This is a genomic window from Acidimicrobiales bacterium, from assembly GCA_041394265.1.
Classification (GTDB): domain Bacteria; phylum Actinomycetota; class Acidimicrobiia; order Acidimicrobiales; family SZUA-35; genus JBBQUN01.
Genome location: JAWKIO010000005.1, coordinates 2,868,914 through 2,923,741, shown reverse-complemented (window position 1 = coordinate 2,923,741; position 54,828 = coordinate 2,868,914). Strand labels below are relative to the sequence as shown.

Here is a 54,828-nt window from a genome sequence, read left to right as displayed (position 1 = left end):
GGCAGCCACGGCAGACGGCTGCGACGCACGTGTCGCCAGGTGAAGTAGCCGATCGCAACGGTGAGGCCGACGTGGGCGAACCAAATGGCCAGCATCACACCGGAACCGCCACCGGCGTGGGGTCCGACGATCGAGCGGACGACGAACGCCGAACCGGCGCCGGTTGCGGTGGCGATCCGGTTGAACGCTTCCGTGAGCGCCTGGGCCCGAGCGTCCCAGATCAACCAGTAGCCGGTGACACCGGCCAACCACACGAGGATCAACGCGGCCAGGCCGGTGAGCCAGCGTGCGCTCCGTGGGCCCGAGAAGCGAGAGGCCACGAAGATGCGCCACGCATGCACGACCGTCGTGAGCACCATGCCGGCCGAAGCGAACCGGTGGATCGAGCGAGCCACCCGCTGGATGGGGTGGTCCTCCATCCGGGAAACAGCCCGGTATGACGCCTCGAACCCGAATTGGTAGAAGAGCGTGAGGTACAGCCCGGTGACGATCACGACCGCGAGCAGCACGACCGAGATCGTGCCGGCGTGCGGCAGCGGGTTGAACCGCTGAGACCGAACGGCCGAGCGGACGGGCCGCTCGGCCTTCAGTGAAACTCGCTCGAGAGATTCGGTGATACGCACCGGTACCGGCTTAGTAGGCGCCGGGGAAGCCCGGGGCGTTGAGGTTCATGTTGAGGATCTGGTCGACAAGCTGAGGTCCGTAGGCGATGACCAACAGCAGGCCGGCGCCGATGAGCCACGGCTTGAAGCTGTCGAGCCACACCGGGGTGAGCTGGGCGCTTCGCAGGCTGTCGGCGATCGGCATGGTGGGCAGTTCAGACGGGTCGACCTTCGGGCCGAGCATCGTCTTGGCCATACCGAAGACATAGATCGTGGCCGAGACCAGCAGGATGAACCCACCGATCGAGACCCGCATCAGGTGACCGTTCCACGCCTCGGGAACGTACAGCGCATCACCCAGCGGCGTACGACGAGGGGCGCCGAGGAGACCGACGACGTGCATGGCGTTCGAGAAGATCACCATGCCGACGAACCAGGTCCAGGTCTGGATGAGCGCCCACTTCTGGCTCCAGAGCTTGCGCCCGGAGAGATACGGGACCATCCAGAAGCTGATGCCCATGAAGGACATCGTGACGGCCGAGGCCACGGTGAGGTGGAAGTGACCGGGAACCCAGGCGGTGTTGTGGATGACCAGGTTGATGTTGTAGCTGGCGTTGGTGAGACCACCGATGCCGCCGAACATGAACAGCAGGCCGGCCAGCAGCTGGGTGGCGACCGATGGGTCGTTCCACGGCAGGGCTCGGATCCAGCCGATCAGCCCGGTGCCGCCCCGCTTGCGGGCGCCGTACTCGAGCGAGGCGACGACCGTGAACAGGGTGATGGTGGACGGGAAGAACACCGAGTAGGTGAGGAGGGCGTGGATCCACTTCCAGGTCTGGGGCACACCCGGATCGGTGAACTGGTGGTGGAAGCCAACCGGCACCGACACGATGAGGAACATCCAGAAGGCGAAGCGGGCGAGTGAGTCGCTGAACAGCTTGCCGCCGACCTGCTTGGGCAGCATGCCGTACCACGAGGTGTAGGCGGGCAGCAGCCAGAAGTACACGAGCGGGTGGCCCGTGAACCAGAAGTAGGTTCGAGCCAGCTCGGGATCGGTGGCATCGATCCAGCCGAGCGACCACGGCAACAGCATGGTCAACACCTCGACGGCGATGCCCAGCGTGGCGATCTGCCACATGGCCGAGTTGATGATGTTGGCGAGGGCGATGAAGGGCGAGCGGACCCCGGGGTTCTCCTTCCGCCAGGCGGCGAGCGTGAGGTAGAAGCCGAGGCCTTCGATCCAGCTGCCGATGATGACCAGGGCCAGGCCGAGGTAGAAGAAGGCGTTGGCCTTCAGCGGCGGGTAGAAGGTGTAGAGCACCGTCGCCTTGTTGAGCAGCAGCGGGACCGCCGCCATCAGCAGACCGACCACCATGGTGGCGAAGCCGGCCTGGTTGATCTTGGGGTGCGAGAGTGATCGGCCGAGGCCCTTCATCGTGGTGAGGTTGGTGAACCCCATGATGAAGAAGGTGGTCCACACGAGGGCGTTGAGCACACCGTGGAGGGTCAGGCCCTGGTAGTAGGACTTGATGACCGGCTCGAGGTAGGGATAGAAGTCGACGCCGCTGAACTGGAAGGCCTGGAGGGGCCCGAAGAGCGAGCCGACGGCGAGTGCTGCGACGGCAACACCGATGTGCCAGCCGATGAACTTCTTCTCACCGGGTGAGAGTTGGAACGCCTCGGACTTCTCCAGAGTGCTCAGGAACTGCGGGCTGTCGCCGGCAGCCCCACCGTCGCCGGCGGGGTTGTTGTCGATCACGGTCATTGGCCGTCTTCTCCCTCAGTTGTTGCAGCTGCCTCGTCAGGTAGTTCGGCGACGACCTTGACCGTGCCGTACATCTGGGCGTGCCCGGTACCGCAGTATTCGGTGCAGATGTAGTTGAACTCGCCGAGCTCATCGAACGTGTGCTTCAGCGTCGAGACCTGGCCGGGCACGATCTGCATGTTGATGTTCGTGTCGGTGATCTTGAAGCCGTGCTGGAGGTCCGGGCTGCTCACGTAGATCGTGACGGTGGCACCGAGCGGCACCACCAGCTCCCGAGGAGCAAAGCTCCACGCCTGGGCGATGACGTACGCCTCGTATTCGTTGTCGCCGATCTCGCGCAGCCCCGGTTCGTTCCAGGGCGCTGAATTGACGAACTCGGTCGGGTCGACCTCTTCGTCGGCGCCCGGCACGGTGAAGCCCATGGTGAAACCGGCGATGGTCACGATGCCGGCAAAGGCGACGAGCAGTGCGATCGACACCCGCATCCAATTGCGCTCGATGGGGTCGATCCCCATCGTGAGGTGGGTCTCCGCCGGGCTCGCTCCGCCGGTGTCCTCTGTGGTCGAGGTCATGCGGTTGCCCCCCGGCTCAGCAGAATCACGTAGACCGAGGCCCAGAGGAGAATGAGGGCGGCGACGAACAGTGCGACGAAGAAGATGGTGCCGGTGGGCTTGAAGTGTTCTTCGGCGGCATGCGCGTCTGTCGATACGACGGTGTCATCCATGCCCGCCAGATTCGCAAATCACCACCGTAGGAGATAGGGACTTTGTTCCCTATGTGGGACGGCATCATCGGAGGCAGGAGATAGGGACTTTGTTCCCTTACTCCTCCAGGTCGCACTGGCAACAATCTGGGGCGTGAGTGACCTGACTCGTCCCGACACCGTCGTGCCCCAGCCGACCCGATCCTCATCGAGCAAACGGGCGGTGGGCAGGGTGGCCACCATCGCCGGCCTGCTCTTCGTGGTGCTGGGCAGCACTGCCGCCTGGGCCACCGAGGCGCCTGCCGACGACACGACCGACACCACCCTCTCGGCCGAGGACGAGGCCTACAACCAACTGCTCCTCGACGGCGCCGACGTCTACACCGCCGTCTGCTCGGCCTGCCACCAACCCGGCGGTGCCGGACTCTCCGGTCAGTTCCCGCCACTCAACGGCAACCCCAACGTCGCTGATGCCGACTACGTTGCCGAAGTCATCGCCAACGGCAAGCAGGGCGAGCTCACCGTGCTCGGCGAGACGTACAACGGCGTGATGCCGGCGTTCGCCACACTGCCAGACGCCGACGTCGACGCCGTCATCGCCTACATCCAGTCCGGCTTCGTCACCCCGGTCACCGAGAACACCCCGGCACCCGAGGACTCCGGCCCGGTCGCCGGCACCGAGTTGCCGGGCCTCACCAACATGACCATGTATGCGGCGTTCGCCATCGCCATCGCCGGTGCGGCGCTGGCGCTCGGCCCGAGGGTTGTCGACGCCAACGATCGTCTCGACTTCCCCTGGCTCGATGCGTGGCTCCGTACGGCGCTGATCGTGATCTCGGTCATCTTCTTCGTCGTCTACCTCCCGTCCTGGGCGCTGCAGACCGAGACCGTCGGGAAACTCGGCGACTTCGGCCAGCAGTTCATCGGCGTTGCTCTCTGGATGGGTGGCCTCTGCACCGTCCTTGGGGCGCTGTGGTACGCCCACAAGGAAGATCGCATCTGATGTTCGAACCGCTGGCCGACAACCTGTCGTACTACGACACCAACATCCCCTGTCTCGCCGCCTGCCCGGTCCACACCAATGCCGGGCTCTACGTGGCTGCGATCGCCGACGGCGACGACGAGCGGGCGTACCTCACCGCCCGGCTCCCCAACCCGTTCTCCTCGGTGTGCGGCCGGGTGTGCGCCGCCCCGTGTGAAGATGCCTGCCGCCGGGGCGAGGTCGACCGGCCGATCGCCATCCGCGCCCTCAAGCGCTACCTCACCGAGCAGTTCGGCCCCGAGACCGGCAACTATGAGGTCGAGCCGCCCGAGGTCGAACGCCCACAGTCGATCGGCATCGTCGGTGGCGGCCCGGCTGGCATGGCCTGCGCCCACGACCTACGTCGCCTCGGCTACAAGGTCACGGTGTACGAGGCCACCGACAAGCTCGGTGGCGCCATGTGGCTCGGCATCCCCGAATACCGCCTCGACCGCAAGGTCCTCAACGCCGACCTCGACGCCATCGTGAACCTCGGGGTCGAGGTTCAGTACAACACCCGCCTGGGCACCGACGTCTCTCTCGACGAACTCCGGGCCCGCCACGATGCCGTCTTCCTCGGCATCGGCGCCACGCTCGGTCGAGGCCTCGACATCGAGGGCGGTGACGCCGACGGTGTGCTCAAGGCCATCGAGTTCCTCATCAACATGAACCGGGGCTTCGAGGTCAGTGTCGGCGAGAAGGTGCTCGTCATCGGCGGCGGCGACGTCGCCATGGACGCCGCTCGTACCGCCCTCCGCTCGTCGGACTACCAACAGAAGCGCACCGAACCCACGGCAGCGGCTGCCCTCGGCGGCAATCCGCCCGCCGGTGAGCGTGCGGCCATGACCGAGGCGATGGACGTCGCTCGATCGGCGGCGCGGGCCGGTGCCGCCCAGATCACGGTCATGTCGCTCGAGTCCCGCGAGGAGATGCCGGCCCACGACTTCGAGGTCGAAGAGGCCGAGCACGAGGGAATCCAGTTCCTGAATCGACGCGGCCCGCGAAGCATCAAGGTGGTCGACGGCAAAGCCGTCGGCGTCGAGACCATCGGCGTCACGTCGGTGTTCGACGCCGAAGGCCGCTTCAGCCCGGTGTTCGACGACGCCGACATCCAGCTGATCGAAGCCGACACGGTCATTCTCGCCATCGGTCAGGCCATCGACCTCGACTCACTCGGCGAGAACGGCCCCGAGATCAGTCCTCGCCGCACGATCAACATCGACTGGGAAACCGGCGCCACCTCGCTCCCCGGTGTCTGGTCCGGTGGCGACGCCGCCAAGGGTCCCCGCACCCTCATCGATGCCGTCGCCGACGGGCGCCGCACCGCCACCGACATCCACCGTTCCTTCGGGGGCGACGTACCCCAGCGTGGTGGCGGTCAGATGGTCGAGCTCCAGCAGTTCCATCGCCTCGACGACACCTACGACCGCACCGCCCGTCTCGAGGTCCCCACGCTCGCCACCGATCGTCGGACCGGTCTCGCCGAGGTCGAGCTGGGCTTCACACCCGAACAAGCCCAGTGCGAGGCCAACCGCTGCCTGCGCTGCTTCGCCAACATCCTGCTCGACGTCGAGAAGTGCGTGCTGTGCGCCCTGTGCGCCGATGTGTGCCCCGTCGACGTCATCTCACTCGTTCCGTCCGAAGAGATCGCACCAGATCAACCGGGTGGCACGGCGCTCCTGCTCGACGAGACCAGCTGCATCCGCTGCGGTCTGTGCATCGAGCGATGTCCGCCGGATGCCCTGTCGATGGGTGTGTGGACCGGCGTCGGCGTTCCCCTGCAAGGAGACCAATCGTGGACATGAAATCGGACATCAACGAGCGGAATCTCATCGAGACCGTTCGCCGGAGCCCGGTCGGCCGTTCGATCTGGCGCTCCCCCACCAAGCACACACCGCGCGACCGAGCCGCCAGCCACTGGTCGAGCTTCCTGCTGCACATCTACCCGGTGAAGGTTCGCCGGGGCGACATCGGGTTCAAGTACTCGTGGTACCTGGGTGTGATCTCGACCGTGCTGTTCGGCAGTCTCACGTTGTCCGGCATCTATCTGATGTTCTTCTACGTGCCGTCGCCGGCCCAGGCGTACACGAACATCCAGACGCTGCAGACCGAGGTCGCCTTCGGCCAGTACATCCGCAACGTGCACCGGTGGTCGGCGCACCTCATGGTGCTGTCGGTCTCGGCCCACATGGCGAAGATGTTCTACCGAGGCGCCTACAAGGCGCCGAGGGAGTTCAACTGGGTCATCGGCGTGATCCTGCTCGCCCTCACCTTGTTCATGTCCTTCACCGGCTACCTCCTGCCCTGGGACCAGCTGGCCTACTGGGCGGTCACGGTCGGCAGCGAGATGGCGGGCTACACCCCGTTCGTCGGCGAGCAGGTCAAGGAGACTCTGATCGGGGGCAAGGTCGTCGGCTCGGCCACGCTGCTCCGCTTCTACGTGCTGCATGTCGCCGTGATGCCGGTGACCATGGTCATCGCCCTCATGTTCCACCTGTGGCGCTGGCGCAAGGACTCAATGCTCGAACTCGAGCGCAACGAGCCCGTCGGCCATCCCGCCCCCGCATCGAGTGAGGAGCTCGCCGGTGTCTGAGACGACGAGTACGCAAACGACCAGCTCGAAGACGACCGGACCGGCGTCCGGCATCGGTACCCCGGTCAGCATCGGACGCCTCGACCCAACACCCGGCGCCGACGGCCCCAAGCGTGTCCTCGGCGTCGTGCCCGGCAAGCCGGTGGCCGGTGAGCGCAAGGAACCGGCCGACGACGACATGGTCATGGTCTGGCCGCACCTGCTGGTCCGACACGCAGTGGCTGCGTTGTCGACCGTCGTGGTCGTGCTGATCATCGCCGTGCTGTTCGACGCTCCCCTGCGCGATCACGCCAACCCGACCGTCACGCCCAACCCCGAGAAGGCGCCCTGGTACTTCGCTGCGCTGCAAGAACTGCTTGCGTTGTTCCACCCGCTCGTCGCCGGCGTGCTGGTGCCGGGGGCCATCCTGGCCGGCCTGATCGCCCTGCCCTACATCGACCGCAGCCTCTACGTACGAACCGAACACCGCCGAGTCGCCGTCGCCACGTTCACCACCTTCTTGGTGTTGTGGATCATCCTCACCATCATCGGCTTCGCCTTCCGCGGACCGAACTGGGGTTGGGTGTGGCCTTGGCAGGAATGGCACGGAGAGCTCTGATGACCGACAAGAACAGCCAGACAAGCCCCGACCCGATGCAGCGGCGCCAGTTCCTCACCAAGCTGTGGGGGGTGGGCGGAGTCCTCGTCGCCGGCGCCGCGGGCCTGACCACGTGGGACCTGCTGCGTCCGCTGTCCTCGGGCGGGTTCGGCGGCCTGATCCGCACGATCGCTCCCGAGGCCGTTCCCGCCACCGGTGTAGTCGAGGTCGCCGCCGCCAAGGCGTACCTCGCCGACATCGAGGGCACGATCGTCGCCATCTCCGAGAAGTGCACGCACCTCGGCTGCCGTGTCCCCTTCTGCGACTCCTCGGGACAGTTCGAGTGCCCGTGCCACGGATCGGTGTTCAACCGAGCTGGTGAGTATCGGTCGGGTCCCGCTCCTCGTGGACTCGACCGATACCCCATCGAGGTCGACGTCGATTCCGGGTTGCTCTACGTCGACACCGGCGACCTGATCACCGGGCCGCCCGCCGGTGTCGAGACGATCGACGAGCCGCCCACCGGCCCGTCGTGCGCCAGCGAAGGGGGCCACTGATGAGCGACAACTACACCTACCAGGGTGACGCCGAACTCGATGAGTCCACCAACCGCGTCATGATGGTCGGCGCCGCCCTGCTGTTCGTGCTGGCCCTGGTCTTTCCGCTCTACCGCTGGTTCGAGCCGGCGAACCGCGACGACGCACGGGCCGCCAATCTGGCCTCTCTGGCCCAACAGGGCGAGGAGACCTTCGGCTTCAACTGCGCCTCATGCCATGGCCTCAACGGCGAGGGTGGGGTCGGCCCCGCCCTCAACTCCAAGCAGTTTCTCGCCAGCGCGACCGACCTGCAGATCCGCCAGCTGATCTCGGTGGGTGTGCCGGGCAGCCAGATGGGCGCCTACGCCCAGGACTTCGGTGGCCCGCTCACATCGGAGCAGATCAAGTCGATCGCCGTGTTCATGCGCTCCTGGGAAGAGAAGGCGCCCGACAATCCCGACTGGCGGGCAATGATCGACGGCTGATCGCGAGCCCCACGACCCGGCCACAACTTGAACGGTCGGTGATCGAGCAGGCACGCTGTTGCACCGATGAGCCCCCACACCCCCACCGAAGCGTCACCGTTCAACGCCGACTACGACGCCGAGACCGCACGGAGCCGAGCGGGAGCTGCCGAACAACTCCGTCGGTTGCACCACGCATTGGTGGGCCATCTTCATGACCCGGCACTGGTCGATGCCGTCACCGAGCAGCTGAGCGCGGTCGCCGACCAGCTCGAAACCGGCACCCCTCGCCAGCGTCTGCCCTGGACTGCTCGTAGCGAGCGCATGATCCCGGCGGACGGCGAGCTCTTCACACTCGACTTCGACCGTCCCGTCTCCGGTCCCGGCAACCCGTGGAGCATCCCGACCCCGGTGCGACGGATCGGCCACAAGGCGGTCACCACCGTCGAGCTCGGTCAGGGCTACGAAGGGGCACCACAGCGGAGCCACGGCGGCATCGTCGCCGCGATCTACGACGACCTGTGCGGCTTCAACCTCGTGCTCGAGGCCGAGCTCGCCTTTACCGGGTGGATCCGCATCAACTACAAGGCACCGACACCGCTCCACGAGCCCATCACGTTCGCCACGTGGATCGAGCAGCGCGAGGGCCGCAAGCTCGGCATTGTCGGTGAGTGCCACTCGGCCGACGGCACCTTGCTCAGCACCTGCGAGGCGCTGTTCATCAAGGTCGATCCCGAGCAGATGTCCGGAGGTGCCACGAGCACCGACTCGGCCTGAAGACTCGGGCCGTCGGGCCTCGAGATCAGGCGCCCCCTACCAGCCGGGAAAGTGTGGCGAGCAGCAGCTCGACGTTGCGCATGCGGGCAGTGTGGCCCATGCAACCGATCCGCCACATCTTCCCAGCGTAGGCGCCGAGGCCCCCGCCGATCTCGATGCCGTAGTCGCTCAGCAGGCGGGAACGGATGGCGGCCTCATCGATGCCGTCGGGGATGTGCACGGTGGTGAGCTCGGGCAAGCGATGCCCGTCGGCGGCGAACAGCTCGAAACCGAGCTCAACCAGGCCCTCCTGCAACCGGGCGCCACAGGCGGCGTGGCGTGCCCACGCGTGTTCGAGGCCTTCATCGAGGACGGCGCCGAGACCGGCGTGCAACCCGAAGATCATCGAGATCGGCGCGGTGTGGTGGTAGGAGCGCCCGCCCTCGCCGTCGACGTAGGCCGAGATCAACGCCAGGTCGAGGTACCAGCTCTGCGACTTCTCGACGAACCGTTCACGAGCCCGATCCGAGACCGTGACCGGCGACAGTCCCGGGGGCACCCCGAGACACTTCTGGGTGCCCGAGTAGGCGAGGTCGACACCCCAGGCATCGACCTCGACCGGGATGCCCCCGACACTCGTGACACAGTCCATCAGCAGGAGGGCGTCGCCCTTGTTCTGGCCGAGCCACTCGAGGTCGCTACGGACACCGGTCGAGGTCTCGGCGTGGACGACACCGATGAGCTTGGGGTTGGGGTGGGCCGCGAGGAGCTGCTCCGGATCGGCGGGGTGTCCCCATTCGGTGTCGACCCGCACGACCTCGGCACCGGTTCGCGACGCAACCTCGCACATTCGTCCGCCGAACACCCCATTGACGCCGATCACGGCGACATCACCCGGACCGAGCGTGTTGACCAGACAGATCTCCATGCCCGCCGATCCGGTACCGCTCACCGGAAAGGTGAGCCGGTTCTCGGTGCCGAACACGATCCGCAACCGATCATTGGTCTCGTCGAGCAACTCGAGAAACTCGGGATCGAGGTGACCAAGCATCGGCCGCCCCAATGCCTGCAACACCTCGGGATACGGATTGCACGGGCCCGGCCCCATCAGCACCCGATCGCTGAATGGTTGGCGGGCAGACGTCGATGCGATGGGTGTCGTCACGAGATTCCTCTGGTCGATGGTTTGGCGAAGCTCAGCCGGAGCTCCAGTGAAGGACGCTGCTGGACGGTTCGCAAGTCTCACACCGGCTTGTCGGCGCCAACGACCCGCAGCGGTGACGGACGAGTGGCGACGAGCAGCATGGCCAGCCCCGGAACCACGCTCAGCAACAACAGCGCCGGCGGATACGAACGGAACCCCGCTTGGGTGAGCGACAGCGCCACCGGTCCGAGCGCTGAAGCACCAACGGTGAAGAGCGTGAGCAGACCCTGGATCGAACCGAGATGTTCCGTGCCGAACCAGTTGGGCAGGAGCGTGGCCGTGGTGGTCCGTACCGCTCCTCCCATTGCACCGAGCGAGACGGCGTACACGAACACCACGACGCCCGGCTCGGCAACGGCTGCAAGCCAGTGGGCGGCGACGAGCAGCGCCATTCCTGCCGCCGGCAGCCAACGAGTCCCCACCCGGTCGGCCACGTAGCCGACCGCCAGACCGGCAAGGGTCGACCCGATGACCTGAGGGATGAACAGCGCGGCCGCAGCGGTCTCGGACAGACCCGCCTCACCGAGCAGATCGATCTGATGGAAGTTCAGTCCGGTTCCGAACATCCCGGCCGAGCCACTGATCACCGCCAGCACCCAGAACGATCGAGTGCGAATCGCCTCACGCCGGTCGTAGGACCCATCCGAAACCTCGGGCTCGGCCGCTGACCCCACCTCGGCCGCGGTGTCCGTTGGGGCGTCGACGCTGACGCGACGCCGCCGGCTGGCCGTCCCGGTCGGGAGGGAACGCAAACCGAACCACGCCATCGGCACCAGCAGCGTCGCCACGGTCAGTGCGGCAACCCACCAGGCTCGACGCCAGCCGACTTGGTCGATCGCCACGGCGAGCAAGACGGGCACGATCGCCATCAGTGCGCTCGATCCCGTGGAGAACAGGCCGATGGCGATCCCACGGTTGCGGACGAAGCCCAGCGACACGGTGACGGTCGCAACGAGCGAGAGCGAGCCCTGGCCAAGAAACCGGATGCCGGTGAAACCGACGGCGAGCCAGAGCATGCCGTTGACGAACGACATCTGGAACAACGCCAGCGCAAAGAGCGGCGCAATTGCGAGTTGCGCTCGACGCACACCGAATCGATCGACCCACCGGCCGACGGTCGGCAGCGCGGTTGCGCCGACGAGCGTGCCGATGAGATACGCAGTGCTGACGTGCGACCGGCTGAGTGCAAGGTCTTCGACGAAGTGGTCGATGAACACCGAGACACCGATGGTCTGGCCGGGACCGGTCAGCATGGCGGTGACGGTGGCCACGACCAGCACCAGCGGGGCGCCGCGATCGGCGCGCTTCGTCGGCTCCGTCACCTGGCGAAGGCGAGGCGGATTCGAGATCTCACGAGAAGCTGTCGCCCTCATCCGGCACGGGCGGGAGTTCCGACGACGCGCCGACCAGCAGGGTCTCCCCTCGCCGATCGGTGGTGGTCCAGCCCGGGTCGAGGCCGGGACACGACAGCGTGACGACGCCAGGGTCGTCGTTGTCGAGGTCCCACAGGAGTGCCGGCCTCGCCCCGTGCCATCTGATGGCGAACGAGAGCGGCCCGGCCACCGTGGCGGCACGGTGCACCTCGAGGTTCCCACCTCGCCACGCGGTCGGAAACCGAGGCAGGATCGCAACGGCATCGATCGCGTCGTCGATCATCTGGCGTCGAGCGCCCAGCCAGAACCGGACGGCGGGTTCGAGCTCGTCGTTGCCCCAGCTGCCGGTGGAAGACGCGGCCTCGGACAGCGCCGTCAACGCTCCGAGATCGTCAGGCAGATCGCCAACCGGCAGCCCGGACGGGATCGAGCGAGCGACATCGTCCGCGGCGTCGTGTTGGCCGATCAGTCGCAAGAGGAGCGAGAGTCCGCCCAGCGCATCGGCGGCGGCCGGGCGATCGCCCGACCGCTCGACCAGATGTGTGATCTGCATGAGTGGTTCGAGCAGCGAGGTGGCGGCCTCGGCATCGCCGATGACGGCAGCCGCCTTTGCTCCCCCGGCGACCACGGCAGCAGCGGCTGCCGGTGCGTGAGGGAGGCGGACAGGGAAGGCGGACGACAGGGCGCCGAGCGCGTAGGAACAGTCCCGCGCCGAGCCGCTGACGGCGAGCGCTTCGAGGAGTCGGCCCGCACCGGGCTCCAGATTGGCAACGTGGTCGGGGAGGTCGATCGCCGCTCCGAGGATGCGAACCCGGGCTGCGTCGGCTCGGTCACCCAAGCCGGCATCGGGAAACACGAAGCGGCCACCCGGTTCGAGGAGCGTTGCCCAGCCCCGCTGTACCTGCTCCAGCTCCGGGAGATGCGGTGGAACCGCCCCCTCGGGTCCGGGGACAACGAAGCGCAAGGTCGTGGTGTGAGGAAGCGGGTAGAGCACCACCAGATTGGCGTCGTCGCCTGCGGCCGAGGTCGGTCCGGTCAGCGCATGTCCTTCCACGACTCGACGGAACAGGTCGGTGTCGGCGGCCTCGGCTTCGTTCGGGCGACGAGGGAGCTCGACCACCACGGTGTCGTCGACCAGGATCGACTGACCCTCGAGACGCACCGAGTGCGACCCGGTCGGCGTACCGTCGATCCCGTACGAGCGGATCGCGATGGCGAGCGCCACCGGCACCGGCGAGGCGTTGTTCACCTCGATCACCGTGGCCGCCCCCTTCGGGCTCGACACGGCGTAGCACCGATGGACGGCGTCGCCGGAGGGGATGCGCATCGCGGTCTCGATGACCGGCCCGGGCCCAAGGCGCCGTTGCCGGATGGTCGCCTCCTTGGAGGGGAAGTACCAGCGGTCGTCGGCGCCGATCCACCAGTCGACCATCACGTCGACGCCTGCCGGGGCGAGGCCGCCGGCGTGATCGAGCAGTGCCGGGGTCGGGTCGTCGAGGATCCTGATCTGGGTGTGGCCGGCGTCGGCCGGACGTTCGACCGCACGGGGACCGACCGAGGTCACGGGCCGAGGTGTCAGCGCGACCGGTGTCGGCACCGTTCGCGGGGGAACGAGCGGCGCAGCGGTGTCGCCACCACTGGAGGAGGCGGGGGTCTCAGTCACGGCGACCACCCTACGAGGGCGAAGCGCACCAGCACCGCCTCGGCGCAGGAGCGTTGGACCTATCGGTCAGTGCTTGTGTCGAACGTGACGGCCCGACTCGTGGCCGACCCGGCCTTTGAGCAGATGGTCGGCCGCCCAATCGGACTTCGCGCCCTTCCAGCAGACCTGGTAGACGCTGTGCGCAACCGGCAACAGCACCTTGTATTCGATGGCCAACTCGTGCACGACCTTGGACGCCTTCACCCCTTCGGCCACCTGGTTCATCTCGGACAGGATCTCGTCGAGCGGGCGTCCACGCCCGAGCTCTCGTCCGACGAAGGAGTTGCGGCTCTGCTCGCTCATGCACGTGGCGATGAGATCGCCCATGCCGGCGAGACCGGCGAGGGTGAGCGGCTCGCCCCCCATCGCCGTCCCCAGCTCGATCAGTTCGGCCAGGCCCCGCGTCATCAGCGCCGCTCGGGTGTTGTTGCCGAGCCCACGTCCCTCGGCCGATCCGACGGCGACGGCGTAGACGTTCTTGAGCGCTCCACCGAGTTCGGCGCCGACCACGTCGTGGTTGAGGAAGACCCGGAACGTGTCGGTGGTGAACAGGTTCTGGAGACGCTCGGCGATGTGGAACTCGGTCATGGCGATCACGGCGGCCGCCGGCTGACCGCCGAGGATCTCCTTCGCCAGGTTCGGACCGGTGAGCACGCCGACCGGGCGGCTCGGTAGCTCCTCCTGGAGGATCTGGGTCATCCGCAGATGGGTCTTCTCCTCGAACCCCTTGGCCAGACTGACGATCGGCACCCACGGACGCACGACCCCGGCCACTCGTCGGGCCGTCTCTCGGAAGGCCGAGGTGGGGACTCCCATGATGATCAGGTCGGAGTCGGTGACTGCGGCGTCGAAGTCGTCGGTGGCGACGAGCGACGGGTGCAGCTCGAAGCCGGCAAGGTAGCGCTCATTGATGTGGACACGATTGATGCTCTCGACCGTTGCCGCATCGCGAGCCCACAGTGTGGTGGGTGCGTTGTGGGCACAGAGATGGGCGACGGTGGTGCCCCAACTCCCACCGCCGAGAACGGTGACCCGAATGTCTTCACGTTCTGCGGTCTTGCCACGCTTCACCGTCTGCTCCCCCTGGTCGTCATGCCCGCCGATCGCTGCACGCCCCGAACCTAGCGCTGCCCGCCCCGCAACGCCGGGCCAACCGCTTAGCCGGCATCGCCGGCCCAACAGCGCAGCCGGCATCGCCGGCCCAAACGGGAGTTGGCGCCCGAATGACGAAGTGTGTGTTGGTGGCATAGCCTGAGCGCCATGCGCGCCGCAGTCTTGCTGCCGATCAAGTCGTTCGAGGTGGCCAAGGGACGACTCGCTGGCGCCCTTGATCTCGACCAGCGTGCCGAGCTCGCTCGCCGGATGGCCAGCGGTGTCATCGCGGCGTGCCACGACCTCCCCACCTGGGTGATCTGCGACGACCCCGAGGTTGCCTCGCTGGCGATCTCGTGCCGAGCCAATGTGCTGTGGCGCCCGGCCCGGGGGCTGAACGTGGCGGTACACGAAGGTGTCGAGTTCCTGGCGGGCGAGGGCTACGAACGAGTGGTGGTGTCGCACGCCGACCTCCCGCTCGCTCGCGATCTCACGTGGGTGGCCGACGCCGGGCCCGGCGTCACGATCGTGCCCGACCGACGCGACGACGGCACCAACGTGATGGCCGTGCCGACCGACGCCGGGTTCCGCTTTGCCTACGGGGTTGGCTCGTCGGCGCTACATCGTGCCGAGGCCGAGCGGCTCGGCCTCGAGTGGCGGCTCATCCCCGACGCCGAACTCGGCTGGGACGTCGACGTTCCCGAAGACCTCACGGCACTCGACGGCGGCTGACGCACCGGTCGCTGAGCGCAGCTCCTACGCTGCGCCCATGACTGCCGCGCAGAATCCGCTCACTCCCGCCCCGGTCGCGCTCCGATTGACCAGTTCGAATCTTCCGACACCTGAGCGAGCGCTTGCGATCGGCGCCCACCCCGACGACGTCGACTTCGGCTGCGGCGCCACCTTGGCCAAGTGGGCTGCGGATGGATGCGAGGTCAGCGTGCTGGTGTGCACTGACGGTTCCAAGGGAACGTGGGATCCGACGACCGATCAGGCCCAGCTGGTCGCCACCCGTCAGGTCGAGCAGCGCGAAGCGGCGAAGGCACTCGGCGCCACCGGCGAAGTGGTCTTCCTCGGCTGGCCCGACGGCGAGCTGGAGTCGACGCTGCGCCAGCGCTGGGAGATTGCCTTCTGGATCCGCAAGCTCCGCCCGACCGTCGTCCTCGGCCACGATCCGTGGAAGCGCTACCGACTCCATCCCGATCACCGCAACGCCGGATGGCTGGCGACCGATGGCATCGTCGCTGCTCGTGATCCGCTCTTCTTCCCCGAGCAGAACCTGCCGCACCACCGGCCCGATCGGCTGCTGCTGTGGGAGGCCGACGAGCCCGATCACGCCGAAGACGTGCTGGGTTGGCTCGACACCAAGTACGCCGCGCTGCTGGCACACGAGAGCCAGTTCGAGTCGACCATGAAGGCGACCAACGACGATCAGATGGCGGTGTTCCGCCAGCGGGTCGAGGCGAAGCTCACCTCGGCGGGTGCGGCGGCCGGCATGGAGCAAGCCGAGGTCTTCAAGCTCATCGACGATCTGTGACCGCGACGAGCACGGTGAATCAGCTGCCGAGCGGCTGACGCCCACCGCCCGGAGGCCCGGCGAACGACTGCGCGATCGAGGCCCACTCCTTCGCGGCGTCGCCAACGATCTCGAGTGAGGTGTCGTCGATGTGCCGGCGTTGGGTGACCAGCAGGCACCAATCGAGGGCGTTGCCCTTGATCGAGTCGTTCCATTCGGGGTCACCCCAGGTCCAGGTGTCTCCCGACGGCGAGGTCAGCTCGACATACACCCCGGGTTCGGGCATCTCGAGCGAGTTGACGGTGTAGGCAAAGCGTCGAGCACCGACGCCGATATGGGCGACGTGACGCAGGCGGTCGGTCGCCTCACGTTCGACGCCGAGCGCATCGATGACATCCTGACCGTGGGCCCAGGTCTCCATCAGTCGGGCGGTGGCGAACGAACGGGCGCCCATGTCGGGCCCGTACCAGGGCAGCCGGTCCTTGGGATCAAGCGCACGGAAGGCACCGAGCATCGCCGCTCGGGCGGCCCGCCACCACTCGAGTACCTCGGCGCCGGTCTTGGCCCGACCGATGTCGGTGGCGGTATCGACGCCTCGGGAGCTCTTCATCAGTTCGGTTGCGCCTGCCCGGAAGGCGTCGTGGTCGACCGCGGCCGCAGTCCCGGTTTCGTCGAAGAAGGCGAGATGGCTGATCTGATCCTTGATGGTCCAGCCCTCGGCCGGCGTGTCGGCGTTCCACTGATCTTCGCTGAGGCCGTCGAGCACGGCGTCGAGGGCAGCGTGTTCGGCTTCGAGGTCGTCACAGATCGCTTCCATCGGCCAAGCATGCCCCAGGGGCTCGTCACGTGCGAACTACTCGACGGCGATACTGACCCGGTGACGCGTTCGAGACCCGAGGGGAAGGCGACCGACTGGCTGGAGGCCGACGAGCTGCTGGTCGAATCGCAGCCTGCCGATCTCGAGGTGGCCGGGATCGACGGCTGCCCCGGCGGATGGGCGATCGCCCGGCTGCGGGGCGACCAGCTCCGTGTCGAGCGGGCCGACTCACTGGTATCGATCTTCGCCGAGACTCGTTCGGGCAACCTCGCCGTCGCTGCGATCGACATGCCGATCGGCCTCCTGGCCGACCGCAGCCGCTCGAGCGATGCCGCAGCCCGCAAGCTGCTCGGTCCTCGCCGGTCGTCGGTGTTCGCCACCCCGGTCCGCTCGACGCTCCAGGCCGAGGACTACGCCGACGCCTGCGCGCGTTCGAGGGAAGCGAGTGGGAAGGCGTTGTCGAAGCAGGCGTTCCACCTCCTGCCGAAGATCGCCCACATCGACCGCCTCATCGAGCCTGACGACCAGTCCCGAATCGTCGAGGCGCATCCCGAGTGCGCGTTTGCACGGCTCGCCGGACAGCCGATGGCGTTCCCGAAAGCCACGGCCGAAGGCCGCGCCCTTCGTGTCAAACTGTTGCGCAACGCGTTCGCCGCCTTGACCACGATCACCGTCGATGACCTCCTGGCGGCGCGGGTGGTCCCCGCGGTCGACCTGCTCGACTCGCTCGTACTCGTTCTCACCGCTCGACACGTCGTCGCCGGGACCGAGCGCCGACTCGGCGGCGATCTCGACCCCACCGGGCTCTACGCCGAGATCGTCTACTGAGCTCCCCGGAGCGGGAAGCCGGCCGCGAGGTAGGCCGCGTCGATCAGTTCCATGTTCGCGATGGCGTCCTGGCCGCCCGTCGGGATCGGTGAACCATGGCGGATCGCGTCACGGTAGGCGTGCAGCTGATGGTGGTAGGTGGTGAGCCCGTCGACGACCTCGGTGTGTTGGTCTCCCTCGACATCGACCGTCAGCAGATGACCGTTGTGGGGAGCGATCGGATTGTTGATGTGCAACCGCCCCTTCGACCCGATCACCTCGAGTTCGGCGCCCGCCGTGGCCGTGTCGTCCATCGCCGTGTGGATGGCGCCCGTGATCGACCCACGATCGTCGGTGGCATCCCACAACAGCTCGATGTCGGTGATGATGTCGGTGTTCGGCCGCCCCTCGACCATCGTGGCCGACACCACGCGAGGCTCGGCACCGACGACGAACCTCAGCCACTGCGCCGGGTAGCAACCGAGGTCCATCAAGGCCCCGCCCGAGAGCTCATAGGCATGACGAACGTCGTCGCTCGGGTCGATCCGCACGGTGAACGAGCCGCTGACCGAGGAGATCTCACCGACCACCCCGGCGTCGAGGAGCTCGCGCAGTCGCGCTGCCAGCGGGTGGTAGCGCCAGTGGAAGGCCTCCATCATCACCAGGCCCGCCCGCTCGCCTGCGGCCACCAGGGTGCGGGCGTCGGCGGCGTTGCTCGTGAGCGGCTTCTCCTGCAACAGGTGTTTGCCGGCCTCGAGTGCCTTCACTCCCCACGGGAGGTGCGCATTCACGGGCAGCGGGTTGTAGATGGCGTCGACCTCGGGATCGGCGAGCACCTCTTCATAGGTGTCGTAGACCCGCTCGATACCAAACTCGTCGGCCTGGGCCTGGGCCCGGCTGCGGTCGCGAGCGGCGATCGCCACCACGACGACGTCGTCGGTGTCTCGGGCCGGGATGAACAGCGCCGGAGGCGAGATCCTCGCTGCGCCGAGCACGCCGATTCGCAATGGTGACGTCATGGGTGTCCTCCTTGGATCGACACGACCGTAGCGCCGCCATCATGCGAATTTCTCGAGCCCGATCGTTGCCCCGGCCGCGATCGCCTGGCACACTCGTCCACGCAGAGCGGGCGCCCGACCACGGGCATCCCTCACCAGCGCGGCCCGAGGCCGTACGGTTGGGAAACGCCCAGAAGGATTGCCAACGTGCCTGCTCTCCCGCTCATCTACGGCCTCGACCTCGTCACCAACACCGAGGGTCCGACGATCGACCTCACGTCGGATCGCATCGTTGCCATCGGGCTCAGCACCGAGGCCGGCGAAGAGCTCTACGAGGGCGACGAGGCCGAGCTCCTCACGATGGTCGACCGGCGCCTGGAGATGCTGCGCCACGGCGTTCTCACCACGTGGGGCGGGTCGGTGCTCGCCCTCCCGCTCCTCCACGGTCGGGTGGCCGCCCTGGGGCTGGACCTGTCGCTGCGCATCTTCCCCGACGAGCGCCGCAACCCGCGCAACGGTGCGTCGGCTCCGATCTCGGGCGTAGAGCAGCCGATGTGGGGCGCCTGGCACAGCCATCCGCATCTCGATCTGGCTCGGGTTTACGACGACGATCACCGGCGCTGGAACCCGCTCCGTACTCGCCGCACCACCCCGGAGAGCCACTTCCCCGCCACCGACGAGCTGACGGCCCGCGATCCGCGCGACGACGCTCGCCTCGCTCGCACGCTGGCCGAACGCCGGTGGGCCCAGGCGCGGCGCCTCATCGACCGCATGCCGTCGAACTATCAGCCCCGCACCCCCGGTGGTGTGACCACCAACCACTGAGCGCAGCCATTCAGGTCGCGTTCATGTGGACGGCACCTAGGTCGTTCGGGCTACGCTCCCCGAATGCTGTTGGAGCTCGGTCCCCTCGCCGCTGACGACGTCCAGCACTGGATCCGATTCGCACGCCGGATGATGTGCGAGTTCCGTGTTGATCCATGCGATCTCGAAGGTGTCGCCACCCGCGACTTCCTCGAGCAATGGCAATCGCTGATCGATGCCTGGGAACGCCACGCAACCACCACGGGGCCGACGTTCCGTTGGTCGTCCCACCTCGACATCGAGCTGGCCGAGTATCTCCTCCACGGCCTTGAACGTTGTGTCCGGTCCGACGCCATTCAGGCCCTCACCACCACCAAGGAACAGGTGACGCACGCTGCGTTCACCTTCCACGTGATGCAGGCGTTCGTCGACGGCCTCAGCGGGCAGGGTGGCTGCCATGAGCACCTCATCGACCAGATCCGAGCGTCGGTCGGCGCCCGGCTCGACCACTGACTCGTACCGGGCGACGGGCGATCAGTCACTCGGCGGCTTGTAGAGGCGGCAGGTAGAGACGGCACAGTTCGAGACACGCCTCGGCTGCGTCGGTCACCGACCAGCCGTGTGAACGACGCATGTGCAGGTAGGTCCAGGTGACCGCGTTGACGAGGAACTCGGCATCGCGGTCCGGCGCTTGCGATCGAGTTGTGCCGTCGTGGCCTCCGTCGAGCAGCACTCGCTCAAACGGTTCGGCAAAGTCGAACGTGAGCGTTCGCCCTTCGACCGAGGGATGGGGTTGCACCGGCGAGTGATAGACCGCCGAGAGCACCGCACCATGGCGCTCCACCACGTCGCACAGCACTCGGACACCCTCGGCGAGCCGTTCGGCCGCTGTGCCCGGTGAGGTGAGCGTCGGCCACAGGTGTTGGCGGAGGTCGTCGCTCGCCGCCTGTACCAGCGCAACGACCACCTGGGTCACATCGATGCCGTGGCGGTGCAGGGTGACTCGGGACACCCCGGCCTCGGCCGCGATGGCCGACAGTGAGAGGTCATCTCGTCCGCCGTGGTCGAGCAAGCGCCGGGTGGCCGCCATCACCTCCGGGCTGATCGGACTGGACATCGCCCTGAACTCTACTGCCACGACGGTGTTACACTGCTGTTGCATGACTGATACATCGCCGTTCGACAGGTTCGAGCACCTGGCTCGCGAGCAATTCACCGCCGACGCCGGCGCCTTCGATCGAGCCACCATCATCAACGACGGCGAGGCACTCGATGAGCTCGTTCGGTTGGCAGACATCGCTGCCGACACCAAGGTGCTCGATGTCGCATCTGGGCCCGGCATCGTCGCCGTTCGACTGGCGCAGTCCGGCGCCAGGGTCACGGGTGTCGATCTCACACCGGCGATGCTCGACATCGCCCGCCGTCGCGCCGACGCCGCCGGCGTCGACCTCCGTCTGCTCGAAGGCTCGATGTATCGGCTCCCGTTCGACGACGACGAATTCGATGTCGTCGTCTCCCGGTATGCACTCCATCACGCCCACGACCTCGAGGCGGCGGTGCGCGAGATCGACCGAGTGGCTCGCCCCGGCGCTCGGCTCGTCATCGTCGACTTCGCCGCCGACCCCGACCCTGCCATCGCCGCTGCCTACGACGAGGCCGAGCGCCATCGAGATCCGAGCCACGCCCGGAACCTCACCGTGTCGGAACAACGTGAGGCATTCGGAGCGCTCGGGTGGGACGTGCTCGAACGATCGACCTACCGCCTCCCGGCCTCGGTGGGCGGCGTCCTGACCGGCTCGAACGGCCCTGACCACGAATCGTTCCGGCGGGCCTTCGAGGAATCGCTCACGAGCCACGGGTTGGGCGTCGGTGCCCGCCGAGCGGGAGACGACATCGCCTTCGACTACCCGATCGTCGCTCAGGCGTTCGGCCGTTCGATCAGCTGAGGGTTCGATCAGCTGAGGGCCATTCGGTCAGCTGATCGTGACGCTCAGCATCGGGCGACCAGGGCGAAGCGTCTCGTCGAGCTGGCCGGAGCGGAGGATGTGGGTACCCTCCACGAACACGTGGTCGATCCCGATCGAGCGCAGCTCGGGCTGGGCGACCGTCGCCTGGTCACGAATGGTCAGCGGATCGAAGACCACGATGTCGGCGTCGGCACCACGCTGGAGCCGACCCTTGCGGGTGAGATCGGGCAGCATCGACTCGAACCGTCTGGCCGGCTGGATGGTGATCTTGGACAGGGCCGAGGTGAGGTCGAGGACCTGACGTTCGCGTACGTACTGACCGAGCAGCCGTGAGAAGCAGCCCGATGAACGGGGATGGTTGTTGAGCGAGCGAGTGAGGATGGCGTCGCTGCCGACCATCATCCATGGGGTCTGCAGCGCCAGCTCGATGGTGGCTTCGGGGATGGTGCCGTGCGCAGCAACCAGCAGATTTTCCGCCTGCGCCTGCTCGAAGGTGTCGGCGCTGAGGCGACGACCTTGCCCCGCCACCTCGAGGTCGGAGAACGTGATGCCGTAGCGGTCGCCCCAACCCTGCGCGAACCGGAAGCTTCCGAGCGTGGTGGCCCAGAAGTCGTAGGGGTAGATGCACGCGGTGATGTCGAGCCCACTGGCCCGCGCCGCTTCGATCAGGGTGATGGCCTCGGCCATGGCTTCGGGCTCGGTGCCGCCGGTGCTCGCCAGGTGTTCCATGTGGACGGCGGAGCCGGTGTCGGTGGCGATCTGGATCGCTTCGCGCACGCCCTCCGGCCCAGTGCCCGGCTCGGAGTGGCGGAGGTGGAAGTACGACATGTGACCAAGCCGCTGCGCCGTGGCGGCGATCCGGCGCATCTCCTCGAAGCTGGTGCCGGGCGCGTACTCGGGCGAGAAGCACACCCCGGCGAAACCGGCACGCAGGTTCTTCTCGGTGAGCCGCTCGAAGGCGACGAGCTGCGCATCGTCGAGCGGGTCTTCGGGGGCCGAGGCGATCTCGGGGTCGACGGCACGGATGAATTGCTGGTGCCACGCCCCGCCGAAATGCAGTGGGGTTTGGCCGGTCCAGGTCCTGAAGAACGCCTCGGCGTAGTTGTTGACGCCGTGCATGGCGAGGTTCGTGGTGACGCCGTCGGCCAACTTGTTCCACTCACCGAACCCGTTCGGCTCGGCCGAGAGCAGATCGATGAAGCCCGGCGCGACCACTCGCGCCGTGGCGTCGATCACGGTGGCCCCGAGATACCCGGTCCCACCGAAGGCGGTGATAACGCCGGCGTCGATCCCGATGTCACCGATGGCGTCAAAGCCGGTGGCGGGGTCGACCAGACGACCGCCGGTGATGACGGTGTCGAAGACATGGGTGGGATCGGGGGCGGGGGCCGCCCCCGGCAACGCCACGGTGTCCGGATCGAGCACGGGTTCGGCCGGAGCGGCCGGGAGGGCCCCGAGTTGCCGCCCGACCATCAGGTTGGCCGCGCCGAAGCCCATGGTGACCAGGAGGCGACGACGAGTCACCGAGGGCGGCCGCGAATCGGACCGCGGAGAACGCTCCGACATGCCCGGCCATCGTAGAACCCGGTGCCGAACTACCGGTGACAATCCAGGGCCCGCACGCTCGACAGCCCGTCGAGCATCAGTCGGAACAGCTCGACGGTCTCGGCGGACCACCGGGGGTCGACGTCGACGTGTCGGTCGACCACCAGGGCCGACGATCCCAGCTGGCGACCCAGGAACCGTGCGAACGAGGGATCATCGAGCCAACGGGCCAGCGACGGTGAGCAGCGACCGAGGTCGAGCCACCCATGCATCGCCCCCTCCCGGATCCCGCTCCACCCGGTGGCGCGAGCGTGCTCGTAGAGCCGATCGAGACTGAGCCGCGCCACCTCGGCAGGGTCGTCATCGTCGTCGATCTCGTCGGGGTCGATGCCGGGGTGCCAGCGAGCGGCATCGATCACGTCAATCACCTCGTTGGCCGAGCGTGCGGCCAGATCATGGAGCCAGACGGCAAGCCAATACCAACACGGGCCGTGCAGGCTGGGGACGGTGGGCAGCCCGAAGCAACGACGCAGGACATCGACGACCGGATCATCGCCGTGGTGCAGCGAGACGACCGGCGCGTGCCTGGGGTCGCCGCCATCGAGCGACGCTCGGAAGCTGGTGCCGTTGCGCCAAACGATCGACGTGACGCTGTGGTCGGTGACGGCCAGCGCGTCGACATCGGCATCGGGCTCGTAGCCGAGAAGACGCTCGGGCACCGAGAACGGTTCGAAGGTCGAGCACCGTCCGGTGTCGGGAGAGGTGAGCTCGACCAGCTGCAGGCCGGCGGGGTGGTCATTGAGTACCCGCGCCACATAGGGAGCCACGATGCCGAGCGTCGAGGGGACCAGCCTGAGGCGCCGCGCCACCGTCGGCGGCGAGGTGGTGGCAGGCGGCGACACCTTCGCCCGGGGTGGGGTCGGCGAACGTTCTGGACGGAGCTGGGGTGTGGAGGCCAGCAGGGTGGGGTCGAACAGCGCAGGATTGAGCAGGGCAGGATTGAACAGGGTAGGGTCGAACATGGCAGGGTCGAACATGGCGGAGCCTTCGAGTCGTGAACGAGCATCGGAGGCTCTCGCCGTCGAGACGGACCGGCTGGCCCGGTCGCACCATCATGGTGCGACCGTGTGACAGCGCTCAGTGGCGGAACTGGTGGGTGCCGCCGTCGGCCATGCGCCGACCGTCCACGATGTAGGCCAGCGCGTGGAACGCCAGGGCGAACGCCCAGACGCCGGTGATCCAGTACGCCCACTGGGCGCCAGATTGGCCGATCGCAAGGTCGAGGATCCAGAAGAACACGTTGATGATCACGAACGTGCCGATGTGCCAGACCAGGCCGGCCAGATACTTGGCCTGATGGCGCGCACGTTCGAGTTCGAGGTCGTCGTTGGTAGCCATGTCATCACCTCCCTTCGCCTCGATCCTCCTCCCCTTTCGACGCCGCCACTAGAGGCGAGGGACTCCCGAACTCATCACGATCGCGTCCGCCGACGACTGGCCGGTCCAGCTACTCTCGACGGCGTGCCCAACGATCTCCCTGCGCTCTATCGACTCGGCATCGTCGGCGCCGGCCAGATCGCGCGCATGATGCATCAGGCCTCGGTGAAACTCGGGATCACGCCACGCCTGTTCGCCGAGAGTCTCGACGACTCCGCAGCACTCGCCTCGCCCGACACCATGCTCGGGCACCCCGACACGTTGTCGACCTTCGCCGAGAGCTGCGAGGTCGTCACGTTCGAACACGAACGCCTCGACATCGGCATGCTCGAACGCCTCGAGGCCGACGGCAAGGTGATCCGGCCCGGCACGAAGACGCTCCGGGCTGCCTTCGACAAACTCCATCAGCGTCGTGTGCTGCTGAATCGGGGGTTCGGCGTCCCCGTCTTCGCCGAACTCACCAGTCCCGACGATCTCATCGATTTCACCTCGGTCTTCGATTGGCCGGTAGCGATCAAGTCGATCCGAGCCGGACGCCCCGGCGAGCGAGGGGTGTGGATCGTCGAGAGCCAGTCCGAGGCGCTGCGGGTGATGGCCGAGCAGACCGGTCGTGCGCTGATGGTCGAGAACTTCCAGCCGATCGTCACCGAACTCGCCGTCCTGGTCGCCCGCCGACCGGGCGGTCATGCCCGGGCCTATCCCGTGATCGAATTGATCAACCACGACGGAGCGCTACGCGAGATGCGAGCTCCCGCCGTGATCGGTGCCGCCGTCGCCAAGGAAGCCACCGAAACGGCCCTGCGGATCGCCAACGAGCTCGAAGCGGTCGGGGTGCTGTCCGTCGAGTTCTTCCTCACCAACGCCGGTCTCGTCGTCAACGAACTGGCTGCTCGACCCCACAATGCCGGCCATCTCAGCATGGAGGCGTGCGCCACCTCCCAGTTCGAGAACCACGTGCGGGCGGTACTCGACCTCCCACTCGGGCCCACCTACCTGACCGTGCCGGCGGCGGTCACCGTCAACGTCCTCGGGGGCTTCGATCATGTCGACCCCGTCGACCACTTGGCCGACGCCCTCGCAGTGGAGGGGGCCCAGGTGCACCTCTACGGCAAACACCCGGCCCCCGGCAGCAAGCTGGGCCACGTCACCGCCGTCGGCGACGATCTCGACCAAGCTCGCGAGGTGGCCAAGAAGGCCGAAGCGGCACTCATGGGAAGGCGTTCCTGGTGAACGACCACAGCTCGACCGACCGTCCACCTCTCGACAACGTGACGGTGCTCGACCACCCGCTCGTCAGCCACAAGATGTCGCTGCTCCGCCAGGTGTCGACCGAACCGCAGATGTTCCGGGCGCTGTGCAACGAGATCACGCTGCTGACCGCCTACGAGGCGTTGCGTGATCTGCCGACCGAGCCGATCACGATCGAGACGCCGATCACCACCACGGTCGCCCGGCAACTCGCCAAGCCCGCTCCGGTCGTGGTCGGGATCTTGCGGGCCGGGTTGATCATGGTCGAGGCCATCCTCACCCTCGTCCCCAACGCCGCCGTTGGTCACCTGGGCATGTTCCGCGACCCCGACACCCACGAGCCGGTCGAGTACTACAACAAGCTGCCGGTCGACGTTGCCGAGCGCGAGGTCATCCTCGTCGACCCCATGTTGGCCACCGGCGGAAGTGCCGTGGCAGCACTCGATGCACTGGTCGGCGCCGGTTGCACCAAGATCCGACTGATCTCGATCATCGGTTGCCCCGAGGGCGTGGCGGCCGTCCACGCCGCTCACCCCGATGTACCGATCACGCTGTCGGCACTCGACGAGCGGCTCAACGAGCACGCCTACATCGTGCCCGGGCTTGGCGATGCCGGCGACCGAATCTACGGCACCAAATGACCGCCGCACCGGCTCCTCGCCCCGGCGACCACGAGCTGCCGTGGGACGACCTGCGCACCGCTGCCATCGCCGCAGCCCGCCGGGCCTACGCCCCGTACTCGGGGTTCGGCGTCGGCGCCGCCGCACTCACGACCGACGGCCGAATGCTCACCGGCTGCAATGTCGAGAACGTGTCCTATGGCCTGACGTTGTGCGCCGAATGCGGTTTGGTCTCGGCGCTGCATGACAGCGGTGGTGGACAGTTCCGGGCCGTGCTGGTCGTGTCGGCGTCGGGCGAGCCCTGCACCCCGTGTGGACGCTGCCGTCAGCTGCTCGCCGAGCACGCGGCCGACGACTGCCTGATCGATGCCAGCGGTACGCCCGAAACCATCGAGCAACTGCTACCGGGGGCCTTCACTCCTGACCGGCTGGCCGAGGGCTGAGCTCCAGCACGGCATCGGGGAGCTGGCTGATCGATTCGAGTACCGGGAAGGCATGGCTGGCATCGGGCTCGACGTGCTCGTGGGCCCACGTGACCGTGTACGGGATGTGCACACCGTGGCCACCGAGTTCGAGCACGGGAAGGATGTCGGACCGCACCGAGTTGCCGACCATCACGAAGTCGGAGGGCTCGATGTCGTAGCGATGCAGCACTCGCCGATAGATGGCCGGCGACTTCTCACTCAGGATCTCGATGCCGTCGAAGTGGTCGGCGAGACCCGATTCAGCGATCTTGGACTCCTGGTGGAACAGGTCGCCCTTGGTGATGAGGACAAGGCGGTAGTTCGCCGACCTGAGCGTCTCGATCGTGTCGCCCACGCCGGGAAGCAGCTCGACCGGATGCGAAAGCATCTCCTTGCCCCACCCGATGATCTGGTTGATGGTGGCGGCGTCGATTGCGCCCCCGCTGACCTCGATGGCCGTCTCCACCATCGACAGGGTGAAGCCCTTGATCCCGTAGCCGAAGATACGCAGGTTGTCGTGCTCTCGTTCCAGCAGCTTGCTGGCGATCTGATCGGCGGGGAGCCACGGTTCGAGCAGCTGGCGGAACCGCTCCTCGGTCACCGTGAAATGATTCTCGGAGTGCCAGAGGGTGTCGTCGGCGTCGAGGCCGATGGAGGTGATCGCCATGCTCGTCCTGATGTCGGGGACCTCGAAGGATAGGGCGCTACGGCGAGCACGGTCGATGGAGAGGCTGACCCAGTAGCCTGTGGTATGGACGAACTCTCTCCAGCCGTCATCGCCGCTGCACCGAAGGTCCTCCTCCACGATCACCTCGACGGCGGCATGCGTCCGGCCACGGTCATCGAACTTGCTGCCGAGACCGGCTACGACGACCTGCCCACCACCGACGTCGACGAACTCGCCGCATGGGTCCGCCGCGGCGCCGACCGCAACAAGCTCGAGCTGTATCTCGAGACCTTCGCTCACACGGTGGGCGTGACCCAAACGCCCGACGCGCTCGAACGAGCCGCCCGTGAGGCGGCCGAAGATCTCGCCGCCGACAACATCGTCTACGCAGAGGTCCGGTTCGCCCCCGAGCAGCACATGAAGGCGGGCATGACCCTCGACGAGGTGGTCGAGGCCGCACTCCGTGGTCTGAAGGCGGGGGCCGAGGGCACCGACCTCACCGTGGGACTGATCTGTTCGGCGATGCGCCAGGAGGCCCGGAGCATGGAGATCGCCGAGCTGGCGATCCGCCATCGCGACGACGGCGTCGTCGGTTTCGACATCGCCGGACCCGAGTCAGGGTTCCCCCCGGCCCGCCATCTCGACGCCTTCCAGCTCTGCATGCGAGAGAACTTCCACATCACCATCCACGCCGGTGAGGCGTTCGGACTGCCATCGATCCACGAGGCCATCAGCTACTGCGGAGCTGAGCGACTCGGCCATGGCGTGCGCATCGTCGACGACATCGAGGTCGACGCCGACGGCAAGGCGCATCTCGGCCGGCTCGCCCAATTCGTCCGAGACACTCGAGTCCCGCTCGAGATGTGCCCCACGTCGAACGTCAACACCGGTGCGGCACCATCGATCGCCGAGCACCCGATCGGATTGCTCCGCCGACTGCGCTTCCGGGTCACGGTCAACACCGACAACCGGCTGATGAGCAACGTCTCGCTCACCGACGAGTTCGTCAAGCTGCACGAGGCATTCGGCTACGGGCTCGACGACATGGAATGGCTCACGCTCAACGCCATGAAGAGTGCGTTCTGGCCCTTCGAGCAACGGCTCAAGATCATCAACGAGATCATCAAGCCTCGCTACGCCGCACTCCGAGCGTCGTCGCTCTGACCGATCGCCCGATCAGCTGCCCTACGACCGCCGCGCCCTACGACCGCACCGAGAACAGGTCGCCCGGCTGGCAGCCGAGCACGTCGCAGATCGCTGTGAGGGTGGAGAACCGGATGGCCTTCGCCCGGTCGTTCTTCAATACCGACAGATTGATCACTGTGATGCCGACGGCCTCGGCCAGTTGTGTGAGGGTCATGCCCCGCTGGTCGAGCAGTTCGTCGAGGTGACAGTGCACCCGGTGCGGATCATCCGGCGGCATCAGATCATCCCCTCGACGTCGTCGCGCAGGCCGACACCGACGTGCCACACCGACGCCAGCACACCGACACCCAGGCCGACGACGATCGGGAGGAACGAGATGGTTGCCGTGATCCGAGTCATGTCGGCAGCGGCCGATCGCTGCACTACCAGCATGGAAGCGAACTCGCCGATCAGCGACCAGGCGGTGCCGCCCACGCCGATCAGGAACGCAAGCGCCCACAATCGCCGCTCGTTCTCGGCGACGAAGGGATCGCCCCGCCGTGCGGTTCGCACCATCGAGAACACCAGCCAGGTACCGGCAAGCGCCAGCAACGGCGGCACCATCTGCGTGACCAGCCACGCCACTCGCTGACTCGGCGTTGGTTCGGGGAACACGAAGTGCGCCGTGACCGGTTCACCGACCTCGACCGGGGCCTGGCCGGTTGCAGCGTCGACGACGGCGTCGTCGGTGGTTCTGGTGACGAGGCGATCACCGAAATCGACCTCGAAATCGAGTTCCGCGTCGACCGACGGTGCGGTGTCGCCGGCCCAGCCGAAGCCGGCTCGGCCGATGAGCGGTGCGACCGCAGCGATGACCATGAAGACCATCCCGATCGCAAGCAGGACTTCGAAGGCTCGGACCGCGCCGCCGTTCTCGACGGCCGCTGCGGCGTCGCGGGTCGATGCATCGTTGTTGGACATGCTGACTCCAGATCGTTCACCGGGTGCCGAGAGCATCTCAGAACATATCGACTTTCGATAACCCGATGCGGTCATCATGCATATCGAATTTCGATAAGTCAACAACAAGTTCGAATGCGTTCGCGACAACGCCCGGGCCTTCGAGCTTGCCCGCAACGACATCCCGGCCATCATCGACCTCGTCGTCCGCACCTCGGCGAGCGCCGGATCCACCTCATGCCATCGACTCTCGCTGCCGACGTCGTCGGCCTCCAAGCGGCATTGTCAGAGGCGATAGCAAAGCGTCGCCCATCGGCACTTCGCTGGCCTGCCCCAGCCCGATATTGGCCGCACGTTGGTGGGCGAGTGTCGCTGCGCCCTCGTCGGGCATGCGGGCGACACCTGCAACCGGGGTGAAACGCCCAGGACACTCCACTGGCCAGCCTGTGATCGAACCACCATAACGCTTGCCGTTCATAACGCATTACGTTATGCTCATCGAGATGTTGCAGTCGTTCCGCGACAACGACACCGAACGCGTCTGGCACCGACAACGATCGAAACGCCTCGACCAACCCACACAACGCGCCGCCCTTCGAAAGCTGCTCATCCTCGACGCCGCAGACCAGATCGGCGACCTCCGGGTTCCGCCCGGCAACCATCTCGAAAAACTCAAGGGCGACCGGGCAAACACCTACAGCATCCGAGTCAACGACCAATGGCGCATCTGCTTCCGATGGACCACCGCCGGACCCGAAGACATCGAGATCGTGGACTACCACTGAGAGGAGATGACATGACCACGCCCACCATGGAACCCATCCACCCCGGCGAGATCCTGATGCTCGACTACCTCGAGCCGCTCGGCATCACCCAACACCGCGTCGCCGTGGCCATCGGCGTACCGCCGCGGCGGATCAACGAGATCGTGCACGGCAAACGCGGGATCACCGCAGACACTGCGTTGCGCCTGGCTCGGTACTTCGGCACCAGCGAACGGTTCTGGCTGAATCTTCAGAGCCGCTACGAACTCGAGGTCGAACGAGACCGCCTCGCCGGAACACTCGACCAAATCGAACCCCTGGCCCTCGCATAGAGCCGTCTCCACCGACGCTCGATCGACCACCTCGTAGGTTTTGCGTGGAAACCTTCGGCAATGACAATCACGCCACGTGTCGCGTAGGAAGCCGCCGAGTCCCGCGGGAAATCAACCAGCAGCGCAGCGCCCCTACCAGCCTTCCCGACAGCCACGACACCTGCCCCAGACGCCGGGGTCGTAGTCGCCCACTGACGTCCGATTCGAGCAAGAGCGCAGCCGAGAACTCCGCTGACAGAAATCGCCCGGTCGCGGATCGGGCCTGAACGACCACATCGAACGTGCGAACGTGCCGTACCTGATGTCAGCAAACCCCGAAGATCAAGAACTCGACGGCTACCCGTTCACACTCCCAGCCGTCCGCACTCTCGGCTCGATCGAGCTCTCCGACGTGACACTCTTCGTCGGCGACAACGGCACTGGCAAATCGACCATCATCGAAGCACTGGCCATCGCAGCCGGGTTCAACGCCGAAGGCGGCAGCCGCAATCTCCGCTTCGAAACATACGCCACCCACAGCACCCTTGCCGACCACCTCACCCTCCGCTGGATCCAAACGACCCCGCTGGGGCTGGTTCCTCCGAGCCGAAACGTTCTACGACATGGCCAGCCACATCCACGCCGACGACGACCCAGAGAGCGGCGTCAAGGCCCTGTTCCCCGATCTCCACAACCGCTCCCACGGCGAGTCGTTCCTCACACTGATCGAGAGCCGAATGAGCAACGACGGCCTCTACTTCCTCGACGAGCCGGAATCCGCGCTCTCCTTCCACGGTCAGCTTCGCTTACTGGCCATCATGCACGACGCAACCGAGGCCGGAGCCCAGTTCGTCATCGCAACACACTCCCCGGTGCTCATGGCATTCCCACATGCGACGATCTACGAGTTCGGCAACGACGGTGCGCAACAGTGCTCGTACGACGAGATCGAGTCCGTTCAACTCTGGCGCAACTTCCTCGACGAACCCGACAGATTCTTCCGGCACCTCCTCGGCGAATAGACCACACCAAGCGTCCGCCATCGCTCACCACCCAGGTTCCGAGAACCATCCCGATCGCCGGGTTGTGGTGCGTATGCTGAACTTTGCAGTGGACTGCGACCGGCGAATGGCCGTTCTGGGGATGCTGTCAGGTCAGGAGCGGGTTGGCCACGTGAAGCCCTTGCCGGGTCGCCGCAGCGCATAGCGCAACGTCGGCGCTCGTGAGCACCGTTGCCCCCACCAACAGAGCTGCGGCGAGATGCACCGCGTCATAGCCACGCAGAGCTTCGCGTTCAGCGAGCTCGACAGCGTCGTCGATCAGTTCCTTCGATACCTCGATGAGGTGGAGATCTTCGACCAGGACCGCCAGCGACGCCTTCGCTGCGATGAACTGTCGGCTGGAAAGCCGCTTACCGTGATGGGCTGCAGCGAGCGCCGCCCGAGCTTCGACGACGATCAGGCGAGCCGACGCCAGCGCGTCGGCTTTCTGCCACAGTACTTCTGCTCGATCGGAGCCGTCCTCATCGATGATGAGTTTGATCAGCGTAGAGGTGTCGAAGTAGGTGATCACCGACGCTGCTCTGCGACGAGATCGCTGACCGTTCCCTTCGACTTGATGCGTCGGGCGGGCTGATGCCGGCTGAGACTCGACGGGGCACGAACGACCCCGCTAGCAACGAGTTCCCTCAGACGGCCATCAGAAGCGTCGAGCGGTGACAGCTTTGCGACCGGCCGCCCACGGTCGGTGACGATGACTTCTTCACCTGCCCGCACACGATCGATGTACTTGCTCAAACCGTTCTTCAGTTCTCGAATCCCGACCTCAGACGTCGATGTAGCCATATTCATGAGGCAATTGTAGCTACATTCGGAAGGCGGTCAAAACGGCTCCACAATGCGCCGCCGAACCGCCCCATATCGTGCAAGGGCTGACACCTACGTCCTGCCCCTGATCGCCGGGCCGGTGTCACCGGGTCTTGCACGCGGGCCAGCGTCGCCAGGACCCGTCGACTGTGCGTCTTGGTCAAGGTGTCGAGCGTGCCTCCCAGCTGAGAGCGGGTCGCTTGCTGGGGTCAGGTTGGGATGTCGAGGTCATCGATGCCGAGTTGGTACCAGTCGTGGCCGTTGATGACATGGACATGCTGACCTCGGGCGAGGAGTTGGGCGGTTCTCGGTAGTTCGCCACCGTCCGGCAGGGTCAATTGGAAGGCATATGATGCAGTGATGGCGTCGTTGTCGAGCTCGCACAGCAGGAGACGGTCATACAGGTAGTAGCCGCCGATCAGTGCGAAGCGGTTCTCACTGGCGGCGATTGCTTGTGCTCCGCCGACCAGGGGCGGCCACGAGGTCACGGTGCGGTCATGGTTGATCCGACAGATCGAGAAATCCGCGTAGTAGCAGATCCACACGGCGTCATCGGTCACGTTGAGCGCGTAGCAGTCCGAGATCGGTTGGAGCCCGCTGGGCGCTTGGTAGTGCCAGAGTTGTTCGCCCTCGCTCGACCAGCAGATCAGACCATGGTTCCCGATCGGGACGGGTTGGCCTCGCCCGCCCCATCCGTTGTTGCCGTACACGCCTTCATCGAAGTAGCCGACCCAGATTCGACCGTCACGGGTGGTGTTCACGCTCTTGATGCCATCACCGAGTGTGAACGAGGCCGTCACCTTCCCGTCCCGCATGACCAGGCCGTTGTGCTCTCCCACTCCGTCGACACATCGCGTGCGATTGCTGACCGCCAACAGCTGCCCGCCGGGCAGCGGTTGGAACGTGGCGCGAACGAACGGCACATCAACGAAACTTGATGTCCGTTCGCCGTCACCGATCGAGACAACCTCGAATCGTCGACTCGAAGGGCCGGCGTCTCCGGAAGTCTCTCGATTCCCATCATCAGCGTCGCCCGGTTCCGCTGCGACGATCAGGCGACCGTCGTAGTCGAGCGACACAGTCCGAACCACGCCCGACACCCCGAGCCGGGCTGGCGCATCGAGAGGCAGCGGTGTGGTCGTGGCAAGCTCGGACTGTCTGGTCTGCTGCCAGCGCCGCCTCGACGCTTCGATCGACCGCTTCGAACGCTCCTCCTTCTCCGCTCGGGCGGCTTCGGCGGCGGCGTCGAGCGATTGCCGCAACGCAACCCAATCTTCGGGGACCCCCGCATCCACAAGCCGATCCCTGTTCTCCTCAGCGTCGATACCGAGGATGCCGTTGAGGTGAAGACCCGGAGTGGGGTGGGAAGCGAACTCGTCGAGGGCGGCATTCGCCACGCGAAGCGCACCCCATGCGAGTCGGCCCGCGAGTTCGCTATCGGCCACCCGATCGAGAGGTGTCCCGGCAATGTCGGCGGCACGCATCGCCAGGAACGACTCGAGCAGATCGGGGGTGTCGCGGCGGACGTCGTCGATTCCCCACATCTTGCCTGCCGATATCGGATACCCCGAGCGGTCGCAGGCCTCCGAGTCCGGCGTTCTGGCGAGTGCACGCAGCAGCGCTTCTGCCTCGACAAGTTCTGCCTCAGCCAGGCGTCGCTTGGCCTCCCAGTACTCGGTGTCGAAGGATTCGTGATCGCTGTTTCGCTCGTACCAATCGCCCATCCCTCGACGGTCAGCAGTGTTCAACACCTCGAAGGTCGCGAGCGCCACGAGACGGTCAACGGTGTCACGGAAAGCCGCAACCGTGCGAAGGACGCAGGCCGCACGCAACGCCACGAAAGCGTTCCCCGAGGGCGGCCGCCGACGCTCGTCGACAGCGCCACTCTTGGCACTCGAAACGTTGGCACAAAGATCCCACAGCCAACTGGGCGCCGGCGCACCGAACCCATGCGAGTCGAGACGAGAACGGGCCTGGGCAAGCCACACTTCGGTCGATTCGAAGGCAGATTCGACGTCCTCAGAATCCCCTGGATCCGCGAAGACGAGTACACCGATCTCGCCTCGGTCCTCACCTTGGAGTGGGGAACGGATTTCGCGGTGAGGGGCTGCCCTGCTGAAGGGAAGTGTCATCGTGCCGAAGGGCATCAAGCCATCGCCTGAGTTCCGTGCTCAGGCTTGTCGTCAAGTCACCGAGTACTCCCGACCGGTGCGTGAGGTCGCCCAAGAACTCGGCATCTCGCATGAGACTCTGCGAACCTGGCTTCGTCGAGCCCGCCAGGAGGAGTCCCGAGTGGCCGAAACCGAAGAATCCGATCTCGCGGCCGAGAACAAGCGTCTCCGCGCCGAACTCAAGCAGGCGAAGGACGACCTGTATTGGGCCGGGCAGGAGAACGAGTTCTTGAAAAAGCGGCGGGCTTCTTCGCAGCCGAACAACGCCCGAAGCGTGGTTCGCAGTGATCGACCAGATCGCTGTTGCTGGGGAGAAGCCCGAGTTCCCGATCGCCCGCATGTGCGGGTGGGCGCAGGTGTCGGAGTCTGGGTTCTACGCCTGGCGCCGCCGCACCCTCTGCCGCCGCTCGTCGCCGGGTGTGGCTGGCCGGTGAGGTCGCCCGAGTGTTCGGTGCGTCCAATGGTGTGTTCGGCTACCGCAAAGTGCACGCCCAACTTGCGGATGAGGGGATCGTGGTGTGTGACCGGCTGGTCCGGGATCTGATGGCCGAACAGGGCCTGGAGTCGTGTCATCCGGCGCCGTGGCGGCATCTCACCCAACCCGATGGGACCCCGCCGGCCCCTGATCTCATCGGCCGTGACTTCGCCGCCACGCGGCCCGGGGTCCGCCTGGTTGGCGACATCACCCAGATCGACACGTGGGAAGGCCCGGTGTTCTTGGCCACGGTGATCGATCTGTACAACCGTGAAGTGATCGGTTGGGCCATGGCCGAGCATCATCGGGCCGAGCTGGTGTGCGCAGCGATCGTGATGGCCCGCCGGAACCGGCGGGTCCGCCGGCGAGCGATCTTTCATTCTGATCGTGGGAGTGAGTACACCTCGAGGGCGTTCCGGCACTGCCTGCGGGTGAACGGGCGGATCCGCTCGTCGATGGGCCAGGTCGGCTGCTGCCCCTTTACCGGCCAATCGGATCTGGTGTTGGCGGCTTGAGCCCAGATAGTTACTGGGTTTCCTGAGATTCTTCCTTGCGTTTCTCTGGCGTCGGGTTTACATGTTTTGGTGTGCCTGCCGCTGGGTTGATCCTCGAGCAAGACGATGTCGGGGTCTGGTCGATCGGGGGTGCGGGGGCGGAACGGTTCGGGTTGGTCGACGAGTATTTGAGCTATCTGGCCGACCGGAACTATTCGCCTCGAACGATCCGGACGTACGGCTACGGGCTCCTCGCGTTCGTCCGTTGGCTCGATGCTGAGGAGATCGACTTGGCCGAGGTGACGACTGATGTGTTGCTCAGGTTCTTGGCGGCGTGCCGGGTCGAGCGGGTTGCTGGCCGGCCGGGACCGAACGTGGTGTTGATGAACGGTCGTCGTGCTGACGCTTTGTCGCCGTCGACGGTGAACCTCCGGTTGGCGGCGGTGTCGGGCATGTTCACGTTCCGGACGATGCGGTGCCCGGAGTTGGGGAACCCGGTTCCCAAGGGCGCTGAGGCGCGTCGTCGGTCGCCGGCGGAGCGTGGCGGCATGTTGTCGCATGTCGAGCGTCGCCCTCGGCGGCGTTCACCGATACGTGTCCGCGAGGCGAACCGGCTGCCACGGTCGCTCGACGCCGACCAGGTCGTGGCCTTGTTTGGGTCGTTGTTGACGTGGCGTGACCGGGCGATCGCCGGGTTGATGGTGTTCTGTGGTCTGCGCTCGGTCGAGGTTCTCGGCCTCGACGTCACCGATGTCGACATTGGTGGCCGCTGGCTCCGGGTGAACGGCAAGGGCGCTAAGGAACGTCGTGTCCCGCTCGATGTCGATGTTGCCGGGGTGATCCAGACCTACCTGCTGGCGGAGCGGCCCGAGACGGCGAGCGGCCGGTTGTTCATCGTTGCCAAGGGCCCGACCCGCGGGCAGCCGTTGACCACGGCCGGGCTGCGGCGGATCTTCCGGTATCACCGGGAACTGTCTGGTGTTGCGGGCGGGCATCCGCACGCGTTGCGCCACACCTTCGGCACTGCGCTGGCCGAGGCCGGGGTTGATCTGGCGGTGATGCAGGCCCTGCTCGGCCATACCCATATCGACACCACTGCCCGCTATGTCCATCTGGCTCCGACCCATGTCAAAGCTGAGTTCGATGCTGCCCGTCAACGACAACGCCACCAGTCCTGAACCAGCCGGCCCGCTGCCCCAGGGCGACGAGTTGTTCGAGATCTACCGGGAATACATGACCGCCACGGGGCGGGGCAACGTGACTTCGGAACGCGCCGCCCGATTGTTCCTGCGAGCATGGCCTGAGCCGTCGGCCTGGGAGGCCGAACCGTTGGACGTTCGCCTCGCCATCGATCCGTCGCGACGGCGTTGTTGGCGATGTTGATGATGTCGGGCCGTGTCCGCCCGGGTTGGGATTGGCTGGTGAGACGCAAACTCTCAGCGTTCTGGTCCGCCAGCGCCGGCACGCCGATCGGCGACGACATGGCGGCGTTTGTTACGGCGGCGGTCGAGGTCGGGTTCACCCCGATCCAGGCCCGCCGGGCCGGGTCCCAGTCGATCGGCCGGGTGTTGATCCAAACCGGTCGCCGTCTCGATCAGATCACCGTCGCCGACCTCGACGCGCTGGCCCGGGCATGCACCGATCGTGAGGCGGTTACGGGTCAGGGCTGGCGGCACTATCGCAGCGCGATCGTGTGTGCTCATCAGGTGTTGTTCCATCTCGGCGTGCTCGACACGCAACCACCGCCATCGTTGACACCGTTGCCTCTGACGGACCGGTTCGCCGGTTGCACCCCCGAACTCGGCGGGTTGATGGTCGCCTACCTGGAACGCAAGACCGGCACGTGTCGCCCCAAGACCGTGACTGCGTTGGCGACCCGCCTCAACCATTTCGGCCTGTTCCTCACCGACACCGACCCGACGCTCATCTCGTTCAACGGGCTCGACCGGCGCCGCCATATCGAGCCGTATCTGAACTCCGTCGCCGGCGCGCCGTCGTCGAAGACCGGGCTCCCGCTCACGATCGCCGATCAGGACCGTCGGATCCGGGCGGTCGATCACATGCTGGTCGAGATCGGCGAATGGGGCTGGGACGACGCACCGCCACGACGACTGATCTTCCGTTCCGATCATCCCCGGCTCCCCAAACCGTTGCCCCGCTACCTTCCCGTCGACGCTGATCGTCGACTCGCTGCCGCGCTGGAAGCATCGCCGTATCGGCTGTCGGCTGACGCCCTGCTCCTTGCCCGGGCGGTCGGGCTCCGTATCGGTGAACTCATCGATCTCGAACTCGACTGCGTGCACGACATCGCCGGGAACGGATCATGGTTGAAAGTCCCACTCGGGAAACTCGACACCGAACGCATGGTCCCCCTCGATGACGAAACCGTCGCGCTGATCGACCGGATCGTCGACACCCGCACCCCGGGCCGGCCGATCAACCATCCCGCGACGGGCGTCCCACCCAGTTCCTGTTCACCCACCACGGCCGCCGGCTCTCACAAACCGCGGTCCGTCACGAACTCAGCCGTTCCGCCGAGGCCGCAGGGATCGGCCCTGTCACCCCACACCAACTCCGTCACACCTACGCCACCGCCATGGTCAACGCCGGTGTTTCTCTCCAAGCGCTCATGGCGCTCCTCGGGCACGTGTCCGCGCAGATGAGCCTGCGCTACGGGCACCTGTTCGACACGACCGTCCGGGCCGAATACGAACGAGCGCTCAACCTCGCGAAGACCAGGATCGGGGCCATGCCCCTCACCCAGACCGGCCGGGACCTGATCCCGGTGAACGCCATCAACACCAGCGGCGACTGGCGGGACGAGCCAGCGATCAAAGCCAGACTCGCCGGCGGCTACTGCCTCCGAGCCCCCGCCCAGGGCGCCTGCGCCTACGCCAACATCTGTGAGCACTGTCCGAACCTGCGCACCGACGCTGCGTCGGTCACCGTCCTCGCTGCCCAACGCGTTGATACCCGTGCCTTGGCTGCTGACGCCGAGCGTCGTGGCTGGATCGACGAAGCCGACCGACACCACCGGCTCCTCGAACGCCTCGATCATCTCATCGAACAGGCCGGCGCATGACCAAACTCGACGGCATCGAACAAGCCTGTCTCGACCTCACTGCCGAACAGATCAGGGTCACGTTCGCCGCGGTCGCTCAACGAACAGGTCTCAGCCGGACCACCCTCTACAACACCCCTGAGCTCCGGGCAGTCATCGACGCCCACCGAAACCAGCCTTCCGATCCCCGAACCCTGACCAGCCTCACCCACGAAATCGGGCACCTCCGCACCGCTCTCGAAGCCATCGCCGACAGAGTCCGCCAACACGAAGAACGCCTCCGCCACCTCGAGGACAGACAACCCCGACAACGAGCGAACTAGACACCGCCACCCGACTCCACACGGGCACATGTGAGCCAAGATTGGCCGGTTAAGCGTACGACAACGCGGTCGCTGAGTCGTTCTTTGCTGCGTTGAAGAAGGAACTCGTGCATCGCACCGAGTTCCCCACCCGCGCTCACGCTGAGGAAGCGGTTGCCAACTACATCGAGATCTTCTACAACCATCGCAGGCCCCACCAGGCACTCGGGTATGCCACCCCCGCCGCCTACCGGGCCCGACGAGTCAACTCAACCGCAGCCTGACACGCGCGATCCAGTGCTCACTCCACCTGGAGGCCCGTGGGCGACCGGGATCGACCCAGGATCCGGGTTTGGTGGCACAGCAGACGTGCCCGAAAGGCTACGAGACAAGTCTCAGCACGCGGCCTGCTCCCAGAGCGCAGCCGACCGATTCGACCAGAACCGGTACCTCGGAAGGTTGCCCACCACACTCACCCCTGAATCGAATCGGCTTGGGCCCCGTGGACCCTCACCTGCAAACGCCCCCGAACGCTCGACACCGGATTCTCCGCCGCCATCCCATACCGCCGGCCGTGGGCGAGGCGTTCGAGGTCCTCGTCGACTGCTTCGCCCTGGATCACTCGTACTGCAGCGGGCCGGCGTCGACAACGACGAGGCGTCGATCCACCGGCCGGCTCACTGTCGGCACAGCGGCCGGAGGCGGCGCGCTACTCTGCACCGGCGATGGGCGACAGCAGCGAACATGTCATCGAGCTCGCTGGACGATCGATCCGTGTTCTTGCTCGTGGTACCAACGAGATGGACAGCCGCCGGCTGCGATTTCCCGACTGCGGGTCAACCCTGGAGAACCCTGACAAGCTCCATCGAACGGCGGGCATATTCGGAGCGATCGCCCCAAACGACACCCAGTGCCGGATGCACGGGCGCCTAACTTTCAACCAGCCAGCGCAGCCGGACCGGCTTCTGTAGACGGTGTCGGGCACCCCTTTCAATCTCGAGGCGTTCCAACAAGACCTGGAACGACAGATCCAACGATCAACACGATGGCTCATTGCTGCCACCGTCATCGCTGTCGTCACGTTCGTCGCGGTGTTGATCGACACCAAGGTTGATCTCGTCGCCGCCACGCTCGCCGCGTTGCTGGCTGCGCCGCTTCTGGTCCTGCCCGCCATCGCCGTGTTCCGCTTGACCGAATTGCGGCGGGCGATCGCTGTCGGCCACACGAGCGTTGTCGCTGACCTGACGTTGCGCGGCGAGTTCACGAATCGGTACTTGGAAGCCGTGGTGGTCAGCCCGGGAAAGTTGGAGGGGAGCCGGTTCTCGCTGTTCGGCCCGCTTTGGGGTCAGCACAGGGTTACCGGTCGGCGTGCCTGCCTGTGTCTGGGCGAGGATGCTGGTGGTCCACGGCTGGTGGCCTTCGACGGTCAACGAATCGTGTGGGGTCGACGCGCTCGACGATCCCCCGACCTTGCCCCGACGAGGTGACAGCGCCGTTCCGTCCTGCCAAGCCCGCCGACAGGCTCTGACTCCAGCGTTCCCTATCACTCGCTCTCCCGAGCGCCGAACACCGCCCCATACCGCCAGCAAGAGGAGCCGTGCATCCGCGGATGCGTTTCGTCACATTGAGTGACCACTTGCCTTGACCCGGTCACGTTCGGCGCATGAAATCCACCCGCGGACGCACCGGAAGCCCACCGACCGCCGCCAGCTGACTGTCACCGACATCAGCCTCCTCGTCTCGAGCAGCGAACATGACATCCAGTTGCTGGCCACAACGGCGCCCCCGAACGTTCGGCGTTGACTGCTCCGCCCCCATCCCGGAACGCCGGCCGTGGGTGACGCATGGTTCCGGGCAACTCCAGATCTGGTATCACAGTGATACCATTGCCGGATGGCCATGACACTCCGCCTCACCGACGAAGAACAAGCCGCGCTCCGTCAACGAGCAGAGCTCGAGGGCATCTCACTCCAAGAAGCGGCCCGTCGAGCCGTCCGCGAGTTCGTCGACCGCAGCGATCACCGCGACCGAGTCGCTGACGCCGCAGCGAAGATCCTCGTCGCACACGACGACGCCCTGCGCCGGTTGGGCGAGTGACCGAGCAACCCGAGATCGAATACCTCGACCTCGATGACCTGATCGCACTCGCCACCGCACTACTCGGCGACCCCGCACCAATACGCGATCTCGGCCTCCTCGGATCTGCAGCCGCACGACCTCGCACCACCGCATTCGGTGTCGATGCCTATGCCGACATCTGGACCAAAGCCGCATCACTCCTGCAATCGATCGTCGGCAATCACGCCTTGGTCGACGGCAACAAACGACTCGGATGGCTCGCAACCGCCGTCTTCCTCGAGATCAACGGCCACGGCGTCGCAAGCGCCGAGAACACCGACGTCTACGACCTTGTCGTCAAGGTTGCCGCAGAGAATCCGGACATCGAGGCGATCGCCGTCGCTCTCAAGACACTTGTCCGGCGCCGGTGAACGGGGTTGGCAGCTCCGCCGCTGCCGGGTTGGGTCAAGCGTTGAACCAACGGAGATCAGCGTCGGAGGCGAGCGCCGAAGCGTTCCCCTACCCGCTCACGCCCGAAGCACCGACGAGCATCCCCGACCGCCGGTTATTCGGGTGATCCACCGTCTGGACTCGAATCTGTGTCCGGGCCGAGGGCCCGGCGCTTGGGGCAGAGCGATCTGACTGGTCGCTTGTCAAGTGGGGGTGCGGTTGCGGGTCCGCCAGAGGACACCGGTGACCCGGGTGGTGGTCGTGAGCGCGACGTAAACGGCGGCGAAGCCGAGTCGTCCGACGGCCCAGCCGCCGACCAGGAGGATCGGGGCGACGAGAAGGAGGGCGTGCGTGCCGTTGTCGGCCGCGACCTCATGGAGCCGTGTTGTCAGCGCTGTCGCCACCGGTCGGGACACTCCACCTGGAGACTGACGGGAGTCGCTGGTGGTCAGGCCCCTGCCGCGGCGTCGTTGAACGCTTCGTCGAGCACGGCGGTGGCTGCTTCGACGGTGACGGCGTTGCCTTCGAAGACGAGGAGGTCGTGGTCACCGTCCACGACGTGGTCGATGAAGGCTTGGCCGACGGCGCCCAGGATCCTGAACGCCGTCTCGGATGGGCCTCCGAGGAATGCAACGTTGGTGACGGGCGTGCTGTCGACGATGTCGACGTCGACGGTCCACAGTTCCCGCATCAGTGCATCCTGCGGGTACTCCTCGAGCTGATCCATCCGGAAACGGTAGGCGTTCGGCTGAGTGGCAGCGGAGAGCAAAGCGACCTTGTCACGTTGCCGGCCATGCAGGAGGCGTTGGCGGCCGCCACTCGGCCACACCCTCAGCAACGAGACGGCCGGCGGCCCAAGCACCGAAGCGCCCCACATCGCCCACCGCCCACGCCCCTGACGCTGCCCCGAACGCCTAGCAGGTGACGGAGCCCTGGCTGCGGTGATGTGGCCGTCAGGAATGGCAACATGGCACCGAGAATCGTGCAGCGAATGACCCCTGAGCGAACAGGAGCTGAGTGCAGAGTCAAGGGCCGGATGTGGCTGAGCACCGTTTCGTACATGGCACCGCTCGCTTCCGTGAGGTGATCCTCGGCGGCATCGTCGCGTTCGTCGGGCTCCAGTTCCTCCTGGCCGCAACCACCCGGTCGAACTCACCGACACTGTGGCTGATCGGCGTCGCACTCATCGGTATCGGTGCCGCGGTGATCTCGCGTGGCCGGCGCCTTGGCTTGTTGATCGACGGTGACCGTGTCATGGTGCGCCGGTTCCTGTTCACGCTGCCGTTCGAGAAGGAACTGTGCCGTCTGGTGATCGACGACGATCAGCCGCAATGGTCCATCGCCAAGTTCGCCGTGCTCGAGGTCGACGACGGAGAACGCCAGACGATCGGCCAGATCTCGTGGACCGGCCAGTGGTCAACCGCTCCACGACTACGGGAGCTGTTGAACGACATCGAAGCCGCCGGCTTGACCATCGACCGGCGATCCGCCTGACCGGCTCAGGAGTGACAGCTCCCTGGCTCTCCCAGGCGCTACCCGGTGGTACGACGGCGACGACTGGCATCGACCCGTCGAGCGCCGGTCACGACATCATCGAGCACGTCGGCCAGTGGGTCGGCACCACTCTCGACACGGTCGAGCTCGCCAGCCAAGACCTCGAGGATGGCGCTGACGCTCACCCCTTGTTCGGCCGCAAAGTCGTGCCAATGATCGTGGGCATTGTCGCTGACATAGGCGTGGATCGCGCGCCGCGTTGACTGGGTCGACATGTGTGTTCCTTCGTGCCGCTGCTGCCGAAACGGTAGCCGAAAGTGCGACCAGTTTGCGCCACCTCACGGCGCGAGCGACGCTCCCCGGGCGGCAAGTGCCTCGTTGAGGATGCGCACGGCACGGGGGCCGAACCCGTGCAGCGCGAGCAATTCCTGTTCGCTTCGCCCCGCGACCTGCTCGAGGGTCGTCACGCCAATCGATGCCAGCGCCCGAGTCGCCGGTGCTCCGATCTTCGGTAGTGGTGTCGAGCCCATGCGTCGATCGTAGATCGAGGTGCCGCTCAACGATCGAGCGGGCGAGCCTGCCGTGCGTCGTCGATCAGTCGCTCCAGCTCGACGACCGAGTGGTCGACGCCGGCGAGCTCGGTTTCGAGTTCGTGGATGCGCGACGTCAGTTCGGCGTCGGCGACCGCTTGACGACGAGCGAGCAGCGTCGGATCGTCACCGAGGTCGAGCCGCTCGAAGGTGCGAGTTTCGGTGGCCACGATCTTGGGCTGACGCCACCGCCACCAGAACCAGCCGACGCCGAGGCCCAACACGAACGACGCAAGGAGGGGCAAGAGCAGCTGAGCGATGACGAGCGTCACGAGTCGGAGTCCTCGGAGGTAGGCGAAGGCGAGTTGTCGATGACGATGCTTCGGGCGTCAGCGACGTCGACGACGGTGAGCAAGCGGCGCTCGTCCCAGCCCTCGGGCGGGGTGCCGGTGATCGTCACATCACGGAAGTCGACGTGCACCACGAAGTCGGCCGGATCGAGACCGGCGTTGCGCAGCGACTCCTCGGTGCGGTCGCTCAGGGTCGACTCCACCCCTCGTTGCACCACCGAGGTGAGACCCACGAGCCCGGCGACACCGATCGCCGCCCCGAGCACCCAGCGTGCAAGCGAAGGGATCGGGACGGGACGACCGTCGGGCGGCCGGTAGGCAGACGTGGTGACTTCGCGGTCGATCGTCCAGAGGATCGCCGAACCCACATGGTCCTCGCCATCACGCGAGACCGCAGCCACGCTGTCTTGGTTCATCTCGATCGCTCCACGCCGCGGCCGAATCCCTCATCGAACCCGGCCGATCGTAATCCCAGCTCGCTGGGCAGGTGTGACTTCACCGAACAAACCGCTCAGTGATGCCCAGCTTCAAGTAGTCGCACGTTCGAGCCGATGGGACGAACATGACGTTCCGTTCGCTCCGCCCGGTTCTGACCATGGCAGCCCTGCTCGTGTCCGCTGCCGCCTGCTCACCGTCGTCCACCACAGAGGTGATCGCCGGTAGCGGTGACCTCCAGTCCGACGTGGTGTCGAGCGAGCCCGAGATGAACGAGAGCGTGCCCACGGAAAGCGAGTTGCCCGCCACGACAACGACACCTTCCTCGACCGCCATCGACATGCCGACCACTTGGGCGCCGTCGGACGCACTCACGAATCCGTCGCCGGGGTGTGTCGCCTTCGAGAGTTTCCTGCTCAACGATCTCGCTGCCGTCGACGACATGTCCGATGAGATGGTCTTCGCCACGATCGACGGGGTCCTGCGAGCTGCCTCCGAGGACGCGGCCGCTTCGTGGCAGCAGCTCGAGGCCATTGTCAACAGCAACGGCGACGAGCTGACCGACGAAGAGATCTCGGCGGTCATGACCACGATCGACGACGCCACCATGAACGACTGCGGACTTCCGCTCTTCGCTGCCGTCGTTGCGCTTGATGCTCCGTCGGTCTGGGACGTCTGCTCCTACGCCGCCACCTCGACCGAGGACAGCGACACGATCGAAGACGACAGCGACTGTCCGACACCAATCCCACCGAACGAGCTGCCGTGCTTCGCCGGCGTCGAACTCGATTCGACCGAGCTACAGATCACTCCCTATGCAGCCGTCGACTGTGACTCGGGGGAGCGCGTCAGCCTGACGAGCGACGGCACATGGAAGCCGACCGAGGATGTCACGACGACCCCGACGACGACCCTGGCCGCTCCGACCACGACGACTTCAACCACGATCGCTCCGACGACCGTGCCCGAATACATGACGACGACCACGACCCCGTGATCGCCGCTGGTAGCTTCGCGATCCTGTGACGACATCTGCACCCGCGCCCGCGGTCGTCCTCAACCAACTCGTTCGCCGGTTCGGCGACAAGCTGGCCGTCGACCATCTCGACCTCCGGGTCGAACGCGGCACGTTCTTCGGTCTGGTCGGACCCAATGGCGCGGGCAAGTCGACGACGCTCAAGATCGCCACCGGGCTCCTCCGTCCCGACAGCGGCCTGGCCATGGTCGATGGGCTCGACGTCTGGGCCGACCCGAGCGCCATCAAGGCTCGGATCGGCATCGTGCCAGAAGACCTGCGCCTCTTCGAGCGTCTCACCGGCCGGGAGATGCTCGAGTACGTCGGTCTTCTCCGAGGTCTGCCGCGAGCCGAAGCCCAACGCCGGGCCGCCGAGCTGCTCGACGTGCTCGACATGGACGAGGCCGCCGGACGCCTCGTGCTCGACTACTCCTCGGGCATGCGCAAGAAGATCGCGCTCGGTGCCGCGATCCTCCACCGACCGACCGTGCTGTTCCTCGACGAGCCGTTCGAGTCGGTCGACCCGCTGTCGGTCCGCGTCCTGCGAACGCTGCTGGAACGGCTGGTCGCCGACGGCGCCACGGTCGTGTTCTCGAGCCACGTGATGGAGGTGGTGGAGCGGCTCTGCGACAGCGTCGCCATCGTGCACGCCGGACGAGTCGTTGCGACCGGGCCGACCGAGCGTCTGGTGGCGGGCGGGCGGCGTCTGGAGGATGTCTTCGTCGAAGCGGTCGGTGCCCGGCTCGACGGCCCCGGCCTGGACTGGCTCGATGCCCACGCGGCAGCACCACCACCCCCGACGCCGCCACTCCCGGCACCGCCCGCCTCGGCGTCACCCGCTCCGATCACATCGACCGACGATCTCGAATCCGACCGGCCCCATCGGTGATCTCGACCTTCGCCCGCCTCAAGTCCCGACTCCTCTGGAATGCCCTCCGCCGCGGGCAAGGCCTGGGACTCATCCTGTTCACCTCGCTCGTCGGCATCCTGTCGATCGCCGGCGTGTTCAACGCGCTCGCGGCAGACGTCGCCGACCTCGGCATTGCGATGCCGCTGATCTCGCTCGGGCTGATGGTCGCCGCCGTCTTCAGTCCGCTCCTGTTCGGATCGACCGACGAGACGGTCGACACGACCCGTCTCGCCCTGTTCCCACTCGACACTCGACACCTCGCGCTGGGCATGGGAACCGCCGCCCTGATCGGCCCCGGACCGATCGCTCTGCTGCTGCCATTGCTCGCCGTTGCCTCTCGAGCCCCCGGCCCGCTCACCACACTCGTGGCCGTGCTCGGAGCGTTCACCCTCGTGGCGCTCGTCGCCGTCCTCCCCAAACTCGTGATGACTATCTTCGGCGCACTGCTGCGACGCCGACGAAGCCGAGACCTGGCGACCGTGGCCAGCAGCCTCGTGGTGGCGGTGCTGCTCCTGAGTGTGCAGGGCGGGCTGTTCTTCGGAGGTTCGATCGACCGACGTCACGTCGAGGTGGCTTCCGATGTCGCAACGGTTTTGCCGACCGGCTGGCCCTCGTTGACCCTCACCCGCTCCCTCGACGGGCAGATCGCCTGGCCGGTCTTCTTCCTCGGAGCGTCGTGGATCCTTCTCGCCTACCTGTTGCTCACCTGGGCCCGGGTGCTGGAGCGGAGCCTCAGCGATGTCGATGACGGTGGAACCGCCAGCGACCTCGGGGGTCACCTCTTGGACCACGGCGGCGACAGCCCCCACCCGATACGACCGGTGCTGGCCAAGGAGTGGCGCTACCTGCGGCGTCACCCCCGATACCGGGTCCAGGTCATCTCGCAGGCCCTGGTGGTGTTCATCGGCGGCGCACCGTTCCTTGGCGCAGTGATCGATCGACGACCCGAGGCCGTGCTGTTCGGCTGCATCCCCGGGCTGACCGCCGGACTGACCGGGGCCAACCTTCTCGGCCCCGACGGGCGGGCGCTATGGGCCGAAGCCATCGCCCTCCCATCGCTGCGCCCACTCCTGCGAGGGCGCTCCCTCGTCTTCGCCATGATCGGCGTTGGCGGGTCGTTGATCGTCACCTTCGGCGCCGCCGCCTACACCGGCGGCTGGAGGTTCGCCGTCCCTGCCCTTTCCGCGGCCGTCGGCATGGCGTTCACCGGTGCCGGCATCGGGAGCGTCACCTCGACCTTCGCCCCGGTCCCCTACCCCGAGGAGTCCAATCCCAATCCGTTCGCCAGCGGGCTGAGCGGCGGAGGTTGCATCAACGGGCTCGTTTCCTTCACCGGCGTGATCATCGGCCTCGTCCTTGCGGCACCGATCCTCTACACCATCGCCCAGGCGTCCGACGGCTCGATCCCGATCCTCGCCCTCATCACCGTTGTCGCCCCGGCGTACGGCCTGGCGGTCTGGCTGGTCACCACGCAACAAGCCGGCCGGCTGCTCGAGCGCCGGCTCCCCGACATTCTCACCCACCTCTCGCGGGCGTGAACCTCAGTTGAGCGAGGGATCCTTCGGGTAGTGGGCGAACCACGCCATCTCACCGCCGTTGCGTCGCAAGACCATCGCCCAGAGCCGCTCGGGGTCGGCGAGGAAGACGTCGTCGCGCAAGCACGGGACCACCCACCACGCCCCGTTCGCCAGCTCGCCCTCGAGTTGGCCGCCACCCCACCCGGCATAGCCGGCGAAGATGCGGAGCTTTTCGAGGCCATCGGCGACGACGAGCGGGACCTGTTCCTCGAGATCGACGCTGGTCAGTCCGAGCGGGAGGTCGCCGTCCATCCGCTCGCCCCAACCAAGCGCGATGAGACTGTCGGTCTCGACCGGCCCTCCCTGGAAGATCACCGCCGGCGCCTCGGCAACCGAGTCCCACCCTGGGTACGCCTCGGCGACCAGTACCTCGGTCGGCCGGTTGATGACGACCCCGAGCGCGCCGTCTTCGTCGTGCTCGAGGATCAGCGTCAACGTGCCGTCGAAGTTGGGATCGGCGAGCTCGGGCCGTGAGATCAGGAACGAGCCGGCGAGCGACCGCATGGTCAGCCCTCACCCCGCAGAATGGCGGCGGTCGACGATGTGCCCAGACGGGTGGCGCCGGCCTCGACCATGGCGGTCGCCGTCGCGAAGTCACGAATACCACCGCTTGCCTTCACCCCGAGCCGTCCCCCGACCGTGGAGGCCATCAGGCGAACGGCCTCGAGCGTGGCGCCGCCGGAGGGGTGGAACCCGGTGGAGGTCTTCACGAAGTCGGCACCTGCCGACTCGGCGGCACGGCACGCCGCCACGATCTCGTCGTCAGTAAGAGCACCCGACTCGATGATGACCTTGAGGGTGACCTCGGCGGGCGCCACACGCCGCACGAGCGCAATACTCGACTCGACCGCAGCCCAGTCGCCTGACTTCGCCTGGCCGAGATCGATCACCATGTCGACCTCGTTGGCCCCGTGCTCGATGGCGAGCGCCGCCTCGGCCGCCTTCGACGCGGCCTGGTGGGCGCCCGACGGGAAACCGATGACGGTGCAGACGTCGATACCTGGTTCGAGCCAGCCATCGACGATCGGGAGCCGCGACGGCGACACGCAGATCGCGGCGACCTGGTACTGATTGGCCTCGGCGCACAAGGCCTCGATCTGCGCCGGCCCGGCCTCGGGCTTGAGCAACGTGTGATCGATCAGCGATGCCAACGAGTCAGATGCCATCCGAGGAGTCTACAACCGCAACGATCGGCGGGCCGGGGCCAGAAGTCCCGCCATCACCGCCTGCCCAGATCCGGTCGAAGACTGGTCAGATCCGGTCGAAGACTGGTCAGATCCGGTCGAAGACTGGTCAGATCCGGTCGAAGACTGGTCAGATCCGGTCGAAGACCGTGCGCTCGGGAGCCTCGGCACCGCAGAACACACAGATGGCGGCACGAGCGTTCACCATCGCCCCGCAGGAACACTCACTGACTCGATCGGCTCGCCTCCCGTCGATCGTGCCGTCGGAGCTGTCGAGTTGCTCGATTCGTTGGATCAGATGCTCCTCGGTCAGCCCCGTGGTCTCCTTCACCAGCAGCCACATGCTCTCGGTCGCCAGTCGCAGCCGGTCGAAGCGGGCCTGCATCTGCTCGAACTTGTCGGCCTGCATCTCGGCGCGGGACAACTCGGCCGCCTGGCTCGACGCCATGATCTTCTGCGTGGCGCGAATCTGGTTGCGCTGGTGATAGTCGATGATTCCCACACCCTCGACATCGGTCGAGCGGCAGGGTGGCTTGAGTTGAGGGTGGCTTGAGTTCGGGGACGCTGCGTTCAGGCGGCGGTTGCGCCAGCAGCGCCACGAACGGCGTCGGCAACTTCCTCGGCGGAAGCACCCGGGTGCAGCACGTGGGCGACGCCGGCTTCGAGCAACCGGGGAACGTCGAGGTCGGGGATGATGCCACCGACGACGACCGGGATCTCCGAACCTTCGGCCCGAAGCAACTCGACGACCTTCGGGGCGAGGGTCATGTGCGCCCCGGACAGCATCGACAGTCCGATGACGTCGACGTCTTCGTCGATGGCGGTGGCCACGACCATCGCCGGTGTCTGGCGCAGGCCGGTGTAGATCACTTCCATCCCCGCGTCGCGCAGGATCCGGGCCACGATCTTCACACCACGGTCATGGCCATCGAGGCCTACTTTTGCCACCAGCACTCGCAACGACATGCGGGCAGGTTACTGGCAATTTGCCGAACGCCCCAGTCTCGTCGGCTTCATTGCCGTTCGCACCGGTGGTTGCGTCGGAAATCAACATCGATCAATGTGACGAGCGACTGGACCAGCGGAGGAGCGGTTCCTCGTTCTGGGCGGCTGATCCGCCCGACCCTTCCGAAATCGAGGCAGCCACTTACACTGATTTCATGCGAGTTCTCCCCAAGTCCAACGATCTCTGCTGGTGTGGCAGCGGCGTCAAGTACAAGCGATGCCACAAGAACTCGACCGATCCGGTGCGGGCCGGGCGCCAAACCCCGCTCCGCACGGTCCCCGATTCGATCGCCGCACCGATGTGGGCCGACGGCACTCCGGTGTCCCGTTGGGACGAACCTCGGGTCAAGTCCGCCGACGTCATCGAGCGGATGCGCCGGGTCGGGGTCGAGGCTGCCGACATCCTCAACGACCTCGGCAAGCTCATCAAGCCCGGCATCACCACCGACGAGATCGATCGCGCCTGCCACGAGGGCGCCATCGCTCGGGGCGCCTACCCCAGCCCGCTCATGTATCCCGGCGGCGACAACCCCTTCCCGAAATCGCTGTGTACCTCGGTGAACGAGGTGATCTGTCACGGCATCCCCGACGACCGTGCCCTGCGTGATGGCGACATCATCAATCTCGACGTCACCATCTTCAAAGAAGGTGTCCACGGCGACACCAATGCCACGTTCTTCGTCGGCGAAGTCGACGAGCAGTCGCAGCGACTGGTCCGGGTCACACGTGAGTGCACCGAACGAGGCATCATGGCGGCGATGCCCGGCCGTCCGATCAACGAGATCGGCCGCGCCATCCAGGATCATGCCGAGGCGAACGGCTTCGGCGTCGTGCGCGACTTCGTCGGCCACGGCATCGGCGAGCAGTTCCACACCGACCTGCAGATCTGCCACTACTACCACCCCTCCCTCACCGACATCATCGAGCCCGGCATGACCTTCACGGTCGAACCGATGATCACGGTCGGCGACTGGCGGGCCCGCATGTGGTCCGACGGGTGGACCGCGGTCACCTCCGACCACAGCCGCACCGCCCAGTTCGAGCACACGATCCTCATCACCGACGACGGCCCCGAGATCCTCACCCGGCCGACCGACCCGAGCACCCACCCCTACTGGGCCCTCGCCACCTGACCCCTTCTGTGCGTCAAACCCACCGCTCGAGACCGTTCTGTGCGTCAGAGTTCCCGCAGCCGGGAAGTTCGACGCACAGATCGGGATGGCCGGGAAGTTTGACGCACAGAACGACCCGGGTTGCGGCCACGGGCTCCGTGTGGCGAGGTGATGTATCCCTTTTGGCCAGTTGTTCGTCTGTGAGGTGAGTGGACCCGTGTGGGGTCCCCGAACACGAGGAGACGCACGATGACCGTCAACGAAGCAAGCTGGGATCGAATCGCCCGAATCGTCCTCGGGGTGGTGCTCGCCATCGTCGGGTTCGCCGTGATGGGCGGGACCGCCGGCGCCGTCGTCGGTGTCATTGCCCTCGTCCCGCTGCTGACCGGCGCTATCGGCTGGTGCCCGCTCTACAGCCTGTTCAAGTTTCGCACCAACGGCGCCAACCACTAGGCCATCCGGCGAGCGCCATGACCTTTGCCGCCGAGGAACTCGCCGAGCATCTCGACACCTTGTATCGCTATGCGCTCGGGGTCACCCGTGACCCCGAGCTGGCGGCCGACACGGTGCAGGACACGCTGGTGCGTGCGCTGGAACGCCAGGATCAGTACCGGGGCGATGCGCCACTCGGCCACTGGTTGATCCGCATCGCGCACCACCTGATCATCGATCGTGGCCGAAGATCACAGCGAGAACGGGTGGTCGACGAGGTCGACGCCGAGCACGCCGAGGCAAGGTGGCAGCTCGACGACTACACGATCGACGCTGCGCTGGTGGCCGAGCGTGCGGCCACGAGGGCTGACCTGCTCGATGCGCTGGTGCGCCTGCCCTACATCTTGCGCTCGGCCGTGGTGCTCCACGATGTCGAGGGCTACCGCGTGGCCGACATCGCCGCCATCCACGAGATCTCGCTTCCGGCCGCCAAGCAGCGCTTGCGTCGGGGCCGGATGGCCATGGTGACCGCCCTCGCATCCGGCCCGCAACGACGAGAAGCGACCAAGGGAGTCCCCATGCGGTGCTGGGACGCACGACGACACGTCAGCGACTACCTCGACCATGATCTCGAACCGGCGACGGCCGCCGCCATCGAAGCGCACCTCGCCACCTGCCCGACGTGCCCGCCGCTGTACGCCGGGTTGGTCGGAGTGCACGACGAGCTGGGACAGCTACGAGATCCCGATTCGGTGATCGATCCGACCCTTGAGCATCGACTGCGAACGTTGCTCGAGCCGCCACCCGGCTGACCGGCGGCTGGTCAGGACGGGCCACCCGAGGGCTGGAACGAGCCGTGGTCGAAGCACGCCAGCATCCGCCGCAGACGCTCGTGGTCGCCATCGATCACGGCAGCGCCCGACGCAACGGCGTCGTCGAGCGACATCTTCGCACCGAGAACGGAGGCCAGCGTTGCGTGGTCGAGCGACAGCGTGACCGACGCGCCGCGGCCGTCGGTCGGGACGGCAACACCGTGGCGAACGTGCAGGCCGACAGGCTCGTGGTCGCCCTCGACGACGACGCAAAAGTGGTCGTCGAGGCCCTCGGCGGCCGCCGGATCCAGCAGCACACGCAGCGCCCGCAGGTACACGCCGGGATCGCCGCCGCCGACCTCGGCCGCAGAGAAGCGGTGCGTTCGGAAGCGAGTCATGTCAACCGTGCCGTCGAGCTCGCTTGCGCGAGTGAGACACCAGTTGCGAATGTTCGCGGCAGTGGTGCGCCGAGCAATCGTACGGAGCACCGTCGCCAACAGCCCACGCTCCTGGGGCGAGCCACCATCGGCTCGGCCATCGGCATGCGGCTCGGAACGCACCAACCACGTCGCCAGCTCGAGCGCCCAACGGAGGTCATTGTCGGCCAGCGCGGCCTCGGCCTGGGACCGCACCTCAGTGCGGCCACCGAAGCCTTCGATCAACCGGCGGCAGCGTTCGAGCGTCGGCATCGGGAACAGGTGCGACTCGTCGGCGTCGAACCATCCGACCAGGCCGTTGCGGATCTGGCGAACGTGGTGCTCGGCCACGCCGTAGTACTCACGGGTGATGCTCAGCTCGTCGTAGCAGGCCGGGAGACGGACAAACTCGGTGAGTTCGCTGGCGGTCAATCCTCGGTTGAGTCCGCGAACGGTCTGATCCCACAGGAATTGGATCGAGTCGCGGAAGAGGGTGATCGCCGACTCGACATCGCCACGGCCGGAGATCGGGCGGCCGTGGGCTCCCAGCAGGTGTTCGCATCCCAGTCCGAGTAGGTGGTCGAGACCAGCGAGGAGCACCCTCGGGTCTCGATACTCCTCGCCGCGGATCGCGAACACATTGAACAGCGCGGGCCACACCAGGTTGTTGATCGCGACGCCGAGGGTCGGGAACCAGATCGTGATCGAGTCGTCGGCGTCGGATGGTGCCGGCGACATCTCCACCGGAAGGCCGGCAATCGTGGTCGACGTCGGCTCGGCGAGGGTGTGGGTCGGCGGGAGGAAGCCACCGGTGTAGGGCGCGTGGTCGGGGTTACGGAAGCTCCGCCCCAGCCCCACGTTCACGAGAGCATCAGGACCGGTAGGCGGCAACACCACGCCGAACTGGTGCACGATGCCGCGCGAATACGCCGCTGCGATCTCCGAACTCGCCCGGCCCCGATTGCCCTCGATCCCGGCGTGGCCCCAGATCACGAGGTCATCAGCCGAGCCAATTCCCTCGTCGAGGATCGCGGTGGTCCCAGCCACGTAGTGGAAGTGGGTGTAGATCACGGCGACGACCGGCGTCTGCGTGTGCTGCCGCACCTGACGCAGCGCCGCGGCCATCTCCTCGACGCACTCGCCGGTGTCGATGGCGATGAGGCCCTCAGGTCCCTCGACAAAGGTCTGATTCGACAGCCCGTTGCCGATCAGCGTCCACACCCCCGGAGCGACGGTGATCAGTTCCTCGCGGAGTCGGTCGCTGTGCGCAAGGTGGTCGACGTGTGCGATCTGCCCGTTCGGACCCGTGGCCTCGACGGCAGGATCGATGCTGAAACTGGTCAGTGGTGTCGTCATGGCGACACCCTACGCGCTCACGAAGCGGCAGTTCTGTGCGTCGAAGTCACCGCCCACCCCCGTTCTGTGGGCCAAAGTCACCGCTGCCGGGAACTCTGACGCACAGAACGGGTGGGGTGGGTGGGGTGGGTGGGGCGTGGGAGGAGGGTCAGCCGCCGAAGAAGGCGGTGTTGTCCTCGAGGAAGGCGGCAGATTCCTCCAGTGAGCACTCCGACGTGATGACTTCCATCGCCGCGGTGACGTTGACCATCTCACTCATCGGCAGTTCCATCATCGACTCGCTGTCGGCCATGAGACCCTCGACGTAGGCGATGGCGCCATCACAGTCGGCGGGAACGTCGCTCGAGGCGGCGGCACCCTCGTCGAAGCTGGTGGCGAAGCTGCTGATGAAGGTGAGGAAGCCGACCGTGCCGGGGGCTTCCTGCTCGGCGAGCTCGATCATCAGGGCCACCGACTCTTCGTCGCTGTCAGGCTGGATGTCCTCGCAGCCTGCATCGGCCATGCGGGTCTCGAACTCGGTCCCGGGCTCGTCGAGTGCCGTGCCGATCTCCTCCATGTCGGCCAGGGTGGCGTTCTCCCAATCGATCTCCGACACCGTCGGCTCGATGGTGCGCAGGAAGTCGCCGATGGCGTCGCGGCACTCGCTGGGCAGGTCATCGAGGCTGCGGATCGTTGCACCCGAGCTGTCGCCACCATCGTCCGATTCGCCCTCGCCCGAGCTGGCGTCGCTCGAGCCGCTGTCGCTCGAGTCACTGTCGCTCTCGGCGTCTTCGGTCGAGTCGCTGCTCTCCGCATCGTCGGCGACGGCCGTGGTGGTTTCGGTATCGCTGGCTTCGTCACCGGCCGACGACGAGCCGCCGCCACAGGCCGAGAGGGCGAGGACGGC

69 protein-coding genes and 1 pseudogene (2 of these 70 only partly in view) are annotated in these 54,828 nt (G+C 66.5%); 38 read left to right on the top strand and 32 right to left on the bottom strand.

The window, feature by feature from the left end; translation table 11 throughout:
- The 4 genes in view from R2733_14365 to R2733_14350 are tightly spaced (at most 10 nt apart) and all read right to left on the bottom strand, a layout consistent with a single transcriptional unit that may run on beyond the window.
- Positions 1–623 carry the 5' portion of a hydrogenase iron-sulfur subunit gene (locus R2733_14365; GenBank protein ID MEZ5377685.1) on the bottom strand. 1,591 nt of this gene lie to the left of the window's left edge, so the window shows 623 of its 2,214 coding nt (coding positions 1–623); it begins with the start codon at positions 621–623; the stop codon falls past the left edge of the window.
- A 10-nt stretch (positions 624–633) separates the two neighbouring features.
- A complete protein-coding gene (locus R2733_14360) occupies positions 634–2,367 on the bottom strand; it encodes a b(o/a)3-type cytochrome-c oxidase subunit 1 (protein ID MEZ5377684.1) in 1,734 nt (577 codons plus the stop codon).
- Positions 2,364–2,939: a cytochrome c oxidase subunit II gene (locus R2733_14355; GenBank protein MEZ5377683.1), complete on the bottom strand. Its 576-nt coding sequence runs from the start codon at positions 2,937–2,939 to the stop codon at positions 2,364–2,366. The genes R2733_14360 and R2733_14355 overlap by 4 nt, the downstream gene beginning before the upstream one ends.
- The gene (locus tag R2733_14350) at positions 2,936–3,091 is read right to left on the bottom strand and encodes a cytochrome c oxidase subunit 2A (protein MEZ5377682.1); all 156 of its coding nucleotides are present in this window, start codon (positions 3,089–3,091) and stop codon (positions 2,936–2,938) included. Before R2733_14350 ends, R2733_14355 begins: the two co-directional genes overlap by 4 nt.
- Positions 3,092–3,224: 133 nt before the next feature.
- Between R2733_14350 and R2733_14345 the strand changes: the two genes are divergently transcribed.
- From R2733_14345 to R2733_14315, 7 genes are all read left to right on the top strand, one after another.
- Positions 3,225–4,073 (top strand): cytochrome c, encoded by an 849-nt coding sequence (locus R2733_14345; GenBank protein ID MEZ5377681.1) that lies wholly within the window; start codon positions 3,225–3,227, stop codon positions 4,071–4,073.
- On the top strand, positions 4,073–5,896 hold the full coding sequence (locus R2733_14340) for an FAD-dependent oxidoreductase (GenBank protein MEZ5377680.1): 1,824 nt from the start codon (positions 4,073–4,075) through the stop codon (positions 5,894–5,896). The genes R2733_14345 and R2733_14340 overlap by 1 nt, the downstream gene beginning before the upstream one ends.
- Positions 5,893–6,684 carry a cytochrome b N-terminal domain-containing protein gene (locus R2733_14335; GenBank protein ID MEZ5377679.1) on the top strand — a complete coding sequence of 264 codons (792 nt, stop codon included), beginning with the start codon at positions 5,893–5,895 and terminating at the stop codon, positions 6,682–6,684. Before R2733_14340 ends, R2733_14335 begins: the two co-directional genes overlap by 4 nt.
- On the top strand, positions 6,677–7,282 hold the full coding sequence (locus tag R2733_14330; protein ID MEZ5377678.1) for a hypothetical protein: 606 nt from the start codon (positions 6,677–6,679) through the stop codon (positions 7,280–7,282). Before R2733_14335 ends, R2733_14330 begins: the two co-directional genes overlap by 8 nt.
- On the top strand, positions 7,282–7,818 hold the full coding sequence (locus R2733_14325) for a ubiquinol-cytochrome c reductase iron-sulfur subunit (protein ID MEZ5377677.1): 537 nt from the start codon (positions 7,282–7,284) through the stop codon (positions 7,816–7,818). The genes R2733_14330 and R2733_14325 overlap by 1 nt, the downstream gene beginning before the upstream one ends.
- Complete coding sequence (locus tag R2733_14320; GenBank protein MEZ5377676.1) at positions 7,818–8,282, top strand: cytochrome c; 465 nt, start codon at positions 7,818–7,820, stop codon at positions 8,280–8,282. Before R2733_14325 ends, R2733_14320 begins: the two co-directional genes overlap by 1 nt.
- 66 nt (positions 8,283–8,348) lie before the next feature.
- Positions 8,349–9,038, top strand: coding sequence for a hypothetical protein (locus R2733_14315; protein MEZ5377675.1), 690 nt, complete (start codon positions 8,349–8,351; stop codon positions 9,036–9,038).
- Positions 9,039–9,063: 25 nt separating this feature from the next.
- Here R2733_14315 and R2733_14310 read toward each other — a convergent pair whose 3' ends face one another.
- From R2733_14310 to R2733_14295, 4 genes are all read right to left on the bottom strand, one after another.
- Positions 9,064–10,182: an alanine--glyoxylate aminotransferase family protein gene (locus tag R2733_14310; protein ID MEZ5377674.1), complete on the bottom strand. Its 1,119-nt coding sequence runs from the start codon at positions 10,180–10,182 to the stop codon at positions 9,064–9,066.
- 77 nt (positions 10,183–10,259) lie between these two features.
- Positions 10,260–11,543, bottom strand: coding sequence for an MFS transporter (locus tag R2733_14305; GenBank protein MEZ5377673.1), 1,284 nt, complete (start codon positions 11,541–11,543; stop codon positions 10,260–10,262).
- 28 nt (positions 11,544–11,571) lie between these two features.
- Positions 11,572–13,257: a hypothetical protein gene (locus tag R2733_14300; GenBank protein MEZ5377672.1), complete on the bottom strand. Its 1,686-nt coding sequence runs from the start codon at positions 13,255–13,257 to the stop codon at positions 11,572–11,574.
- A 66-nt stretch (positions 13,258–13,323) separates the two neighbouring features.
- Positions 13,324–14,367, bottom strand: a complete 1,044-nt coding sequence (locus tag R2733_14295; protein MEZ5377671.1) for an NAD(P)H-dependent glycerol-3-phosphate dehydrogenase — start codon at positions 14,365–14,367, stop codon at positions 13,324–13,326.
- Between the two features lie 189 nt (positions 14,368–14,556).
- Here R2733_14295 and cofC point away from each other — a divergent pair, with 189 nt between their 5' ends.
- On the top strand, positions 14,557–15,120 hold the full coding sequence (gene cofC / locus R2733_14290; GenBank protein MEZ5377670.1) for a 2-phospho-L-lactate guanylyltransferase: 564 nt from the start codon (positions 14,557–14,559) through the stop codon (positions 15,118–15,120).
- Between the two features lie 37 nt (positions 15,121–15,157).
- Complete coding sequence (locus tag R2733_14285) at positions 15,158–15,925, top strand: PIG-L deacetylase family protein (GenBank protein ID MEZ5377669.1); 768 nt, start codon at positions 15,158–15,160, stop codon at positions 15,923–15,925.
- Positions 15,926–15,944: 19 nt separating this feature from the next.
- Here the strand turns inward: R2733_14285 and R2733_14280 are convergent, their stop codons facing one another.
- Positions 15,945–16,721, bottom strand: coding sequence for a TIGR03084 family metal-binding protein (locus R2733_14280; GenBank protein ID MEZ5377668.1), 777 nt, complete (start codon positions 16,719–16,721; stop codon positions 15,945–15,947).
- 60 nt (positions 16,722–16,781) lie between these two features.
- Between R2733_14280 and R2733_14275 the strand changes: the two genes are divergently transcribed.
- On the top strand, positions 16,782–17,549 hold the full coding sequence (locus R2733_14275) for a DUF429 domain-containing protein (protein ID MEZ5377667.1): 768 nt from the start codon (positions 16,782–16,784) through the stop codon (positions 17,547–17,549).
- On the opposite strand, the gene R2733_14270 is transcribed toward R2733_14275, so the two are convergent.
- Complete coding sequence (locus tag R2733_14270) at positions 17,543–18,547, bottom strand: Gfo/Idh/MocA family oxidoreductase (protein MEZ5377666.1); 1,005 nt, start codon at positions 18,545–18,547, stop codon at positions 17,543–17,545. The two genes, R2733_14275 and R2733_14270, sit on opposite strands and share 7 nt — an antisense overlap.
- 186 nt (positions 18,548–18,733) lie before the next feature.
- On the opposite strand from R2733_14270, the gene R2733_14265 reads away from it, so the two are divergent.
- Entirely contained in the window at positions 18,734–19,351 is a 618-nt protein-coding gene (locus tag R2733_14265; GenBank protein MEZ5377665.1) for a hypothetical protein, read from the top strand.
- A 63-nt stretch (positions 19,352–19,414) separates the two neighbouring features.
- The gene (locus R2733_14260) at positions 19,415–19,843 is read left to right on the top strand and encodes a hypothetical protein (protein MEZ5377664.1); all 429 of its coding nucleotides are present in this window, start codon (positions 19,415–19,417) and stop codon (positions 19,841–19,843) included.
- A 25-nt stretch (positions 19,844–19,868) separates the two neighbouring features.
- Here the strand turns inward: R2733_14260 and R2733_14255 are convergent, their stop codons facing one another.
- A complete protein-coding gene (locus R2733_14255) occupies positions 19,869–20,447 on the bottom strand; it encodes a TetR/AcrR family transcriptional regulator (protein MEZ5377663.1) in 579 nt (192 codons plus the stop codon).
- A gap of 43 nt (positions 20,448–20,490) precedes the next feature.
- Here R2733_14255 and R2733_14250 point away from each other — a divergent pair, with 43 nt between their 5' ends.
- Entirely contained in the window at positions 20,491–21,276 is a 786-nt protein-coding gene (locus R2733_14250) for a methyltransferase domain-containing protein (GenBank protein MEZ5377662.1), read from the top strand.
- A 27-nt stretch (positions 21,277–21,303) separates the two neighbouring features.
- Here R2733_14250 and R2733_14245 read toward each other — a convergent pair whose 3' ends face one another.
- The 3 genes from R2733_14245 to R2733_14235 all read right to left on the bottom strand — a co-directional run bounded on the left by R2733_14245 (position 21,304) and on the right by R2733_14235 (position 24,240).
- On the bottom strand, positions 21,304–22,863 hold the full coding sequence (locus R2733_14245) for an amidohydrolase family protein (GenBank protein ID MEZ5377661.1): 1,560 nt from the start codon (positions 22,861–22,863) through the stop codon (positions 21,304–21,306).
- 29 nt (positions 22,864–22,892) lie between these two features.
- Positions 22,893–23,879, bottom strand: a complete 987-nt coding sequence (locus tag R2733_14240) for a hypothetical protein (protein ID MEZ5377660.1) — start codon at positions 23,877–23,879, stop codon at positions 22,893–22,895.
- Between the two features lie 100 nt (positions 23,880–23,979).
- The gene (locus R2733_14235; GenBank protein MEZ5377659.1) at positions 23,980–24,240 is read right to left on the bottom strand and encodes a 2TM domain-containing protein; all 261 of its coding nucleotides are present in this window, start codon (positions 24,238–24,240) and stop codon (positions 23,980–23,982) included.
- A gap of 123 nt (positions 24,241–24,363) precedes the next feature.
- Between R2733_14235 and R2733_14230 the strand changes: the two genes are divergently transcribed.
- The 3 genes from R2733_14230 to R2733_14220 are packed head-to-tail and all read left to right on the top strand — an operon-like array spanning position 24,364 to position 26,590.
- Complete coding sequence (locus tag R2733_14230; GenBank protein ID MEZ5377658.1) at positions 24,364–25,509, top strand: 5-(carboxyamino)imidazole ribonucleotide synthase; 1,146 nt, start codon at positions 24,364–24,366, stop codon at positions 25,507–25,509.
- Positions 25,506–26,168, top strand: a complete 663-nt coding sequence (upp, locus tag R2733_14225) for a uracil phosphoribosyltransferase (GenBank protein MEZ5377657.1) — start codon at positions 25,506–25,508, stop codon at positions 26,166–26,168. Before R2733_14230 ends, upp begins: the two co-directional genes overlap by 4 nt.
- On the top strand, positions 26,165–26,590 hold the full coding sequence (locus R2733_14220) for a cytidine deaminase (protein ID MEZ5377656.1): 426 nt from the start codon (positions 26,165–26,167) through the stop codon (positions 26,588–26,590). The genes upp and R2733_14220 overlap by 4 nt, the downstream gene beginning before the upstream one ends.
- Here R2733_14220 and R2733_14215 read toward each other — a convergent pair.
- The gene (locus R2733_14215; GenBank protein MEZ5377655.1) at positions 26,562–27,278 is read right to left on the bottom strand and encodes an HAD family hydrolase; all 717 of its coding nucleotides are present in this window, start codon (positions 27,276–27,278) and stop codon (positions 26,562–26,564) included. The two genes, R2733_14220 and R2733_14215, sit on opposite strands and share 29 nt — an antisense overlap.
- A gap of 84 nt (positions 27,279–27,362) precedes the next feature.
- Here R2733_14215 and R2733_14210 point away from each other — a divergent pair, with 84 nt between their 5' ends.
- Positions 27,363–28,442 (top strand): adenosine deaminase, encoded by a 1,080-nt coding sequence (locus R2733_14210; protein MEZ5377654.1) that lies wholly within the window; start codon positions 27,363–27,365, stop codon positions 28,440–28,442.
- Positions 28,443–28,479: 37 nt separating this feature from the next.
- Here R2733_14210 and R2733_14205 read toward each other — a convergent pair whose 3' ends face one another.
- Positions 28,480–28,701 (bottom strand): helix-turn-helix transcriptional regulator, encoded by a 222-nt coding sequence (locus R2733_14205; GenBank protein MEZ5377653.1) that lies wholly within the window; start codon positions 28,699–28,701, stop codon positions 28,480–28,482.
- The gene (locus R2733_14200; GenBank protein ID MEZ5377652.1) at positions 28,701–29,384 is read right to left on the bottom strand and encodes a DUF2975 domain-containing protein; all 684 of its coding nucleotides are present in this window, start codon (positions 29,382–29,384) and stop codon (positions 28,701–28,703) included. The genes R2733_14205 and R2733_14200 overlap by 1 nt, the downstream gene beginning before the upstream one ends.
- A 482-nt stretch (positions 29,385–29,866) precedes the next feature.
- Here R2733_14200 and R2733_14195 point away from each other — a divergent pair, with 482 nt between their 5' ends.
- From R2733_14195 to R2733_14185, 3 genes are all read left to right on the top strand, one after another.
- A complete protein-coding gene (locus tag R2733_14195; protein MEZ5377651.1) occupies positions 29,867–30,148 on the top strand; it encodes a type II toxin-antitoxin system RelE/ParE family toxin in 282 nt (93 codons plus the stop codon).
- An 11-nt stretch (positions 30,149–30,159) separates the two neighbouring features.
- Positions 30,160–30,459: a HigA family addiction module antitoxin gene (locus tag R2733_14190; protein MEZ5377650.1), complete on the top strand. Its 300-nt coding sequence runs from the start codon at positions 30,160–30,162 to the stop codon at positions 30,457–30,459.
- A 602-nt stretch (positions 30,460–31,061) separates the two neighbouring features.
- Entirely contained in the window at positions 31,062–31,460 is a 399-nt protein-coding gene (locus tag R2733_14185; protein ID MEZ5377649.1) for an AAA family ATPase, read from the top strand.
- Between the two features lie 127 nt (positions 31,461–31,587).
- On the opposite strand, the gene R2733_14180 is transcribed toward R2733_14185, so the two are convergent.
- The 3 genes from R2733_14180 to R2733_14170 all read right to left on the bottom strand — a co-directional run bounded on the left by R2733_14180 (position 31,588) and on the right by R2733_14170 (position 34,027).
- Entirely contained in the window at positions 31,588–32,010 is a 423-nt protein-coding gene (locus tag R2733_14180) for a type II toxin-antitoxin system VapC family toxin (GenBank protein MEZ5377648.1), read from the bottom strand.
- Complete coding sequence (locus R2733_14175; protein ID MEZ5377647.1) at positions 32,007–32,288, bottom strand: type II toxin-antitoxin system prevent-host-death family antitoxin; 282 nt, start codon at positions 32,286–32,288, stop codon at positions 32,007–32,009. Before R2733_14175 ends, R2733_14180 begins: the two co-directional genes overlap by 4 nt.
- 224 nt (positions 32,289–32,512) lie before the next feature.
- Positions 32,513–34,027 carry a hypothetical protein gene (locus tag R2733_14170; protein MEZ5377646.1) on the bottom strand — a complete coding sequence of 505 codons (1,515 nt, stop codon included), beginning with the start codon at positions 34,025–34,027 and terminating at the stop codon, positions 32,513–32,515.
- A gap of 731 nt (positions 34,028–34,758) precedes the next feature.
- On the opposite strand from R2733_14170, the gene R2733_14165 reads away from it, so the two are divergent.
- The 11 genes and pseudogenes from R2733_14165 (at position 34,759) to R2733_14115 (ending at position 41,295) form a co-directional block, all read left to right on the top strand.
- Complete coding sequence (locus R2733_14165; GenBank protein MEZ5377645.1) at positions 34,759–34,908, top strand: hypothetical protein; 150 nt, start codon at positions 34,759–34,761, stop codon at positions 34,906–34,908.
- A gap of 10 nt (positions 34,909–34,918) precedes the next feature.
- A complete protein-coding gene (locus tag R2733_14160) occupies positions 34,919–35,464 on the top strand; it encodes a DDE-type integrase/transposase/recombinase (GenBank protein MEZ5377644.1) in 546 nt (181 codons plus the stop codon).
- Between the two features lie 71 nt (positions 35,465–35,535).
- On the top strand, positions 35,536–36,621 hold the full coding sequence (locus R2733_14155) for a tyrosine-type recombinase/integrase (protein ID MEZ5377643.1): 1,086 nt from the start codon (positions 35,536–35,538) through the stop codon (positions 36,619–36,621).
- Positions 36,587–36,826 carry a hypothetical protein gene (locus tag R2733_14150; protein MEZ5377642.1) on the top strand — a complete coding sequence of 80 codons (240 nt, stop codon included), beginning with the start codon at positions 36,587–36,589 and terminating at the stop codon, positions 36,824–36,826. The genes R2733_14155 and R2733_14150 overlap by 35 nt, the downstream gene beginning before the upstream one ends.
- A gap of 38 nt (positions 36,827–36,864) precedes the next feature.
- Positions 36,865–38,106 carry a hypothetical protein gene (locus R2733_14145; GenBank protein MEZ5377641.1) on the top strand — a complete coding sequence of 414 codons (1,242 nt, stop codon included), beginning with the start codon at positions 36,865–36,867 and terminating at the stop codon, positions 38,104–38,106.
- Positions 38,091–38,525, top strand: a complete 435-nt coding sequence (locus tag R2733_14140; protein MEZ5377640.1) for a hypothetical protein — start codon at positions 38,091–38,093, stop codon at positions 38,523–38,525. The genes R2733_14145 and R2733_14140 overlap by 16 nt, the downstream gene beginning before the upstream one ends.
- Positions 38,522–38,827 (top strand): DUF6262 family protein, encoded by a 306-nt coding sequence (locus R2733_14135; GenBank protein MEZ5377639.1) that lies wholly within the window; start codon positions 38,522–38,524, stop codon positions 38,825–38,827. Before R2733_14140 ends, R2733_14135 begins: the two co-directional genes overlap by 4 nt.
- A gap of 56 nt (positions 38,828–38,883) precedes the next feature.
- Positions 38,884–39,090: pseudogene (locus tag R2733_14130) on the top strand (integrase core domain-containing protein).
- Positions 39,091–39,780: 690 nt separating this feature from the next.
- The gene (locus R2733_14125) at positions 39,781–40,293 is read left to right on the top strand and encodes a hypothetical protein (protein MEZ5377638.1); all 513 of its coding nucleotides are present in this window, start codon (positions 39,781–39,783) and stop codon (positions 40,291–40,293) included.
- Positions 40,294–40,699: 406 nt separating this feature from the next.
- Entirely contained in the window at positions 40,700–40,903 is a 204-nt protein-coding gene (locus tag R2733_14120) for a DUF6290 family protein (GenBank protein ID MEZ5377637.1), read from the top strand.
- Positions 40,900–41,295, top strand: a complete 396-nt coding sequence (locus R2733_14115) for a type II toxin-antitoxin system death-on-curing family toxin (GenBank protein MEZ5377636.1) — start codon at positions 40,900–40,902, stop codon at positions 41,293–41,295. Before R2733_14120 ends, R2733_14115 begins: the two co-directional genes overlap by 4 nt.
- Positions 41,296–41,517: 222 nt before the next feature.
- Here R2733_14115 and R2733_14110 read toward each other — a convergent pair whose 3' ends face one another.
- Together R2733_14110 and R2733_14105 are read right to left on the bottom strand one after the other, a co-directional pair.
- Positions 41,518–41,718 (bottom strand): hypothetical protein, encoded by a 201-nt coding sequence (locus tag R2733_14110; protein MEZ5377635.1) that lies wholly within the window; start codon positions 41,716–41,718, stop codon positions 41,518–41,520.
- A gap of 44 nt (positions 41,719–41,762) precedes the next feature.
- Complete coding sequence (locus R2733_14105) at positions 41,763–42,041, bottom strand: hypothetical protein (GenBank protein MEZ5377634.1); 279 nt, start codon at positions 42,039–42,041, stop codon at positions 41,763–41,765.
- 311 nt (positions 42,042–42,352) lie between these two features.
- On the opposite strand from R2733_14105, the gene R2733_14100 reads away from it, so the two are divergent.
- Positions 42,353–42,808, top strand: coding sequence for a hypothetical protein (locus R2733_14100; GenBank protein MEZ5377633.1), 456 nt, complete (start codon positions 42,353–42,355; stop codon positions 42,806–42,808).
- A 38-nt stretch (positions 42,809–42,846) separates the two neighbouring features.
- Here R2733_14100 and R2733_14095 read toward each other — a convergent pair whose 3' ends face one another.
- From R2733_14095 to R2733_14080, 4 genes are all read right to left on the bottom strand, one after another.
- Positions 42,847–43,083 (bottom strand): hypothetical protein, encoded by a 237-nt coding sequence (locus tag R2733_14095; protein ID MEZ5377632.1) that lies wholly within the window; start codon positions 43,081–43,083, stop codon positions 42,847–42,849.
- 63 nt (positions 43,084–43,146) lie between these two features.
- Entirely contained in the window at positions 43,147–43,338 is a 192-nt protein-coding gene (locus R2733_14090) for a hypothetical protein (GenBank protein ID MEZ5377631.1), read from the bottom strand.
- 26 nt (positions 43,339–43,364) lie between these two features.
- A complete protein-coding gene (locus R2733_14085) occupies positions 43,365–43,670 on the bottom strand; it encodes a hypothetical protein (protein MEZ5377630.1) in 306 nt (101 codons plus the stop codon).
- Positions 43,667–44,104, bottom strand: coding sequence for a hypothetical protein (locus R2733_14080; GenBank protein MEZ5377629.1), 438 nt, complete (start codon positions 44,102–44,104; stop codon positions 43,667–43,669). Before R2733_14080 ends, R2733_14085 begins: the two co-directional genes overlap by 4 nt.
- A 146-nt stretch (positions 44,105–44,250) precedes the next feature.
- On the opposite strand from R2733_14080, the gene R2733_14075 reads away from it, so the two are divergent.
- From R2733_14075 to R2733_14065, 3 genes are read left to right on the top strand one after another with little or no spacing between them, the layout of a single operon-like run.
- Positions 44,251–45,120, top strand: a complete 870-nt coding sequence (locus tag R2733_14075; GenBank protein ID MEZ5377628.1) for a hypothetical protein — start codon at positions 44,251–44,253, stop codon at positions 45,118–45,120.
- A 25-nt stretch (positions 45,121–45,145) separates the two neighbouring features.
- Complete coding sequence (locus R2733_14070; protein MEZ5377627.1) at positions 45,146–46,027, top strand: ABC transporter ATP-binding protein; 882 nt, start codon at positions 45,146–45,148, stop codon at positions 46,025–46,027.
- A complete protein-coding gene (locus R2733_14065; GenBank protein ID MEZ5377626.1) occupies positions 46,024–47,586 on the top strand; it encodes a hypothetical protein in 1,563 nt (520 codons plus the stop codon). The genes R2733_14070 and R2733_14065 overlap by 4 nt, the downstream gene beginning before the upstream one ends.
- 3 nt (positions 47,587–47,589) lie before the next feature.
- Here R2733_14065 and R2733_14060 read toward each other — a convergent pair whose 3' ends face one another.
- The 4 genes from R2733_14060 to R2733_14045 all read right to left on the bottom strand — a co-directional run bounded on the left by R2733_14060 (position 47,590) and on the right by R2733_14045 (position 49,775).
- Entirely contained in the window at positions 47,590–48,129 is a 540-nt protein-coding gene (locus R2733_14060; protein ID MEZ5377625.1) for a YqgE/AlgH family protein, read from the bottom strand.
- 2 nt (positions 48,130–48,131) lie between these two features.
- Positions 48,132–48,791 (bottom strand): deoxyribose-phosphate aldolase, encoded by a 660-nt coding sequence (gene deoC / locus R2733_14055; protein MEZ5377624.1) that lies wholly within the window; start codon positions 48,789–48,791, stop codon positions 48,132–48,134.
- 148 nt (positions 48,792–48,939) lie between these two features.
- Entirely contained in the window at positions 48,940–49,311 is a 372-nt protein-coding gene (locus tag R2733_14050; protein ID MEZ5377623.1) for a hypothetical protein, read from the bottom strand.
- 68 nt (positions 49,312–49,379) lie between these two features.
- Positions 49,380–49,775 (bottom strand): cobalamin B12-binding domain-containing protein, encoded by a 396-nt coding sequence (locus tag R2733_14045; protein ID MEZ5377622.1) that lies wholly within the window; start codon positions 49,773–49,775, stop codon positions 49,380–49,382.
- A 194-nt stretch (positions 49,776–49,969) separates the two neighbouring features.
- On the opposite strand from R2733_14045, the gene map reads away from it, so the two are divergent.
- From map to R2733_14030, 3 genes are all read left to right on the top strand, one after another.
- Positions 49,970–50,947, top strand: coding sequence for a type I methionyl aminopeptidase (gene map, locus R2733_14040; protein ID MEZ5377621.1), 978 nt, complete (start codon positions 49,970–49,972; stop codon positions 50,945–50,947).
- A 228-nt stretch (positions 50,948–51,175) separates the two neighbouring features.
- Positions 51,176–51,379 (top strand): DUF2892 domain-containing protein, encoded by a 204-nt coding sequence (locus tag R2733_14035; GenBank protein ID MEZ5377620.1) that lies wholly within the window; start codon positions 51,176–51,178, stop codon positions 51,377–51,379.
- A 17-nt stretch (positions 51,380–51,396) separates the two neighbouring features.
- Positions 51,397–52,170 (top strand): sigma-70 family RNA polymerase sigma factor, encoded by a 774-nt coding sequence (locus R2733_14030; GenBank protein MEZ5377619.1) that lies wholly within the window; start codon positions 51,397–51,399, stop codon positions 52,168–52,170.
- Between the two features lie 11 nt (positions 52,171–52,181).
- On the opposite strand, the gene R2733_14025 is transcribed toward R2733_14030, so the two are convergent.
- A complete protein-coding gene (locus tag R2733_14025; protein MEZ5377618.1) occupies positions 52,182–53,942 on the bottom strand; it encodes an alkyl sulfatase dimerization domain-containing protein in 1,761 nt (586 codons plus the stop codon).
- A gap of 148 nt (positions 53,943–54,090) precedes the next feature.
- Positions 54,091–54,828 carry the 3' portion of a hypothetical protein gene (locus R2733_14020; protein ID MEZ5377617.1) on the bottom strand. It continues 36 nt past the right edge of the window, so only the last 738 of its 774 coding nucleotides appear in the window; the start codon falls outside the window, past its right edge; it ends in the stop codon at positions 54,091–54,093.

Coding starts and splice junctions, on each gene's coding strand:
- R2733_14285 (MEZ5377669.1), top strand. CDS start 15,158: ATGACTGCCGCGCAGAATCCGCTCACTCCCGCCCCGGTCGCGCTCCGA.
- R2733_14025 (MEZ5377618.1), bottom strand. CDS start 53,942: ATGACGACACCACTGACCAGTTTCAGCATCGATCCTGCCGTCGAGGCC.
- R2733_14235 (MEZ5377659.1), bottom strand. CDS start 24,240: ATGGCTACCAACGACGACCTCGAACTCGAACGTGCGCGCCATCAGGCC.
- R2733_14170 (MEZ5377646.1), bottom strand. CDS start 34,027: ATGGGCGATTGGTACGAGCGAAACAGCGATCACGAATCCTTCGACACC.
- R2733_14245 (MEZ5377661.1), bottom strand. CDS start 22,863: ATGTCGGAGCGTTCTCCGCGGTCCGATTCGCGGCCGCCCTCGGTGACT.
- R2733_14120 (MEZ5377637.1), top strand. CDS start 40,700: ATGGCCATGACACTCCGCCTCACCGACGAAGAACAAGCCGCGCTCCGT.
- R2733_14325 (MEZ5377677.1), top strand. CDS start 7,282: ATGACCGACAAGAACAGCCAGACAAGCCCCGACCCGATGCAGCGGCGC.
- R2733_14095 (MEZ5377632.1), bottom strand. CDS start 43,083: ATGTCGACCCAGTCAACGCGGCGCGCGATCCACGCCTATGTCAGCGAC.
- R2733_14360 (MEZ5377684.1), bottom strand. CDS start 2,367: ATGACCGTGATCGACAACAACCCCGCCGGCGACGGTGGGGCTGCCGGC.
- R2733_14270 (MEZ5377666.1), bottom strand. CDS start 18,547: ATGACGTCACCATTGCGAATCGGCGTGCTCGGCGCAGCGAGGATCTCG.
- R2733_14260 (MEZ5377664.1), top strand. CDS start 19,415: ATGCTGTTGGAGCTCGGTCCCCTCGCCGCTGACGACGTCCAGCACTGG.
- R2733_14195 (MEZ5377651.1), top strand. CDS start 29,867: ATGTTGCAGTCGTTCCGCGACAACGACACCGAACGCGTCTGGCACCGA.
- map (MEZ5377621.1), top strand. CDS start 49,970: ATGCGAGTTCTCCCCAAGTCCAACGATCTCTGCTGGTGTGGCAGCGGC.
- R2733_14355 (MEZ5377683.1), bottom strand. CDS start 2,939: ATGACCTCGACCACAGAGGACACCGGCGGAGCGAGCCCGGCGGAGACC.
- R2733_14105 (MEZ5377634.1), bottom strand. CDS start 42,041: ATGGATCAGCTCGAGGAGTACCCGCAGGATGCACTGATGCGGGAACTG.
- R2733_14220 (MEZ5377656.1), top strand. CDS start 26,165: ATGACCGCCGCACCGGCTCCTCGCCCCGGCGACCACGAGCTGCCGTGG.
- R2733_14250 (MEZ5377662.1), top strand. CDS start 20,491: ATGACTGATACATCGCCGTTCGACAGGTTCGAGCACCTGGCTCGCGAG.
- R2733_14150 (MEZ5377642.1), top strand. CDS start 36,587: ATGCTGCCCGTCAACGACAACGCCACCAGTCCTGAACCAGCCGGCCCG.
- R2733_14185 (MEZ5377649.1), top strand. CDS start 31,062: ATGGCCAGCCACATCCACGCCGACGACGACCCAGAGAGCGGCGTCAAG.
- R2733_14035 (MEZ5377620.1), top strand. CDS start 51,176: ATGACCGTCAACGAAGCAAGCTGGGATCGAATCGCCCGAATCGTCCTC.
- R2733_14315 (MEZ5377675.1), top strand. CDS start 8,349: ATGAGCCCCCACACCCCCACCGAAGCGTCACCGTTCAACGCCGACTAC.
- cofC (MEZ5377670.1), top strand. CDS start 14,557: ATGCGCGCCGCAGTCTTGCTGCCGATCAAGTCGTTCGAGGTGGCCAAG.
- R2733_14045 (MEZ5377622.1), bottom strand. CDS start 49,775: ATGTCGTTGCGAGTGCTGGTGGCAAAAGTAGGCCTCGATGGCCATGAC.
- R2733_14090 (MEZ5377631.1), bottom strand. CDS start 43,338: ATGGGCTCGACACCACTACCGAAGATCGGAGCACCGGCGACTCGGGCG.
- R2733_14350 (MEZ5377682.1), bottom strand. CDS start 3,091: ATGGATGACACCGTCGTATCGACAGACGCGCATGCCGCCGAAGAACAC.
- R2733_14205 (MEZ5377653.1), bottom strand. CDS start 28,701: ATGCCGCCGGATGATCCGCACCGGGTGCACTGTCACCTCGACGAACTG.
- R2733_14030 (MEZ5377619.1), top strand. CDS start 51,397: ATGACCTTTGCCGCCGAGGAACTCGCCGAGCATCTCGACACCTTGTAT.
- R2733_14280 (MEZ5377668.1), bottom strand. CDS start 16,721: ATGGAAGCGATCTGTGACGACCTCGAAGCCGAACACGCTGCCCTCGAC.
- R2733_14075 (MEZ5377628.1), top strand. CDS start 44,251: ATGACGTTCCGTTCGCTCCGCCCGGTTCTGACCATGGCAGCCCTGCTC.
- R2733_14240 (MEZ5377660.1), bottom strand. CDS start 23,879: ATGTTCGACCCTGCCATGTTCGACCCTACCCTGTTCAATCCTGCCCTG.
- R2733_14335 (MEZ5377679.1), top strand. CDS start 5,893: ATGAAATCGGACATCAACGAGCGGAATCTCATCGAGACCGTTCGCCGG.
- R2733_14340 (MEZ5377680.1), top strand. CDS start 4,073: ATGTTCGAACCGCTGGCCGACAACCTGTCGTACTACGACACCAACATC.
- R2733_14060 (MEZ5377625.1), bottom strand. CDS start 48,129: ATGCGGTCGCTCGCCGGCTCGTTCCTGATCTCACGGCCCGAGCTCGCC.
- R2733_14175 (MEZ5377647.1), bottom strand. CDS start 32,288: ATGAATATGGCTACATCGACGTCTGAGGTCGGGATTCGAGAACTGAAG.
- R2733_14080 (MEZ5377629.1), bottom strand. CDS start 44,104: ATGAACCAAGACAGCGTGGCTGCGGTCTCGCGTGATGGCGAGGACCAT.
- R2733_14135 (MEZ5377639.1), top strand. CDS start 38,522: ATGACCAAACTCGACGGCATCGAACAAGCCTGTCTCGACCTCACTGCC.
- R2733_14215 (MEZ5377655.1), bottom strand. CDS start 27,278: ATGGCGATCACCTCCATCGGCCTCGACGCCGACGACACCCTCTGGCAC.
- deoC (MEZ5377624.1), bottom strand. CDS start 48,791: ATGGCATCTGACTCGTTGGCATCGCTGATCGATCACACGTTGCTCAAG.
- R2733_14200 (MEZ5377652.1), bottom strand. CDS start 29,384: ATGTCCAACAACGATGCATCGACCCGCGACGCCGCAGCGGCCGTCGAG.
- R2733_14210 (MEZ5377654.1), top strand. CDS start 27,363: ATGGACGAACTCTCTCCAGCCGTCATCGCCGCTGCACCGAAGGTCCTC.
- R2733_14255 (MEZ5377663.1), bottom strand. CDS start 20,447: ATGTCCAGTCCGATCAGCCCGGAGGTGATGGCGGCCACCCGGCGCTTG.
- R2733_14320 (MEZ5377676.1), top strand. CDS start 7,818: ATGAGCGACAACTACACCTACCAGGGTGACGCCGAACTCGATGAGTCC.
- R2733_14190 (MEZ5377650.1), top strand. CDS start 30,160: ATGACCACGCCCACCATGGAACCCATCCACCCCGGCGAGATCCTGATG.